The sequence below is a fragment of the Nonomuraea sp. NPDC048882 genome (assembly GCF_040649755.1).
GTDB lineage: Bacteria > Actinomycetota > Actinomycetes > Streptosporangiales > Streptosporangiaceae > Nonomuraea > Nonomuraea maheshkhaliensis.
This window is the reverse complement of sequence record NZ_JBEZGB010000018.1, coordinates 112688-170358: the sequence shown is the minus strand read 5'-3', so window position 1 is coordinate 170358 and position 57671 is coordinate 112688. Positions and strand designations below refer to the sequence as shown.

49 protein-coding genes and 1 pseudogene (2 of these 50 running past the window's edge) are annotated in these 57671 nt (G+C 69.1%); 29 read left to right on the top strand and 21 right to left on the bottom strand.

The window, feature by feature from the left end; genetic code table 11:
• Both AB0C27_RS45165 and AB0C27_RS45160 read right to left on the bottom strand, forming a co-directional pair.
• Positions 1 to 8, bottom strand: the start of a protein-coding gene (locus tag AB0C27_RS45165; protein ID WP_357858568.1) for a long-chain fatty acid--CoA ligase. The gene continues 1663 nt to the left of window position 1, outside the view; 8 of the gene's 1671 nt are visible here — the first part of the coding sequence; the start codon lies at positions 6 to 8; the stop codon falls past the left edge of the window.
• A gap of 109 nt (positions 9 to 117) precedes the next feature.
• Entirely contained in the window at positions 118 to 801 is a 684-nt protein-coding gene (locus AB0C27_RS45160; protein WP_357858565.1) for a TetR/AcrR family transcriptional regulator, read from the bottom strand.
• A 137-nt stretch (positions 802 to 938) separates the two neighbouring features.
• On the opposite strand from AB0C27_RS45160, the gene AB0C27_RS45155 reads away from it, so the two are divergent.
• The 6 genes from AB0C27_RS45155 to AB0C27_RS45130 all read left to right on the top strand — a co-directional run bounded on the left by AB0C27_RS45155 (position 939) and on the right by AB0C27_RS45130 (position 7613).
• Entirely contained in the window at positions 939 to 1982 is a 1044-nt protein-coding gene (locus AB0C27_RS45155) for an LLM class flavin-dependent oxidoreductase (RefSeq protein WP_357858562.1), read from the top strand.
• Between the two features lie 52 nt (positions 1983 to 2034).
• Complete coding sequence (locus AB0C27_RS45150) at positions 2035 to 3048, top strand: sugar ABC transporter substrate-binding protein (RefSeq protein ID WP_357858559.1); 1014 nt, start codon at positions 2035 to 2037, stop codon at positions 3046 to 3048.
• A gap of 92 nt (positions 3049 to 3140) precedes the next feature.
• Positions 3141 to 4619, top strand: a complete 1479-nt coding sequence (locus tag AB0C27_RS45145) for a sugar ABC transporter ATP-binding protein (protein WP_357858619.1) — start codon at positions 3141 to 3143, stop codon at positions 4617 to 4619.
• Positions 4616 to 5668, top strand: coding sequence for an ABC transporter permease (locus AB0C27_RS45140; RefSeq protein ID WP_357858556.1), 1053 nt, complete (start codon positions 4616 to 4618; stop codon positions 5666 to 5668). Before AB0C27_RS45145 ends, AB0C27_RS45140 begins: the two co-directional genes overlap by 4 nt.
• Positions 5669 to 5766: 98 nt before the next feature.
• Positions 5767 to 6735 carry an ABC transporter permease gene (locus tag AB0C27_RS45135; RefSeq protein WP_357858553.1) on the top strand — a complete coding sequence of 323 codons (969 nt, stop codon included), beginning with the start codon at positions 5767 to 5769 and terminating at the stop codon, positions 6733 to 6735.
• Entirely contained in the window at positions 6732 to 7613 is an 882-nt protein-coding gene (locus AB0C27_RS45130; protein WP_357858550.1) for an SMP-30/gluconolactonase/LRE family protein, read from the top strand. The genes AB0C27_RS45135 and AB0C27_RS45130 overlap by 4 nt, the downstream gene beginning before the upstream one ends.
• A gap of 216 nt (positions 7614 to 7829) precedes the next feature.
• Here AB0C27_RS45130 and AB0C27_RS45125 read toward each other — a convergent pair whose 3' ends face one another.
• The gene (locus AB0C27_RS45125) at positions 7830 to 8387 is read right to left on the bottom strand and encodes a DUF433 domain-containing protein (RefSeq protein ID WP_357858548.1); all 558 of its coding nucleotides are present in this window, start codon (positions 8385 to 8387) and stop codon (positions 7830 to 7832) included.
• A 111-nt stretch (positions 8388 to 8498) separates the two neighbouring features.
• Complete coding sequence (locus AB0C27_RS45120) at positions 8499 to 9077, bottom strand: hypothetical protein (protein ID WP_357858544.1); 579 nt, start codon at positions 9075 to 9077, stop codon at positions 8499 to 8501.
• A 206-nt stretch (positions 9078 to 9283) separates the two neighbouring features.
• Between AB0C27_RS45120 and AB0C27_RS45115 the strand changes: the two genes are divergently transcribed.
• Positions 9284 to 9865 (top strand): RICIN domain-containing protein, encoded by a 582-nt coding sequence (locus tag AB0C27_RS45115; protein WP_357858541.1) that lies wholly within the window; start codon positions 9284 to 9286, stop codon positions 9863 to 9865.
• A 10-nt stretch (positions 9866 to 9875) separates the two neighbouring features.
• Here AB0C27_RS45115 and AB0C27_RS45110 read toward each other — a convergent pair whose 3' ends face one another.
• Entirely contained in the window at positions 9876 to 10934 is a 1059-nt protein-coding gene (locus tag AB0C27_RS45110; protein ID WP_357858538.1) for a LacI family DNA-binding transcriptional regulator, read from the bottom strand.
• A 147-nt stretch (positions 10935 to 11081) separates the two neighbouring features.
• Here AB0C27_RS45110 and AB0C27_RS45105 point away from each other — a divergent pair, with 147 nt between their 5' ends.
• From AB0C27_RS45105 to AB0C27_RS45085, 5 genes are all read left to right on the top strand, one after another.
• Positions 11082 to 12443, top strand: coding sequence for a hypothetical protein (locus tag AB0C27_RS45105; protein WP_357858534.1), 1362 nt, complete (start codon positions 11082 to 11084; stop codon positions 12441 to 12443).
• Positions 12444 to 12448: 5 nt separating this feature from the next.
• Positions 12449 to 13354, top strand: a complete 906-nt coding sequence (locus tag AB0C27_RS45100; protein WP_357858531.1) for a sugar ABC transporter permease — start codon at positions 12449 to 12451, stop codon at positions 13352 to 13354.
• Entirely contained in the window at positions 13351 to 14175 is an 825-nt protein-coding gene (locus AB0C27_RS45095) for a carbohydrate ABC transporter permease (RefSeq protein ID WP_357858528.1), read from the top strand. The genes AB0C27_RS45100 and AB0C27_RS45095 overlap by 4 nt, the downstream gene beginning before the upstream one ends.
• A 77-nt stretch (positions 14176 to 14252) precedes the next feature.
• A complete protein-coding gene (locus tag AB0C27_RS45090; RefSeq protein WP_357858525.1) occupies positions 14253 to 15377 on the top strand; it encodes a glycoside hydrolase family 68 protein in 1125 nt (374 codons plus the stop codon).
• Between the two features lie 71 nt (positions 15378 to 15448).
• Positions 15449 to 16114, top strand: a complete 666-nt coding sequence (locus AB0C27_RS45085; RefSeq protein WP_357858522.1) for a GntR family transcriptional regulator — start codon at positions 15449 to 15451, stop codon at positions 16112 to 16114.
• 18 nt (positions 16115 to 16132) lie between these two features.
• Here the strand turns inward: AB0C27_RS45085 and AB0C27_RS45080 are convergent, their stop codons facing one another.
• The 4 genes from AB0C27_RS45080 to AB0C27_RS45065 all read right to left on the bottom strand — a co-directional run bounded on the left by AB0C27_RS45080 (position 16133) and on the right by AB0C27_RS45065 (position 21004).
• Positions 16133 to 17770 carry a beta-xylosidase gene (locus AB0C27_RS45080; RefSeq protein ID WP_357858519.1) on the bottom strand — a complete coding sequence of 546 codons (1638 nt, stop codon included), beginning with the start codon at positions 17768 to 17770 and terminating at the stop codon, positions 16133 to 16135.
• Between the two features lie 47 nt (positions 17771 to 17817).
• Positions 17818 to 18711, bottom strand: a complete 894-nt coding sequence (locus AB0C27_RS45075; RefSeq protein ID WP_357858516.1) for a carbohydrate ABC transporter permease — start codon at positions 18709 to 18711, stop codon at positions 17818 to 17820.
• Positions 18695 to 19495, bottom strand: a complete 801-nt coding sequence (locus AB0C27_RS45070; RefSeq protein WP_357858513.1) for a sugar ABC transporter permease — start codon at positions 19493 to 19495, stop codon at positions 18695 to 18697. The genes AB0C27_RS45075 and AB0C27_RS45070 overlap by 17 nt, the downstream gene beginning before the upstream one ends.
• A gap of 192 nt (positions 19496 to 19687) precedes the next feature.
• Positions 19688 to 21004 (bottom strand): sugar ABC transporter substrate-binding protein, encoded by a 1317-nt coding sequence (locus tag AB0C27_RS45065; RefSeq protein ID WP_357858510.1) that lies wholly within the window; start codon positions 21002 to 21004, stop codon positions 19688 to 19690.
• Between the two features lie 224 nt (positions 21005 to 21228).
• Here AB0C27_RS45065 and AB0C27_RS45060 point away from each other — a divergent pair, with 224 nt between their 5' ends.
• From AB0C27_RS45060 to AB0C27_RS45040, 5 genes are all read left to right on the top strand, one after another.
• Complete coding sequence (locus tag AB0C27_RS45060) at positions 21229 to 22236, top strand: LacI family DNA-binding transcriptional regulator (RefSeq protein ID WP_357858507.1); 1008 nt, start codon at positions 21229 to 21231, stop codon at positions 22234 to 22236.
• A gap of 662 nt (positions 22237 to 22898) precedes the next feature.
• Positions 22899 to 25076 (top strand): alpha/beta hydrolase-fold protein, encoded by a 2178-nt coding sequence (locus AB0C27_RS45055; RefSeq protein WP_357858503.1) that lies wholly within the window; start codon positions 22899 to 22901, stop codon positions 25074 to 25076.
• Between the two features lie 149 nt (positions 25077 to 25225).
• The gene (locus AB0C27_RS45050; RefSeq protein WP_357858500.1) at positions 25226 to 26587 is read left to right on the top strand and encodes an extracellular solute-binding protein; all 1362 of its coding nucleotides are present in this window, start codon (positions 25226 to 25228) and stop codon (positions 26585 to 26587) included.
• 79 nt (positions 26588 to 26666) lie between these two features.
• A complete protein-coding gene (locus AB0C27_RS45045; protein WP_357858497.1) occupies positions 26667 to 27608 on the top strand; it encodes a sugar ABC transporter permease in 942 nt (313 codons plus the stop codon).
• The gene (locus tag AB0C27_RS45040) at positions 27605 to 28489 is read left to right on the top strand and encodes a carbohydrate ABC transporter permease (RefSeq protein ID WP_357858494.1); all 885 of its coding nucleotides are present in this window, start codon (positions 27605 to 27607) and stop codon (positions 28487 to 28489) included. The genes AB0C27_RS45045 and AB0C27_RS45040 overlap by 4 nt, the downstream gene beginning before the upstream one ends.
• 25 nt (positions 28490 to 28514) lie before the next feature.
• Here the strand turns inward: AB0C27_RS45040 and AB0C27_RS45035 are convergent, their stop codons facing one another.
• The gene (locus AB0C27_RS45035; RefSeq protein ID WP_357858491.1) at positions 28515 to 31034 is read right to left on the bottom strand and encodes a LuxR C-terminal-related transcriptional regulator; all 2520 of its coding nucleotides are present in this window, start codon (positions 31032 to 31034) and stop codon (positions 28515 to 28517) included.
• Between the two features lie 65 nt (positions 31035 to 31099).
• On the opposite strand from AB0C27_RS45035, the gene AB0C27_RS45030 reads away from it, so the two are divergent.
• On the top strand, positions 31100 to 32137 hold the full coding sequence (locus AB0C27_RS45030) for a hypothetical protein (protein ID WP_357858488.1): 1038 nt from the start codon (positions 31100 to 31102) through the stop codon (positions 32135 to 32137).
• A gap of 46 nt (positions 32138 to 32183) precedes the next feature.
• Here AB0C27_RS45030 and AB0C27_RS45025 read toward each other — a convergent pair whose 3' ends face one another.
• Entirely contained in the window at positions 32184 to 32942 is a 759-nt protein-coding gene (locus AB0C27_RS45025) for a GntR family transcriptional regulator (protein ID WP_357858485.1), read from the bottom strand.
• 119 nt (positions 32943 to 33061) lie between these two features.
• Between AB0C27_RS45025 and AB0C27_RS45020 the strand changes: the two genes are divergently transcribed.
• From AB0C27_RS45020 to AB0C27_RS45000, 5 genes are all read left to right on the top strand, one after another.
• On the top strand, positions 33062 to 34210 hold the full coding sequence (locus AB0C27_RS45020) for an SIS domain-containing protein (protein ID WP_357858482.1): 1149 nt from the start codon (positions 33062 to 33064) through the stop codon (positions 34208 to 34210).
• 13 nt (positions 34211 to 34223) lie between these two features.
• Positions 34224 to 35210 carry a BadF/BadG/BcrA/BcrD ATPase family protein gene (locus AB0C27_RS45015; RefSeq protein WP_357858479.1) on the top strand — a complete coding sequence of 329 codons (987 nt, stop codon included), beginning with the start codon at positions 34224 to 34226 and terminating at the stop codon, positions 35208 to 35210.
• The gene (locus tag AB0C27_RS45010) at positions 35207 to 36136 is read left to right on the top strand and encodes a DMT family transporter (RefSeq protein WP_357858476.1); all 930 of its coding nucleotides are present in this window, start codon (positions 35207 to 35209) and stop codon (positions 36134 to 36136) included. Before AB0C27_RS45015 ends, AB0C27_RS45010 begins: the two co-directional genes overlap by 4 nt.
• A 33-nt stretch (positions 36137 to 36169) precedes the next feature.
• Complete coding sequence (locus tag AB0C27_RS45005; RefSeq protein ID WP_357858473.1) at positions 36170 to 36973, top strand: family 43 glycosylhydrolase; 804 nt, start codon at positions 36170 to 36172, stop codon at positions 36971 to 36973.
• Positions 36974 to 37054: 81 nt separating this feature from the next.
• Positions 37055 to 38263 carry a DUF2786 domain-containing protein gene (locus tag AB0C27_RS45000; protein WP_357858470.1) on the top strand — a complete coding sequence of 403 codons (1209 nt, stop codon included), beginning with the start codon at positions 37055 to 37057 and terminating at the stop codon, positions 38261 to 38263.
• Between the two features lie 113 nt (positions 38264 to 38376).
• On the opposite strand, the gene AB0C27_RS44995 is transcribed toward AB0C27_RS45000, so the two are convergent.
• The 8 genes from AB0C27_RS44995 to AB0C27_RS44960 form a co-directional block, all read right to left on the bottom strand.
• Positions 38377 to 40047, bottom strand: coding sequence for a hypothetical protein (locus AB0C27_RS44995; RefSeq protein ID WP_357858467.1), 1671 nt, complete (start codon positions 40045 to 40047; stop codon positions 38377 to 38379).
• Between the two features lie 202 nt (positions 40048 to 40249).
• Positions 40250 to 40417, bottom strand: a complete 168-nt coding sequence (locus AB0C27_RS44990) for a hypothetical protein (protein WP_357858464.1) — start codon at positions 40415 to 40417, stop codon at positions 40250 to 40252.
• Between the two features lie 42 nt (positions 40418 to 40459).
• A complete protein-coding gene (locus tag AB0C27_RS44985) occupies positions 40460 to 40843 on the bottom strand; it encodes a TetR/AcrR family transcriptional regulator (protein ID WP_357858461.1) in 384 nt (127 codons plus the stop codon).
• Positions 40844 to 41292: 449 nt separating this feature from the next.
• Positions 41293 to 42573: a caspase family protein gene (locus AB0C27_RS44980; RefSeq protein WP_357858458.1), complete on the bottom strand. Its 1281-nt coding sequence runs from the start codon at positions 42571 to 42573 to the stop codon at positions 41293 to 41295.
• 2 nt (positions 42574 to 42575) lie between these two features.
• A complete protein-coding gene (locus tag AB0C27_RS44975; RefSeq protein ID WP_357858455.1) occupies positions 42576 to 42941 on the bottom strand; it encodes a hypothetical protein in 366 nt (121 codons plus the stop codon).
• Positions 42942 to 43310, bottom strand: coding sequence for a hypothetical protein (locus AB0C27_RS44970; RefSeq protein ID WP_357858452.1), 369 nt, complete (start codon positions 43308 to 43310; stop codon positions 42942 to 42944).
• Positions 43311 to 43418: 108 nt separating this feature from the next.
• Positions 43419 to 48128, bottom strand: a complete 4710-nt coding sequence (locus AB0C27_RS44965) for a glycosyltransferase (RefSeq protein ID WP_357858449.1) — start codon at positions 48126 to 48128, stop codon at positions 43419 to 43421.
• A 50-nt stretch (positions 48129 to 48178) separates the two neighbouring features.
• A complete protein-coding gene (locus AB0C27_RS44960) occupies positions 48179 to 48895 on the bottom strand; it encodes a helix-turn-helix transcriptional regulator (RefSeq protein WP_357858446.1) in 717 nt (238 codons plus the stop codon).
• Positions 48896 to 48993: 98 nt separating this feature from the next.
• On the opposite strand from AB0C27_RS44960, the pseudogene AB0C27_RS44955 reads away from it, so the two are divergent.
• From AB0C27_RS44955 to AB0C27_RS44945, 3 genes and pseudogenes are all read left to right on the top strand, one after another.
• Positions 48994 to 49149, top strand: a pseudogene (locus AB0C27_RS44955) (hypothetical protein); the annotation flags it as partial.
• Entirely contained in the window at positions 49150 to 49677 is a 528-nt protein-coding gene (locus AB0C27_RS44950) for a hypothetical protein (protein WP_357858443.1), read from the top strand.
• Between the two features lie 156 nt (positions 49678 to 49833).
• Positions 49834 to 50292 (top strand): hypothetical protein, encoded by a 459-nt coding sequence (locus tag AB0C27_RS44945; RefSeq protein ID WP_357858616.1) that lies wholly within the window; start codon positions 49834 to 49836, stop codon positions 50290 to 50292.
• On the opposite strand, the gene AB0C27_RS44940 is transcribed toward AB0C27_RS44945, so the two are convergent.
• Entirely contained in the window at positions 50270 to 52846 is a 2577-nt protein-coding gene (locus AB0C27_RS44940; protein ID WP_357858439.1) for a X2-like carbohydrate binding domain-containing protein, read from the bottom strand. The genes AB0C27_RS44945 and AB0C27_RS44940 overlap by 23 nt on opposite strands.
• 446 nt (positions 52847 to 53292) lie before the next feature.
• On the opposite strand from AB0C27_RS44940, the gene AB0C27_RS44935 reads away from it, so the two are divergent.
• The 3 genes from AB0C27_RS44935 to AB0C27_RS44925 are packed head-to-tail and all read left to right on the top strand — an operon-like array spanning position 53293 to position 56926.
• Positions 53293 to 54291 (top strand): ABC transporter permease subunit, encoded by a 999-nt coding sequence (locus AB0C27_RS44935; RefSeq protein WP_357858436.1) that lies wholly within the window; start codon positions 53293 to 53295, stop codon positions 54289 to 54291.
• Positions 54288 to 55220 (top strand): carbohydrate ABC transporter permease, encoded by a 933-nt coding sequence (locus AB0C27_RS44930; RefSeq protein WP_357858433.1) that lies wholly within the window; start codon positions 54288 to 54290, stop codon positions 55218 to 55220. Before AB0C27_RS44935 ends, AB0C27_RS44930 begins: the two co-directional genes overlap by 4 nt.
• Before the next feature lie 26 nt (positions 55221 to 55246).
• Positions 55247 to 56926, top strand: a complete 1680-nt coding sequence (locus AB0C27_RS44925) for a hypothetical protein (protein WP_357858430.1) — start codon at positions 55247 to 55249, stop codon at positions 56924 to 56926.
• A gap of 36 nt (positions 56927 to 56962) precedes the next feature.
• On the opposite strand, the gene AB0C27_RS44920 is transcribed toward AB0C27_RS44925, so the two are convergent.
• Positions 56963 to 57671, bottom strand: the end of a protein-coding gene (locus tag AB0C27_RS44920) for a hypothetical protein (protein WP_357858427.1). Its footprint extends 1076 nt past the window's final position; only the last 709 of its 1785 coding nucleotides appear in the window; the start codon falls outside the window, past its right edge; it ends in the stop codon at positions 56963 to 56965.

Below are 57671 nucleotides of genomic sequence, written 5' to 3'. Positions count from 1 at the left end.
TCCTGCATCAAGCCGTGCATCTCGTTCGGCAGCCTTTCTGGAGCCGGGCGGGACCTCATCGCTTACTGAGCGCATAGTTAGTAACGAGAGCGGCGCTTGTCAAGCACGAAGCGGGCGCTACGCGCTCGTGGGGCGACGGCCGCGGACGGCGGCGGTCATGTGAACGGCCAGGTCGGCGTAGAACGCGCCAAGCGAGGCCGGGGTGTCCGAGCCGCCCAGCCGGTACCAGCGGACCAGGTCGACCCCGAGCGACAGGATCGAGCGGGCCAGGCGGCTGACGTCGTCAGGGTCGGCCGTCGCGCCGTCGATGATGCGGCCGACCGCGTCCCTGAAGATGGTGTTGAACTGCGCCCGCAGGTCGAGGATCTCCGCATAGTGCTCGGCCGACAGGGGCGTCAGCTCGTACTGGCAGACCCGCGCCGTCGTGTGGTGCTTGGCGTGCCACTCCACGAACACCGCGACCACCTGCCGCAGGTGGGTCTCCGGGTCGTCGTCGCCGGGCAGCGTCGCCCGCAGCGCCTCCAGAGCCCGGCGGTGACCGCTGCGCACGATCTCGAACAGCACCTCCTCCTTGGTGGAGAAGTGCACGTAAAGGGCGCCGGGGGTCAGCCCGACCTTGCTCGTGATGTCGCGGGTCGTCGTCGCCTGGAACCCCTTCTCGGCGAAGCAGAGGACCGCGGAGCCCAGCAGGGCCTTGGTCACGTCGGAGAGGTCTTCGTCCCAGAGATCACTGGACGGTTCGTCCAGCCAGACGAGCGGGGGATTGCCACCCCGCCGCGGACCGCGACGCTTCGCGACCATCCCCGATCCTCCCCTGTGCCGATCTCGACGCGCTGACATTACCGTCCCGTCGTGCGTACACATCTTGACACCCCTCGCGCTCGCAGTAACTATGCGCTCAGTAAGTAAGTCCTGGCTCGCAATCGAGGAGATGCGGCATGCGCAAGGGCATCGTGGTCACGGCCAAGCCAGGGGTGGAAGACCTGGCGGCCAAGGCCGAGGAACTTGGGTACGACAGCTTCTGGGTCTACGACACGCCCATGGTCAACGGGGATCCCTTCGTCGGTCTGGCCCTCTGCGCCAAGGCCACCAGCCGCATCCGGCTCGGGATCGGCGTCACCTCGCCCGCCCTGCGCTCGGCCCCCGCCTGCGCGGCGGCCCTGGCCAGCCTCAACGCCCTCGCGCCAGGACGCGTCATCTGCGGCGTCGGCACCGGCAACACCGCCCGGCGCACCCTGGGCATGAAGCCCACCACCATGGCCACCCTGGAACGCTTCACCCGCCAGCTCCAGGACCTCACCGCGGGCCGCCCCACCGAGTACAGCGAGGGCGAACGCACCCGCGACGTGCGCTTCCTGCACGTCGGCGACTACGTCAACACCCAGGACCCGATCGAGTTCGTCGTGGCCGCCTTCGGGCTCAAGGCCGCGCGCATCGCCGGCCGCCGGGGCGCGGGCACGATCTCCTTCGGCCTGCTCGACCCGGCGGCCTGGCGGGCGTTCAGCGAGGCGCACGAGGAAGGGGCCGCCGAGGCCGGCGTACGCACGCCGACGACCTCGTACGTGATGACCTCGATGCACATCCTCGCCGACGGCGAGAACCCGCACGGCGACCTCGCCCGCGACTCCATGGGCCACGTCGCCATGGCGCTGCTCACCTTCGCCGCCGACAACCCCTCCTTCCTGGACGGGCTCGAACCCGACGAGGCGGATGCGGTGCGGCGGCTGCTCGACCGGCGCGGCACCACCGCCACCGCCGACGACCGCCACTTCGTGCTGTACGAGAACTACCTCGGCCGCATCTACCCCCAGGACCGCGACCTGATCGTCCCCTCCCTGGTCGACAAGCTCGGCCTCGTCGGCACCCCGGACGACCTGGTCAAACGCGTCGCCACCCTGGAAGCCGCCGGCATCGACGAGCTGCTCCTGCAGCCCGTGCTGGACCCCGATCAGGAGATGGCCGACTTCGCCCGGCTCCTGTGACCCCCGCGTCGAGCCGGCACCCCCCAACACGTCGAAGGGTCGAAGGAGAGCCATGTTCCGCACCGGATCCCTCGCCGCCGTCACGCTCGGACTCACCCTGCTGATCTCGGCCTGCGGCGGCCAGGCCGCCGCGCCGCCGTCGTCGTCCGGCGGCACCTTCGCGACGTCGCTGTCCGGCAGGACGGTCGCCCTGGTCGGCTACGGGAACGGCAACCCGTGGGGCGCCTACTTCAACAAGGTCTTCACCGAACGGCTGGCGCCCACCGGAGTGAAGATCGGTGACCTGACCACCATGGACCCGGGCACCCAGGTCCAGAAGTTCAACCAGGCCGTGGCGCAGAAGCCGGACCTCATCGTGGTCTCGATCCTCGACACCACGGCGATGGCGGTGCCGATCAAGAAGGCCGGGGCCGCCGGCGTCCCGGTGCTCGTCTTCGACGGCCCGCCCGACCCGACGGTGGCCGACGCGGTGATGTCGGTGCTCTCGGACAACGAGAAGCTCGGCGAGTACGCCGCCCAGAACATCATTGAAGGGCTCAAGGCCCAGGGCCGCGACTCCGGCAACATCATCGTCCTGACCGGCACGAAGTCCATGCTCGTCACCCAGCACCGGATGAAGGGCTTCAGAAAGGTCCTGGCGACCGCGCCGCAGTACAAGGTCGTCGACGAGCAGGACGCCAACTGGGACCCGCAGCTGTCCGGCACCATCGCCCAGCAGCTCCTGGCCAAACACGGCAAGGACGGGGTGCAGGCCGCGTACGGCATGGCCGACTACATGGCCCTGCCGATCATCCAGGCGGCCAAGCAGGCGGGCTTCCCGATCGGCGGCAAGGACGGCCTGATCGTCACCAGCAGCAACTGCTTCAAGGCCGGCATCGACTCGATCAAGGCGGGCGAGCTGTACGGCACGGCCACCGAGGACCCGGGCACCATCGCCGAGCAGACCGCCGACTACGTCGTACGATATCTGACCGGCAAGAACCCGCCGCGCAGCGAGACCGTCCAGGAGGAACGGGTCACCGCCGCGAATGTCGGCGAGTTCGCCGAGCAGTGCAGCCACGCATGAGCCGGCCGGAGGGGAGCCGGCCGGAGGGGAGCCGGCAGGAGGGGAGCCGGCAGGAGGGGAGCCGGCAGGAGGGGAGCGGTCCGTTGCTCCGCGTGGAGGGGCTGGCGTACGCGTTCAACGGCGTCCCCGCGGTGCGGGACGTCTCCTTCACCGTGGGCGTCGGCGAGATCCACGGCCTGTGCGGACACAACGGCGCGGGCAAGAGCACGGTGGTGAAGATGTTGTCCGGGCAGCTCGCGCCCGACCGCGGGCGCATCGTGATCGGCGGCGAGACGGTGGAGCTGCGCGGCCGCCGGGCCGCCCAGCGCGCGGGCGTGGCGCTCGTGGACCAGGAGCTGAGCGTCGTACCGGCCCTGACCGTGCTCGACAACATGCTGCTCGGCGACCTCGGCGCGCCGTTCGTCAACCGGCGGCGCGCGGCTGCGGCCCGGTGCCGGCGGATCCTGGACGACATGGGACTGGAGCGCATCGCCCCGGACCAGCCGCTGTCGGCGCTCGGCATCGGCGAACGGCAACTGGTCGAGATCGCCAAGGCGCTCGGCCAGAACGCCCGGCTGGTGATCCTCGACGAGCCCACCGCGACCCTCAGCGACGCCGAGAGCCGGCACGTGTTCGCCGCGATCCGGCGGGTCGCGGCCACGGGCTGCTCGGTCGTCTTCGTCTCCCACCGGCTGGCCGAGGTCCTCGATCTGTGCGACGTCGTGACCGTACTGCGTGACGGTCACGACGTCGCCACCAGCCCCGCCGCCGGGCTGACCGTGGACGAGCTGATCACCCGGATGCTCGGCGAGACGCGCCACCGGCCGTCCGCCGCGCGCGAGCAGGCCCCCGACCCGGCGCACGCGCTGCGGATCGAGAACCTGCGCGTGCCGGGACGGCTCGACGGCTTCACCCTCACCGCCCGGGCCGGCCGCGTCCACGCGCTGGCCGGGCAGCTCGGCAGCGGCGCGTCCGACGTCCTGCGCGCCTTGGCCGGCCTGCACCCCTCGGCCACGGGAACCGTCTCGTTGCGCGGACGGCCGGTCGCGATCCGCGACCCGGTGCGGGCCGCGCGCGGCGGGGTCGCGTTCGTCTCCAACGACCGCAAGTCCGAGGGGCTGTTCCTCGGCAAGCCGACCGCGTGGAACCTCGTCGCGACCCGCCTGCCGGCGCTGGGACGCGCCGGCGTCCTGCGGCCTGGTCACGAGCGGCGCGCCGCCCGGTCGCTCGCCGAACGGTCGGGGCTGCCGCAGGAGCGGCTCGACGATCCGGTGGTGACGCTGAGCGGCGGGAACCAGCAGAAGGCGTTCGTCGGCCGGTGCCTGGAGAACGCGGACGTCCTCGCTCTGCTGCTGGACGAGCCGACTCGGGGGGTGGACGTCGGGGGGCGCGCGGCGATCCACCGGCTGCTGCGCCAGGCCGCCGATTCCGGACTTGTCGTGTTTTTCGCCTCCACTGAGCTGGAGGAGCTGCTCGAACTGGGCGATGTGATCGTCACGATGCGGGACGGGCGGGTGGTGGGGCGGTACGAGGGGGACGTGGACGGGGCGGTGCTGATGCGGGACATGACGCATGGGGCGGAGGGGGCATGACGGCAGACGACCCCGGGAGCGGCGCGGTGCGCATCACGCCGGATCCCTCGCCGCCGGATCCCTCGCCGCCGGAGGCCGGGGCCGCCACGGAGGGCGGCTCGCCGCGCAGGTGGCCGTCGCCGCGCGTCGTCCCGTCCGGCCTGGCCGTACTCCTCCTGATCCTCCTGGCGCTGTTGCTCGTCCCGGCCCTGACGACGCCCCGGTTCCTCACCCTCGACAACGCGCGCGCGATCCTCGCCTCGGCCGCCTTCGTGGGCATCACCTCGGTCGGCGCGACCATGGTGATGATCGCCGGGTCCGGCGTGTCGCTGGCCACCTCCCAGATCGCGACCGTCGTGGCCATGTTCTTCCTCGGCACGCAGCACCTCGGCCTGGGAGCCGCCCTGCTGATCGCGCTCGCGGCCGGCGTCGCGCTCAACGCCGTCCAGGGCGCGGTCATCGGTTACTGGAAGGCCGACCCGATCGTGCTCACCATCGCCGGTGGGTTCGCGATCGGCGGCGCGGCCACCTGGTTCAGCGGCGGCACCACGGTCTACCCCGCGGCGCGGGGGTTCGAGGTGCTCAACTCCACGCCGCTGGGGCTGCCGCTGGCCGTGTACGTCCTGCTCGCGGTCACGGTGATCGTCGAATGGACGCTGCGCCGTACGACGGCCGGCCGGCAGATGTACCTGGTCGGCGAGAACCGGGCCGCGGCCCGCGCGGCCGGCCTGCCCGTCGGCCGGGTGACCGTGATCGCGTGGGCCGTCGCCGGCGCGTGCGTCGCCCTGACCGGGATCTTCCTCGCCTCGTTCACCACCTCCGCCACCGTGACGCTCGGCGGCACCCTCACCCTCGACGCCATCGCGGCGGTCCTGGTGGGCGGCACCGCGATCTCCGGCGGCCACGGCTCGGCCGTGCGGACGCTGGGCGGAGCGGTGCTCATCTCCGTCATCTCCGACATACTGCTGCTGCGGGGCTATTCGACAGGCGTGCAGATCCTGGTGAAGGGACTCCTCGTGCTCACGGTCGTCCTCGTCGTGCACGTACGCTCCGGCAGGGGCCGGCGATGACCCGCCGAACGGGCCACACGGAGGGCCGGCGGCAGAGCAGCCGGACGGGCCGCCTGGATGGCCAAAAGGGGTGGGCCCGGCGGCGACCGGAACACGCCATGCCCACCCTCTCCCTCCTCCTCGTACTGGCCGCGTTCGCCTGCTCCCCACTGCTGAGCGGCCGGCCACTCGAACCGTTCGACGTCTACAACGCGCTGCAGGGCTTCGCCCAGCTCGGCCTGCTGGCCCTGGCGATCGGCATCACGATGATCGCCGGCGAGTTCGACCTGTCGGTCGCCGGGACGTACGCGCTCGGCGGCATGCTGGCCGTCCAGACCGGCGCGCACTCCCCGGTCATGGGCGTGCTGACCGCGGTGGCCGCCGGTGCCGCCGTCGGCGCGCTGCAGGGCGGGCTGATCGCCCGGTTACGCATCCCGTCGCTGCCCGTCACGCTCGCGACGTACATCGCGCTGCTGGGGCTGACGTACACGATGTCCGGCGGCCTGAGCAAGACCTACGCCAACGCCGACGCGACCCTGTGGGTGGACCAGCCGATCGCCGGCGTCCTGTCGCCGCGGAGCCTGCTGACGCTGGCGGCGTTTCTCGCCGCCGCGGCCGTGCTGGGCCTGACCAGGCTGGGACGCGAGCTGCGCGCCATCGGCGGCGACCGCCGGGCCAGTCGCGTCGCCGGCGTCGGCGTGGACCGGCGGATCGTCGGCATCTTCACGCTGTCGGGAACGCTGGCGGCGCTCGGCGGCGCCCTGCTCGGCTACAGCTACGCCTCGGCCAACCCGGACCCCGGGCTGCAGCCGCTGATCCTCGCCGTCGTGGCCGCGCTGCTCGGCGGCGTCTCGCTGGCCGGCGGCCGCGGCGCCCCGCTGGGACTGCTGGCCGGGACCCTGTCGGTGGCGCTGCTCGCGCAGATCGTCGCGGTCACCGCCCTGCCCGACTTCTCCACCCAGCTCCTGTACGCGGCGCTGCTCGCCGTGATCGTCGCCGTCGAGAGCCCCGGCCTGCGGCAGGCCGTCGAACGCCTGCGCGCCCGCCGTACAACGTCAGAACCACGTTCGCAAGGAGGACGACCATGACGCAGACCACCACCGTGGCCGAGGGCTTCAGCTTCCTGGAGGCGCCGCGCTGGCGCGACGGGCGGCTCTGGTTCTCCGACTTCTACACCCATCGGGTGCGCTCCATGCGCGAGGACGGGTCGGACGTGCGCGAGGAGGCCCACGTCCCCGAGCAGCCGTCCGGCCTGGGCTGGCTTCCCGACGGACGCCTGCTGATCGTCTCCATGCGCGACCGCAAGATCCTCCGCCGCGAACCGGACGGGACCCTCTCGGTCCACGCCGACCTCGGCAAGCACGCCGCCGGCCACCTCAACGACATGGTCGTGGACGACCAGGGCCGCGCCTACGTGGGCAACTTCGGCTTCGACCTGATGGGCGGCGCCCCGCTGGAGCCGACCTCGCTGCACCGGGTGGACCCCGACGGCCACGTCACGGAGGTGGCCGACGACCTCTGGTTCCCCAACGGCAGCGCCATCACGCCCGGGGGTGTGCTCGTGGTCGTGGAGACGTTCGGCAACCGCGTCACCGCGTTCGACCTCACCGGCGACGGCGAGCTCGTCAACCGCCGGACGTGGGCGGAGTTCGGCCCGCTACCCGCCGACCGCGGCGTGGCCGAGGCACTGGGGCAGCTGCAGGTCGCCGGCGACGGGGCCTGCCTCGACTCGGAGGACGCCCTGTGGATCGCGGACGCCATCGGCAGCCGGCTCGTCCGGGTGGTCGAGGGCGGCACGATCACCGACGAGCTCAGCCCGGGCTCCCCGGTGTACGCCTGCGCCCTCGGCGGCGAGGAGGGCACGACCCTGTTCGCCTGCGCGGCCCCCGACTTCCACGAACAGGCCCGCGCAGCGGCCCGCGAGGCCCGCATGCTCGCCATGCGCGTCACCGTACCGGCACCCTAACTCCCACCAGTCCAGCCCGACGCCCATCCCGCCCGCCTACCGGCAATCCATCCACACAGGCGGCCGTAGCGTACGTGACCCGCGCGCATGACATCCGCGCGGGTCATCAGGGTCTCATCGCGCGTACCCGACCAGCCGGGAAGATCCAGCAGATGGACGATGTCGTGGTTCAGGACGAAGGTCGTCAGGACTTGGTGCAGCGGGCGGGGGACGTTCTCATCCAGCAGCCTCACGCTGCTCCCTTTGAGGCTCGTAACTGTCGACATAGTCCGCGAAGTCGGCAGCGTCCAACGCCGCAGTGGCCGACACGCTTGGGTAGTAGTCGGAGATCCGCTCAGCCGGAACGCCATCCCGCAGCAGCGCCGCGATCTCGTCGTACGGCACGCGGGTCCCTTCGATCACAGGCATCCCACCGCGGACAGCCGGGTCGACTGTGACGTGCTCGCGGGGATGCAGCAGGTCCGGAATGTGCCGTCCATCGCGGTAGAACGGCCGCAACACCTCGACCATGTCATGGATGACGAGATGGTTCTTACGATGCACCGGATCGGTGGCCTGACCTTGTTCGACCAGGTAGATCGTCGAACCGTCGGTCACCAACTGGTAGGCCGACAGGTGCTCGCGCTCCCGCAGGTCGTCGCGCAGCGGGTCCAACGCCCGGCGAATCTTCTGCAAGGACGCGTCGTTGCGCAGCTTCACGCACGTGCGCAACGCCACCAGATCCCGAAAGGAATACAGCACCGGACGCACCGGCGAGATCTCCGGCACCAGCACCGCGCCACGGCCGGAACTGGCCTTACGCCAGTGTGCGAGCTGACGAAGCGTGGCAAGCCGCCGCCACGAGCGGCATACCAGGCATCAACATCACCATTGACCAGGTCCTTCTCAAGCGCCTCGACTCCAGAGGTACCAGGGGCCGTGCCAGTGCTGGTAGAGGTTCTCGCCCTCGGACTCAGGCGGCTCGCCTTCGGGGCTCCAGGCGAAGCCGGTGGTACTGAGAAATCCGGCGCCGTCGATGGCGAAACGTGCTCCGCCGGGGATCCTCTCAGCCCATTCGACCGGGAACAGCCCGACCCAGGTGTCCACGGGCAGCGGCGTACCGTGTGAGACGGCTCGGGCGCGATCGTCGAGGGCAGGGCGGGACAGGGCGAAGCGTGCCTCCAGGGGTGCATTCACGTAGATCAGGCCGCAAACCAGTACCACGATCAGGGGCGGCACTGACCATACCGGCCATTCGCCACGAAACCACGCTGAAGATTGACGCCTGAGCAGCATGCGGACCAGCGTGACCAGCCAGACGAGACCGATGCAGAACCAGACATTGGCGATCAAACCCAGCCACAGCAGGTCCCAACCTGGAACACTCGTCGCCCAGAGGGTCGCCAGGGCCGCGACGACGGTCGGCACGATCGCCGCCGCTCGCCCGGGTCGCCAGGTGCCGGGGGCGGTTTCTGCCGTGTCCATGCAAGGAGCATAGAGATCAACTGGCCGCGGCGAGCGTCAAGTGTCGTGCGCCGGTCTTCTCACCCCGCCCGGAAACAGGCTAATCAACTTGATGGAATTTGGTCGGGTTGTTGACCTGCGTTAGGAGGGTTGTCGATAGGCTGCAACCGTAGGTGTCCAGCGCGTACATATGTTCTGCCTCGTGAGAACCCGTCAAGGGGGAAGCGATGTCGAGAAGAAAATGTGCACTCGTCCTCAAGCTGCTCAGCGCGACACTTCTGCTGTTCGCCGACGTGTCGCCGGCTCTCGCGAACACGCTTCGCCACGGCCCTTCCACTTACATCACCAACAGGTATTCAGGCCTGATGGCGGACTTCTCCATACGCCCGAGCTGCTACATCCCCGACGATGCCACCTGCCCCAACGGCACACCGATCGTCCTCGGACGACCCGGTCAACGCGCCATTTTCTCCTTTCACCTCGTGGGCGGGCAAGGGTACGAGATCAGGTGGTTCGGAGATTACTGCCTGGACGTCGCCGGTTTCGGCACGAATAATGGCGCCAAGGTGATTCTCTGGCAGTGCACCGGAAACACCAATCAGCGCTGGATGCCGCAGATATTTGAGGATGGCGACCCCAACGCCAAAATTCTGATGGGGATCCACAGCGGCAAGTGCCTCGATGCCGATAATCCGGCCTTCACCAGTGGCCGGGTGCCCGGGCCCGGCGCCCTCCTGCAAGTGTGGGACTGCGTTCCCGACACCGAGGCCGGTAATCTCGCGAACCAGGACTGGGCCTTCCAGTGGTAGGCCAGGTGAATCACGCGGACGGCGGCGCGATGGACTCGCGGTCGCGCACCGGCATCGGCACCCGGTGCACCTCACCCCGTCGGTCAGCGGTCGCATGGTCGCGGCCGATCTCGGTGAAGAGCACGTCGACGGCCTTGCGGCCGAGCTCGTAGTGCGGCAGAGCCACCGTCGTCAGCTTGGGCCGGATCCACGAGGCGATGGGATGGTCGTCGAAGGAGACCACGGACACGTCGCCGGGAACGTCGAGCCCGGCGTCGTCGAGTGCCTGGTAGGCGCCCATGGCGATCCGGTCGTTGAAGCAGATCAGCGCCCGCGGGCGCGCCGACTCAAGGAGGTCCCGCGTCGCGGCCAGGCCGAGGTCCTGCTGCCAGTCGGGGCACGGGCGAGCGCCCGCCACCTCGACGCCCGCCTCGGCGAACGCCTCCCTGATGCCGATGAGCCGTTCCACCGCCGCGACGCTCTCCGGAGGCACATCGCGCAGGGCGGGGCCCGCGCCGATCAGGTAGATGTCATCGCGGTGGCCGGCGTCGAGCAGGACCCGGGCCGCGCGGCGGCCGGCCTCCACCTCGTCGGGCAGGACGGAGGGCAGGCGAGTGGGCTGCGAGGGCAGGGCGTTGAGCAGGACGGCGGGGGAGGCCGTGATGGACGGGGGCACCTTGATGGTCCTGGTGAACATCGAGGCCAGGATGAGCCCGTCCACCTGGCGGTCGTGCATGGCCTGCAGCAGGAGCCGTTCGAGCTCGGCGTCTCCTTCCGTCTCACCGATGAAGAGCATGAAGCCCCGCTCACGGGCGGCCTCCAGCGCCCCCTTGATCATGTCGCCGGCCAGCCGCGAGGTCGCGACCGTGTCGGAGACGAAGCCGATGGTCCGGGTGGTGCCCGTACGCAGGCCCCTGGAGACGATGTTCGGCCGGTACTGCAGCTCCTCGGCGGTTCTCAGCACCCGCTGCTCGACGTCCTGAGAGATCCGCAGCTCGCGACCGCGGCCCGACAGCACGAGCGAGGCGGTCGGGCGGGAGACGCCCGCGGCTTTGGCCACATCGGCCAGCGTGACCCGGCGAGGGCTCACCCGGGACCTCCGATCGTCGAACGGTGAGTTGCAGGGGGTTGACATCGTACGACGTGCGCCGTGAGACTATCGGGCGCTAACACGATTTAGCAACGGACGCAGCACATCAGCCGGGTGCGAGCGTCCCCTGCAGCAGAGGAGATGCACATGGCTCGTCGCGTTCGCCCCGGCAAGGCCGGAGCCGCACTGGTGATCGCCATGGGGACGCTGGCCGCCGCTTGCGCCGCTCCCGGCGGCGACGTCGCGCAACCCACCGCCACCGGCACCTCCGCGCAGTCGGCCGCTCCCACCTGCGGTACGGCGCCGGTGACGATGAGCGGCTACTTCGAGACCGGCTTCCCGCTGCCCAAGGCGCTGACCACCGAGTTCTCCAAGCAGCACCCGAACGTGACCTGGGACATCCGCGAGGACCAGTTCGCGGTGATCACCCAGAACGCCCCCCGCGTGCTGGCGGACAACCCGCCCGACCTGATGCGCCTTCCCCAGGTCTCCGAACTCGTCAAGGACAACCTGCTGAAGAACCTCGACGGCTACGCGCAGTCCTTCGGCTGGGACAAATGGCCGGCCTCGCAGCTCGAACAACTCCGCCTGGGCCCCGGCGGTCGCCCGCGCGGCGAGGGCTCCCTCTACGCTCTGGGCCTCAACATGAGCATGACCGGCCTGTTCTACAACAAGAAGCTCGCCGCCCAGATCGGCATGTCGGCACCGCCCGCCACTCTGGCCGAGCTTGACCAGGCCCTCGACAAGGCCAAGCGGGCGGGCCTCACGCCCATCATGCAGTTCAACGGCGGCGCCACCGGCGGGCTGGCGTTCCCGCTGCAGAATCTCATGGCCGCCTACGGCCCGGCGGGGCCCGTCAACGACTGGATCTTCCAGAAGCCCGGCGCCACCATCGACACGCCGTCGAATCTGCAGGCCGCCCAGCACCTGGAGAAATGGATCAAAGCGGGCTATTTCCCGAAGGATGTCAACGCGGTCGACTACGCGACCATGATGAGCCGCTTCATCGACGGCCAGGGCCTGTTCATGTTCAACGGCGACTGGGAGTCGGGCAACCTCGACAAGCAGCTGCCGGGCGACGCCGGCTTCTTCCTGATGCCGCCGGCGCAGCAGGGAGGCAAGCGCGCCGCCATGTCGGCGCCGCTCACCTTCGGCATCGCCGCGAACGCCAAGAACGCCGGCTGCGCCGCCTTCTTCCTCAACTGGGTGGCCACCGACCGGCGGGCCCGTGACATCGGCGTCGAGGTCGGCGGATCACGTCCGATGGGACCGGCCGACGCGTACATGCCCGAGGTGGCCGCGGACAAGGTCACCGCCGCGACCCTGGCGGCCGGAGCGGACATCGCCAAGGACAACGGCGCGATGGACTTCATCGCGAACGCCACCGGCGCCATCTACGCCAAGAGCTGGACCCCCAACCTGCAGAAACTGGTGGCCGGCGAGCAGACGCCGCAGGGGCTGCTGAAGACGGTCCAGGCTGACTACGCCCGCCAGCTCGAAGGGAACTGAGCCAGGTGACGCCCCGGTCCGCGCACCGGCGACCGGCCGGCACCAGACTGCGCGGTCTGGCCGGCTGGCTGTTCATCGTTCCTGCGCTCGCCTTCTACGCGGTCTTCGTCCTGCGCCCCGTCGCCTTGACGTTCCAGTACTCGCTGTACGAATGGGACGGCATCGGCCCCTCCACCTGGGTAGGGACGGCCAACTACGGCAAGGTGTTCACCGACCCCGACCTGTTCGACTCCCTGATCAACGCCGGCGAACTGATCGTCTTCTTCAGCGCGATCCCGGTCCTGCTCGGCCTGGCCATCGCCGCCACGATCCGGCGGATCGCCCAGAGCCGGCTCGCCCTCGTGGCGCGGACCGTGCTCTTCCTGCCACAGGTCATCCCGCTGGTGGCCGCCGGCATCGCGTGGAGCTGGCTGCTGGCCTCCACCGGAGTGATCAACCAGCTCCTCACGCTCGTCGGCCTCGGCGGCGTGACCCGGGCCTGGCTGGGCGACTTCGACACCGCCCTGCCGGCGGTCGGCATGATCGGCGCGTGGGTGCTGCTCGGCCTCTGCACGCTGCTGCTCCTGGCCGGCATGAGCAAGATCGACCCCGCCCTGTACGAGGCGGCCCGGCTGGACGGCGCCGGGCCGTGGCGGGAGTTCGTCTCCATCACGGTCCCCAGCCTGCGACAGGAGATCGCCGTCTGCGTCACCGTGACCGTCATCGCGGCCCTGGCCAGCTTCGACATCATCTACATCGCCACCCAGGGCGGACCGGGCAACACCACCATGGTGCCCGGCCTGCAGATCTTCTACCTGGCCTTCTCCGAACGCGAGGTGGGCACGGCCTCGGCCCTGGCCATGGTCCTCATGGTGCTCGTGATCGCCTGCGCCCTGCCCATCCAGTGGTTCGCGAAGGACGGCAACCGATGATCACCTCCCGGCGGGAGTCCTGGACCGGCCGGCTGCTGCTCGTCGTCATGATGGCGGTCACGCTCCTGCCGTTCCTCAGCCTCTTCGTCACCGCCCTGCACCCCTCAGGCACCTACCCGGCCGGGCTGGCCTGGCCCGACGACCCGCGGTGGGGCAACTTCCTGCGGGCCTTCGAGGCCGCGAACATGGGCGCGCTGCTGTGGTCGAGCGTCCTCATCGTGCTGGGCGTCGTGCCGATCTCGATCCTGCTGGGCACGATGGCCGGCTTCGCCATCGGCCACCTGCGCGTGATCGGCGGCCGGGTGGTCTTCCCGCTGTTCGTGCTCGGCCTGACCCTGCCCTTCGAGGGCATCATCACGCCGCTGTACTACCAGATCCGCGACATGGGCCTGCTCAACACCCGGTGGGCGATCATCCTGCCGCTCATCGGCCTGTTCATGCCGTTCAGCGTCTTCTGGATGCGCGCCCACTTCGTCAACATGCCCGCGGAGCTGTCGGAAAGCGCACGCATGGACGGCGCCAACGTGTGGCAGCTGTTCCGGCGCATCCACGTCCCCCTGGCCATGCCGGCGATCTCGTCCCTGGGCATCCTGCTGTTCCTGTGGACCTGGAACCAGTTCCTGCTGGCCATCGTCCTGGTGGACGACCCGGCCAAGCGCACGATGTCCGGCGCCCTGGGCGCCTTCCAGGGTCAGTGGGGGACCGACATCCCGTTGTTGTGCGCCGGATCGCTGCTGATCCTGGCCCCCACGCTCGCGATCTTCCTCATCTTCCAGCGGCACTTCGTCAAGGCCCTGCTTCAGGGCTCGCTGAAGGGCTGACAGCACATCAGGCACATCACATCCGACGAGCGAAAGCTGAGGTCGTGCATGACCCTACGGAACGGGCGGGGCGGAGCGTGAGCGGTGGCCGACCGGCGCTCTGGACCAGCCGGCATCTCGATCTGCTCGTGGAGAGCGACGCGACCACGGCGCCCGCCTTCGACCCCAAGGCCCTGCCGCGGATCCTGCCGGGCCACGATCTCTGGGACCTGTGGCCGGTCCAGGAGGAGGACGGCTCGACCGCTCTGATCGGCGGCGACGAGGTGTGGATGGCACTGTCGGCTCCGGCCCTCGGTCACCCTGAGGAGCGTCACGACCAGGCCCGGATCCGCCTGCTCGCCAGGAACGACGGCGGATGGAAGGACCTCGGGAACGCCTTCGCCGACGACGCCTCGCCCGGCAGCCGCGAGTGGTCGGGATCGGCGGTCCGCCGGCCGGACGGAACGGTGTCGGTGTTCTACACGGCCGCCGGGCGACGCGGCGAAGCACGCCCCACCTTCCGGCAGAGCGTCGTCGAGACGCGCCTGCGCCGGTTCGCCGACGGTGACGCGCCCGCGCCGTACGAGGAACACCGGGAGATCCTCCGCTCCGACGGTCTGATGTACCTGCCCGCCGACGAGGAGACGGGGTCGGCGGGGAACATCCGGGCATTTCGCGATCCCGGCTGGTTCCGCGACCCCGCCGACGGGCGCGACTACCTGCTCGTCGCCGCGTCCACCGCCTGGGACGACCGCTTCACCGGTGCCGTCGCCCTGGCCGCCGCCCGGACCGGCGCCTGGTCGCTGCTCCCGCCTCTTCTCGTGGCGCAGGGCGTCAACCACGAGCTGGAACGGCCGCACGTCGTCGTGCACGGGTCGTGGTACTACCTCTTCTTCAGCACCCAGCGGCACAGCTTCCACCCGGCCGATCGTGCACCCACCGGGCTCTACGGCTTCGCCGCACCCGCGCTGACCGGGCCGTACCGGCCGCTCAACGGCTCCGGGCTCGTGATCCAGAACCCTTCCGGCCAACCGGATCAGGCCTACGCCTGGCTCGTACTGCCCGATCTGCACGTCACCGGCTTCGCCAACTACCGATCACCGGACGGCGGGGAGCTGCGGCACGCGGCAGCGGAGCAGGCGCGGGCCGGTTTCGGCGGGACCGCCGCGCCGATGCTCAAGCTCGCCCTGGACGGCCTGTCCACGTCCGTCGCCCCGGGTTGAACCTAGGGGCTCTCCCGTACGGCGAGCCCCGTGGATCAGGCGCCGGCCACCCCCAGCAGCCGTCGTCCGGCGTGCTCCGGCCGGACGTCGGGAGTGCCGCCCGCCGTGGCGCCGTCCGGCCGGCGGGGGAGCCCGCCTGGGTTCGGCGGCCGGCCACCCTGGCCAAGGCGGTGACGGCGGAGCTCGTGGAGCGCATCGTCCGCGGCGTGCACCCGTCCGGCACGCCCCTTCCTCCCGAGCCCGTTCTGTGCGAGACCTTCTCGGTGAGCAGGACCGTCGTCCGCGAGGCCGTGAAGATCCTCCAGGAGAAGGGGCTCGTCCAGGTCCGCCAGGGCGCGGGCACCATGGTGACCCCGCCCATGATGTGGGACATGCTCGACGAACTCGTGCTGGCGGCGACCATCGACATGGACGAGAGCCTGGGGATCCTGGACGACCACGTCGCCTACGCCGACCTCGACCGCGCCTTCCACGACACGATCATGCAGGCGTCCGGCAACCGCATCGCCCGGGGCGTCGTACGCGCGCTGGAGAGCCAGGTCGGCAACACCGCCCGCTACACGGGCAAGACGGAGCGGGCCCAGTGCGTGGCGTCCAACCAGGGCCATCGCCGCATCTACGAGCGCATCGCCGCGCAGGACCCCGACGGTGCCGCCGACGCCATGTTCCGGCACATCACCGAGGCCTGGCTGGTCCGGCGCAGCACGTCCAGCGCTCCCGTGCGGCTGCAACGCTGACGCCGCGCCCGGGGCGCGTCACGCCGACTGCCGCAACGACATCACCGCCCAGGGCGCGAGCTCGACGTCGAGGCGCAGCACGCCGTCGCCGGGCACGGTCAGCGCGAACCTGAGCAGCGAGCCGGCGACCTGGCGCAGGTACGCGCTCTCGGCCCGCGACGGGTTGAGCGGAGCCCCGAGCCGGTGCCAGGCCTCGGCGGCGTTGCCGTGCTCCCAGTCCACGATCTCGACGAGGAACGTGGCGCCCGGCTCCAGCCCGCCGATCGAGTGGCGGATCCTCCGGCTCGGTCCCCTTTCGGCCAGCGCGCGGGTCGCGGGGTAGGAGCTCTGCGCGGGGAGACCGCGCAGGGCCAGGTCGCCGGGATAGTTGTAGAACACCGCCGACACGGCCGACGTCCGGCTGTCGCGGGTCACGACCCCGTCTGACGCCGCCAGCAGCAGCCGGTCGCCGAGCCGGCCCAGCATCGCGAACGCGTGGAACGTGGGCTTGTGGATCCCCTCCTCGTTCACGAGGCCGAATCCGCCGTGGAACGGCCCGATCCCGGCGCCTCCCTCCTCGAACACGTCGGTGAAGGTCCAGTAGGAGATCGAATCGGCGAGCGTGGCGCACTTCAGGTACGCCCTCGTGATGTAGGTGGCCGCGAACACCGTGTCATGGATGAAGTCGCGGGACGACGGCGACGTCGACCACTCCGAGACGTGGATCTCCGCGTCGGGATACGGACTGTTCTTGACGAGCTTGCGCAGGAGGGTCAGGTCGTCGAACGTCGCGTCGGCGTACCGGGTGATCGGCACCGCCTTGCCGTCGGCGCCGAAGGCGAAGTCGGTGGGGTACAGGTGGGTCGAGACGAAGTCGATCGGAAGTTCGCGCTCCGCGCACCAGTCGATGAACTCCTCGATCCACACCGGGCGCCAGTCGAGCGCGTCGACGTCGGTCGCGGCGGCCGTCTCACGCATCGCCGATCGGTCCTCGCTCTCGCCCCGGTAGCGGTCGTCGGGCACGAAGACGCTCGTCGCGGGCCCGCCCACGCGCAGCGCGGGATCGATCCCCTTGATCGCCCGCACCGTCTGCTCATAAAGCTGGAAATACTCGGTCTTCGTCCCGGTCCAGAAGTGGGGGACCAGGTTCGGCTCGTTCCACACCTCGAACCGCCACTCCCGCACCTCGGCCAGGCCGTACCGGTCGATCCAGTGCTCGACCGTCCGCGTGACCAGCTCGACCCAGCGCGCCATGTCCTTGGGCGGGCTGCAGTGCGCGCCCCACCAGAACACGGTCTCCGTCTCCGTCGCCAGCTCGCGCGGCATGAAGCCCAGCTCGACGAACGGCCGGACACCGTGGTCCAGCAGGAAGTCGAACACCTTGTCCACGTAACCGAAGGTGTACACGGGCGAGGGAAGGGGCGCGTCCGGTCCGAAACCGCCGCCGTAGCTCTCCCGGTACACGAACATGTCGTCGTGGAAGACGCCGTGAAAGCGGATGTACTCGATGCCCAGGGTTTTGACGGCCTCGGCGAACTGCCGTTGCCAATCCGCGCGCAGTGCCTCGTTCGCGCGTCCCGCGCCGATGCAGCGGCTCCAGATGTGCGGGAGCGGGCTTTCGTCGCGGGGCTCACCGTCGATCAGGATCCGGGGTGCGCGGGCGCCGTCGGTCGTCATGGTCTCATTTCTCTTCACCGAGGATTTCATGGAGGTGCCGGCGTCGCTCATCCCTTGACGGCGCCCAGGGTCAGGCCCGACTGCCAGAACCGTTGCAGGCCGAGAAACGCGATGATCAAAGGAACGATCGTCAGCAGCGCGGAGGTGATGACGAGGTTCTGGATGAGGGCGCCGTTCCCGGCCGAGGAGCCCAGCTTGTTCCACTGGTTGATGCCGACGGTCAGCGGATACCAGGCGGAATCCTTGAGCATGATCAACGGCAGGAAGTAGTTGTTCCAGATCGAGACGAACGAGAAGAGCAGCACCGTCACGCTCGCGGGCGCGAGCAGCGGAAGCGCGATTCGGACGAAGGTTCTGAACTCCCCGGCCCCGTCGATCTTCGCGGCTTCCAGCAGACCGGTCGGCACGGCCTCGGCCGCGAACACCCACATCAAATACAGCCCGAACGGGTTGATGAAGGACGGGATGAGAATCGCCCACGGAGTGTTGGTCATGCCGACGTGCGCGAACAGCAGAAACTGCGGGATCGCCAGGGCGATGCCGGGGACCGAGATCGATCCGAGAACGACGAGCAGGAACACCCGCTTACCGGTGAAGTCGAGTTTCGCCAGTGCGTAGCCACCGAGCGCGGCCAGAAAGGTCGACACGGTCGCACCCACGACGACATAGAGAATCGTGTTGAGCAGCCACCGGAAGAAGATCCCGTCCTGGTAGGCGAACACCTGCACGATGTTGTCCCACAGGGCGAATTCACGCCCGGGAGCGAGCCCGAACGAGGAGACGAAGTCGGCCTGCGTCTTCGTCGCGTTGATGACCAGCCAGACGAGCGGCAGCAGGCAGTAAAGGGCGAACAGACCGGTCATCACGGTGAGGGTCGTGCTCTTCCTGGGATTGTCCACCGTGTGCGGCGAGCGGCCGCGCCGGCTATCGCTGGGAGGCATTCCGCAACCCCCTGATCTGGACGGCGTAGGCGACGGCGATCGTGATCGCCGCCATGACGAGCGCGAGTGCTGCCGCATAACCCTGCTGGGATCCGGTGAAAGCCAGGTTGTACGCGTACAGGTTGGGCGTGTAGAAGGTGGTGACGCCGCTGTTGGCTACCATCGAGGGCAGGATCTGCGGTTCGTTGAACATCTGGGACGTGCCGATGATGGAGAAGATGACGGTAACGACCAGGGATCCGCGCAGGGCCGGCAGTTTGATCGCGCTGACGATCCGCCATTCGTTCGCCCCGTCGATCGCGGCCGCCTCGTACAACTCGCGTGGAACGGCTTTGAGCGCGGAGTAGAAGATGAGCATGTTGAAGCCGGTGAACGCCCACGTCACCATCAACCCGATGGAGATGAGCGTCGTGTCGGGGGCGAAGGGATTGACGTCCGTCCCCAGAGCGCTGTTGAGGCTGCCGAACAGGCCGTATTTGACGCCCAGCAGGAATCCCCACATGAGAGTCGACACGATCGCCGGCACCGCGTAGGGGAGGAAGATCGTCACCCGCAGGAACTTGATGCCGTGCAGCCGCAGGGAGTCCAGCGCCAGAGCCAGCGCCACGGCGAGAACCAGCATGATCGGGACCTGGACGAGCGTGAATCGGGAGACGCGTCCGACCCCGTCCCAGAACTGGGGATCCTGCAGCAGCTTGGCGTAGTTGTCCAGCCCGACGAACGTGCTGCCCCCGATGAGCCGCTCCCGGAAGAAGCTGAGGTAGGCGGCGTATCCGATGGGCACGATGAACACCATCGCGAACAGCGCTCCGAAGGGAGCGATGAACAGTAATCCGATCTGTGATTTACGGCGCTTACGAGCACCCGCCGGACGCTCTGTCGCACCCGGTGACGCCGTGGCCGCAGCGGTGGCGTCGAACCGACGGGCCGGCTCCATATCCGTGTTCCTTCCGATCATCGCGTTGCCCGGTTCCCGTCAGGACACCTCGAAGCCCTGCTCATTGCCGTACTGCACACAGCGCCGTTTCCACTCTTCGAGGACCTGGGCGAGCGAGCCTTTCCCGGTGGTGTAGTACGGCGAGGCGATGTCGCCGTAGATCGAGCGCGCCCATTCGAAGAACGGCGGGTACTGCCAGCCGGTCGCGACGGTCTCCGACGCCTCGGCCAGCACGGTGCCGACCTTCTGGCCGCCGAAGTACTCGTTGGGCTTGCCCTTGAACGCCTCGCTCTGCAGCACCGACGTGTTCGGCACGAAGGCGCCCGCGTCGACCCGGGACGACAGACCGCCGCCGTGGGTGAAGTATTCGAGGAACGTGAAAGCCGCCTCCTTGTGCTCGGCCGCGGCCGGGATGCCGAAGGAGCTGCCGCCGTTCTCCGCTCCGACCTTGGCTCCCCGCGTCCACTGCGGCATCGGGGCGACCCTGAAGTCGCCGGCGGCCTTCGGCGCCCGCTCGGGCAGCGTCGAGGTCAGCCAGCCGCCCATGGTCTGGGTGGCGAGGGTGCCGTCGTTGAGCGCGCGGTTCCAGTCGTCGGACCAGCCGGTGATCTTGGTGTTCAGCAGGTCCTCGTCGAGCATCTTCTGCCAGAAGGCGACGGCCTTGCTCGTGCCCTCGTCGGTGAAGTCGATGCGCACCTTGTTGCCGTCCACCGTGAACGGGTGACCGCCGGCCTGCCAGATGAGCGAGAGCAGGAAGAAGAGGTCTCCCGTGTCCTGGGCGATGTAATGATCGCCCCCGAGCGCGCGGATCTTCTTGGCCGCCTCGTAGTACTCGTCCCAGGTGGCCGGGGCCTTGTCGATGCCGGCCTTCTTGAGCGTGGCGGTGTTGTAGAACATGGCCGACGGCCCGTAGTCGGACGGCAGCGCGTAGACCTTGCCGTTGACGGTCACGTCGTTCCAGGCGGCCTGTACGTAGTCCTGCTTGAAGTTCCCGACGCCGAATTCGGCGAGGTCGGTGAGCTTGCCGGGAATGGCGAAGTAGGGGACGACGAAGTACTCGAACATGGCCAGGTCAGGGACCCCGGAACCGGCCTGAATGGCGTTGTCGAGCGCCTTGTACTCGTCCGACGAGGAGCCCGCGTTGACGACCTCGACCTTGATGTTCGGGTTCGCGGCCTGGAAGCCGGCGACGGCCTTCTCGACCGTGCCGTCCCAGCTCCAGACCGTGAGCTTCACCTGTTCGGCACCGCCGCCTGTGGTGCCGCCGGTGGTGCCGGCGCCGCCTGAGCACGCGGCCAAGGCGACGACCGGCATGAGTACCGCGAAAAGGAGCCTGAGCTTCTGGGAGAGCCGCATGGGCTGCTCCTCTCGTCCATCGCTGGTTACGAAATTATTTCGCAACATATTCGGTGTTGCGAGGACATTAAGTGCCGGATCTGTCCCCTGTCAACGGAGAGTCCGGGAAGAATGCCTGGCAGCAACGGCACGAGGCGGTTCGTGGTAGGTTCCGAAATAGTTTCGGAGAGGGGAGTCCAGGGATGGGACGACGGGGTCGTTCAGAGCGAGCCACACTGGCGGACGTGGCGCGCCTGGCCGGGGTGTCGCCGACGACCGCGTCCAAGGTGCTGAACGGGCGCAGCGACGTCGGGGCCAAGACGCGGGAGCTCGTGCTGGGCGTGATGGCCGAGATCGGCTACCAGGCCACGGCGGTACGCCACACCCAGACCAGGGACCGGGCCCTGCTCACCGTGCTGGACATCGTGGAATCCCGCTACGCGGGAACGGTTCTGCAGGGCATCCTGCTGGCCGCCACCGCCGCCCGCGCCGAGCTCCTGCTCCAGTTCCCCGCCGGCGAGCCGATCAGCACCAGCCGCACCGCCGCCCGCGCCTGGCTGACCGACCAGCAGGCCGCCGGCGTGGCCGGCATCATCGCCCTGGCCGTCGCCGTCCCCGACTCCATCCTGGAAGCCGCGGAAGACCTGCCCATGCCCATCGTCACCATCGACCCGATCGACACCACCGAATCACGCCTGGTCAGCATCGGCTCCACCAACTGGGCGGGTGGCCGCTCGGCCACCGAACACGTCATCAAACACGGCCACCGCACCATCGCCTGGATCGGCGGCCCGCTCGGCTCGGCGCCCTCGCTCGAACGCTTCCACGGCTACCAAGCCGCTCTCCACTCCGCCGGCATCCCCACCGATCCGGCCCTCGTCCGCCACGAGGCCTTCTCCGTCGAGGCCGGGCACCGCCACGCCCGCGACCTGCTCACCCGCACCCCCTGGCCGACCGCCATCATCGCGGGCAACGACGAGATCGCCGTCGGCGTCCTCGCCGCCGCCCAGGACCTGCGCATCTCGGTGCCGGATCAGCTCTCGGTGACCGGATTCGACGACACCCCGCAAACCGAATGGACGACCCCGCGCCTCACGTCCGTCCGCCAGCCCCTCGCCGGGATGGGGCGCATGGCCGTCGAAACCCTCCTCGCCATGGCCGACGGCACCCAGCCCGCCTCCCAGCACCTCCAGCTCGCCACCACCCTCACCGTGCGCGACTCCACCGGCCCCGCGCCCGCACCCGCATCCTGACCGTCCGGCGGGGGTCGCATGGGCAGCACGGGTCGCTCACCTCGCCCTGAGCTGGTCCGAAAGCTTTCGCAACTTGTTCGGCGTTGCGAGGACCCTAGGCGCCGCATATGTTGCCTGTCAACGGCTTGACTTGGGCGCCGGCCTCGCCGACAGCCCAGCGAGAAGGGTGTGAGGATTGGGTTCCGAAAAAGTTTCGAAGGTTCAGGTGACGCCGCGGCGTCCGGCCGAGCACTGCCCAGCCTGCCTCGCCTGATCTGACACGTGTCTTATTCGAGATACGGCCGACCGGAAAGCTCTTGTTTCTGTAATCGTGATCGCTTACGTTGGCGCTGCAAACGTAACCGACAACGATTACGGCTGGTGAGGCCGGCGTGGCGAGTCCGGTGGCGACGAGCCTGCGGCGCGGCCGGCCCGGCCGTTCGTGCTGCCGGCCCGCCTGATGACGCGCGGGTCCATCGCGGCACCGAAGACTCTGTGAGCGTGGCGTCACGTACAGAAGTGACGTCCTCTCGCACCTGACGCTCGCTGCAACGAACGTCAGGTGAGCACGCTGACCCCTTGACGGACGGAGGTGCGGAAACCACACCCACGAACTTTCCACCGCTGGATCAGGCTGGCCGGTCGAGGATCAATCGAGGCCAGCCGTCAAAGGGAGTTTCCGCATGCCCTCTTTACCTTATCATGGCAGCTCACGACCCCTGGGCGTGCGCCGGCTGCCGGCGGTGCTCGCCGCCGGAGCCATGGCGATCGCGGCGATGTTGTTCGCGCCGTTGTCCGCGCCGTTGTTCGCGCCGCTGCCCGCAGTGGCGGACACGCCGTGGCTGAGTGTCTCGGCGGACGGCTACGCCTCGTTCACCGTCCCGAACGCCTCCGTCCAGGCCGCCGTCGGCCAGGTGTCGCAGGTCGTCATCGCGGGGAATTTCGGCCCCTCCTTCGCCTGGGCGGAGTTCGGTCTCACCCGCAGGGGCGACGCCTGGTCGGGCGTCCTCGGCCCGCTCAAGCCGGGGCTGTACTCCTACCAGGTCACGGGCGACGACACCAAGGTGCTCAAGGATCCGACGAACAGCACCAGCGTGGCGTCCAAGCCCGCCTGGAGCACGTTCTTCGTGGCGGGCGACTCGGCACGCCTGCTGGCGGACGTGCCTGAGGGCCAGGGCGGCAGGGTCGAGACCCTCACCTATGGGCAGCGGTCGGCCCTGGTGTGGACGCCGCCGGGGTACGCGCCTCAGGGCCCGAAGGCGTACCCGGTGCTGTACCTGCGGTCAGGCGACGGTGCGAAAGCCACCGACTGGCTCGACCTCGGCCGTGCCAAGCAGATCCTCGACAACCTGTCGGCTCAGGAGGCCATCGAGCCGATGGTGGTCGTGATGAGCGACGGTGACGGGCCGGAGGAGGACCTCCGCAAGGCGGTCGGGAACCGTTACCGCGTCCTGCGCGATCCCGGGCACCAGGCGATCGCGGGTGTGGCCGAAGGCGGAGCGCGGGCGCTGCGTGCGCTGACCCGCCCGGGCCGGTTCGCCTACGCCGGCTCGTTCTCGGGCCTCCCGCCGTCCTCCGCCGGCCCGGCGGAGGCGAACAAGATCGACCGCCACGCCAAGCTGCTGCGCCTGTACACGGGGAACGTCACGGACCCCGCGTACAACGCGACCGTCCGGCTGACCAAGGCGCTGGACCGTGCCCGGGTCAGGTACGAATTCGACGGCGTCAACCCCGATGCCGGCGGGAACTGGAACGCCTGGCAGAAGAACCTGATCGACTTCCTGCCGCGGCTGTTCCGCCGGGTTTCCGACCATGGTCCGAGCGCCGGTCACGGGAGGCTGAAGGGTGAGTTCACCCCGCCGCCGGCCGGCACCACTCCCACGCCGTTCGTGACGCGCGACGGTTTCGTCACCTTCGAGACCACGACCGATTTCGCGGACGCCCAGCGCGTCAAGGTATGGGCGAACTGGGCTCCCAACGGAAGCTGGCTGCGCGTGCCGATGTCCCGTGCGGGCGACCGGTGGCGGGTGACGGTGGGCCCGCTCGATCCGTGGTTCTACTACTACCGGCTGATCGCCGACCTGACCTCGGTCAAGGATGTGTCGAACCCGACGAAGGTGACCTCCGAGCCGACCTGGAGCACCTTCCTCGTCTCTGGAGAGAGGTCCCGCCTGCTCTCGGACGTCCCCGCAGGCCAGGGCGGAAAGGTCGAGAGCCTGACCTATCAGAGCACCGTGGCGGGCGCGGAACGGACCGCGCTGGTGTGGACCCCACCGGGCTACGACCCGGATCGCGCGGAGCCGTACCCCGTCCTCTACCTCCAGCACGGTGCCGGCCAGAGCTACACGGACTGGGTGGAGATGGGACGGGCCAAGCAGATCCTGGACCACCAGTTCCTGGAGGGCGACCTGGTGCCGATGGTGGTCGTGATGGGCAACGGCAACACCTCCGACTTCACCAGGGAGTTGCTGGAGAACATCGTCCCGGCGGCCCGCGCCCGCTACCACGTCTCGAGTGATCCGTCGCGGCAGGCCCTGGCCGGCCTGTCGATGGGTGGCGGGCAGACGTTCGGGGTACTCAAGGCGCACCCGGGCCGGTTCGCCTACGTCGCGGCCTTCTCGGCCGGGTTCGGCAGCGGCGACGGCGTCGACGCGGCGGCGATCAACGCCGGGACCAAGCTGCTGCGCCTGTACGTCGGAGACCAGACCGACTTCGTGTACCCGTCCTTCATGACGTCCCTGCGCACTTTGGACAGCCTGGGCATCCACTACGAGTTCGACGGAGTGACCCCCGGGCCGCACGGCTGGGACGTGTGGCAGAAGAACCTCATCGACCTGGCGCCGCGCCTGTTCAGGCGCTAGGCACGCGGGCCGCGTACCACCACCCCCGTCCTCCACCCCCGTCCTCCGCCCCCGTCGCGACCGGTCGCCCCCTCGCGGCCGGTCGCCCCGTCTCATCGGCGGCGCCACCGAACCTTCGTGCGCCGCCATCCCGAAGAGGAAGCACGTCCATGAAGAAGAGACTTCCCGCCACGGCGGCCCTGATCGTCACCGCGACCGCGCTCGTCGCCTGCTCACCCGGCGAGCAAGGCGGTGCGAGCACCGCCGCGAGCGGAAGCGGCGCGAGCAACTGCACGAACACGATCCCCAAGAAGGACCTGCCGGCCGTGACGATGTGGGGCTGGTACCCCAACATGCAGCTCGTCGTCGACAACTTCAACAAGCAGAACAGCGAGGTGCAGGTCTGCTGGACCAACGTCGGCCAGGGCAGCGACGAGTACGACAAGTTCCAGACGGCCATCTCGGCGGGCACCGGCGCGCCCGACGTCATCATGATCGAGATGGACCGGATCCCGACCTTCCAGATCCAGAAGTCGCTCGTCGACATCAAGCAGTACGGCTTCGACCGGGTCAAGGCCGACTACGGCGACGGCGCGTGGAAGGACGTCTCGGTCGGCGACGCGGTCTACGGCGTGCCCGTCGACGGCGGGCCGATGGCGATGATCTACCGCAAGGACCTCTTCGAGAAGTACGACATCACGCCGCCCAAGACGTGGGCCGAGTACGAGCAGGCGGCGCAGAAGATGAAGGACGCGGGCGGCCCGCAGTTCGGCGACTTCGCCGCGAACGTGTCGGCTCTCACGATGGCGCTGCAGATCCAGAAGGGCGCCGCTCCGTTCGCCTACGACCCGGCGCGGCCGAGCACCATCGGCATCAAGCTGAACGACCAGGGCTCCAAGGACGTGCTCGACTACTGGGCGGGCCTCGCCAAGAAGGGCCTGGTCGGGACGCAGGACCAGTTCACCCCCGAGTACATCTCCGGGGTGATCAACGGCAAGTACGCGACGTACATCTCGGCGGCCTGGGCGCCCGGCTACCTCACCGGAGCCGGTGTCGGCAAGGGCGAGGACACCGGCAAGTTCGCGGTGGCGCCGCTCCCGCAGTGGGATGCCGCCAACCCGGTGCAGGTGAACTGGGGCGGATCCGCCTTCTCCGTGACGAGCCAGGCCAAGAACCCCGAACTCGCGGCGAAGGCGGCCTACGGCCTCTACGCCGACAAGGAGTCGCTCACGGACGGCTGGACCAACCAGATCATCTTCCCGCTGAACCTCAAGGCGCTCAACGACCCCGCCTTCGTCAACCTGAAGGTGGCCTTCTTCGACGGCCAGCAGGCCAACAAGGAGGTCTACGTCCCGGCGGCCAACGCCTACAAGGGCGTCACCTACAGCCCGTTCGGCCAGTACTACTTCGACGCCATGACCAAGCAGGTCAGTGCGCTCAACGAGGGTTCCGTCACCGGCGCGCAGGCCGCCGACCGGCTTCAGGAGGACGTGGCGAACTACGCCAAGGAGCAAGGTTTCACCGCTCAGTGACGTGAAAGGGCGGGGCCGCGCCGTCTTCGACCGGCCGGCCCACCCGCGGTCCCCCAGCATCGACCTCTCGGAGCCCAAGTTGACCACCCTGACAGAGAACAGCGCGCCACGCGCCCAGGAGAAGACCCCCAAAGTCCGCGGCAAGGTGCGCCTTCGTGAGCATCTGATGGGATGGCTCTTCGTCGGGCCGTTCGGGATCGTCTTTCTGGCGCTGCTCATCGCGCCGCTCGCGTACGCGCTGTATCTCAGTCTTTTCCAGAAGAAGCTGATCGGCGGCACCAGCTTCGTCTTCCTCGACAACTACGTGAAGGCGTTCACCGACCCGAGTTTCCTGTCCGGTTCGTGGTTCGTCATTCGTTTCTCCCTGGTCTCCATTCCCCTGCAGATCATCGTCGCGCTCGCGATGGCCCTGATCCTGGACGGCGTGACCTCGCTGTTCACCCGCTTCTCCCGACTCATGATCTTCCTTCCTTACGCGATTCCCACGGTCATCGGGGCCGTCATGTGGGGCTTTCTCTACAGCAAGAGCTTCGGGCCGCTCTCCGGCATCTTCGGGATGTTCGGCGCCACCCCACCCGACTTTCTCAGCGGCAATCTGATCTTCTACGGCCTGGTCAACGTCGTCACCTGGCAATGGGCCGGCTACTACATGATCATCCTGTACGCGGCGCTCCAGGGCATCGACCCGGCGCTCTACGAAGCCGCCCGCATGGACGGCGCCGGCAAATGGCAGATCGCGCTCCGGATCAAAATCCCGCTGATCCTCCCCGCGCTGCTCCTGATCCTGGTCTTCGCACTCATCGGGACCCTGCAGTTCTTCAACGAACCGCAGATCCTGCGCTCCCTCGCGGCCGGCACCATCGGCCCGGACTTCACCCCGAACATGTACGCCTACCAGCAGGCCTTCGCCCTCGCGAACTTCAACTACGGCTCCGCGATCTCCTTCGCCCTCGGCGGGATCGTCTTCGTCGGCGTCTACGCCTTCCTGTTCATCACCCGCAAACGGAGGAGCTTCCTGTGACGAGCGCCCGCTCCCGCGCCACGGCCCGCCGCCGCCCGCAACGCCACCTTCCGCTGCAGGTACTGCTCGGCTTTCTCGTCGTCTATTTCCTGGCGCCGTTCTGGTGGGTCATCGTGAACAGCTCCAAAGACGCCCCCGGTCTGTTCGGCGGCGGCAACACCCTGTGGTTCGCCGACCGGATCGACTATCTCGGCAACCTTGGACAGTTGTTCAGCTACGACAACGGCATCTACGGCCGATGGATTCTCAACTCCACGCTGTACGCGGTCGCGGGCGGGGTCGGCGCCACGATCCTTTCCGTCATGGCCGGCTACGGATTCGCCAAATACCGATTCGCCGCCAGACGCTTCAGCTTCGCACTCGTGCTCGGCGCGCTCATGGTGCCCGCGACGGCCCTGGTGATCCCCACCTTCATGATGTTCTCCGCGTTCGGCCTGACCAACACGGTGTGGGCGGTGATCCTCCCCTCACTGCTCAACCCGTTCGGCGTCTATCTCATGCACGTCTACGCGCGCGACGCGGTCCCCGACGAAATCCTGGACGCGGCGCGGGCCGACGGCGCGGGTGAAATACGGACGTTTCTCCAGGTCGCCTTTCCCCTAATGCGGCCCGCGATCGTCACGGTGCTGCTGCTGTCCGCCGTGGCATCCTGGAACAACTATTTCCTGCCCCTCGCCATGCTCTCCGACAACCGCCTCTTCCCCGTCACCGTCGGACTCGGCCTCTGGCAGGGCATCGCGTCGGCGAACAACGCGGGCAGCACGTCCCTGTGGAGCCTCATCATCCTGGGCGCGCTCGTGTCGGTCATCCCCCTCGTCATCGCCTTCTTCACCCTGCAGCGGCACTGGCGCGGGGGACTGTCCGTCGGCGGCCTCCGGTAGGCATGCGCATGGGGTACTCAAACGGTTACAGGTACTCCAGCACCTCGGCGAGGGCCTTCCTGTCAGGAGTGCCGGTCTTCTCATAGACGGCGTAGAGGGTGTTGGCGACCGTGCGTACGGACAGCACGAGGCGCGAGGCTATCTCGCGGTTGGTCAGGCCCTGGGCGGCGAGGGTGGCGATCTCCCGTTGACGCGGCGTGAGGCCTGGCAGGGAGAGGCCGACCAGGGCGGGGGTGCGGGCGCCCTGGCAGCGCCGCGTGAGCGTCCAGGCCCGGGTCTCGGCACCGGTGGCCCTGCGTGGCTCGCCCGACTCCACGAAACGGGCGGCGGCCTGGGCGGCCGACTCGGCGGCGTAGAGGAGGAAGCCGAGCCGGGCGAACGACTCCGAGACGGCCAGGAGCTCGCCCGCCGTGCGGGCGGCCGCGTGCCGGGCGAACAGCGGCGCGAGCACGCCGTCCACGGGCAGCGCGGCCAGCCGGTCCGCGACCAGACCGGGACGGCCGAGCCGGACGACGTCGTGGAGCGCGAAGAGCGTGAACATCAGGTACGGCGACTCCGCGACCGCCAGCGCCCGCTCGATCGCCCCCTGAACGTCGCCCCGCGCCGCCAGAGTCCAGATCCTGGCGGACTCCAGCGGCAGATCGGTCAGCGGTCCCAGGGACAGCGCCAGGCCGGTGGCGCGCGCGAGCACGGATTCGGCGGCATCGGCGTCGCCGCGCAGGGCGTGGGCGTACGCGATCTCGCCCAGGCACGGTCCCGCGTAGATCGTCGGTACGCCGGGCAGCCGGACCAGCGCCTCGGCCCCCGTGACCAAGGCGTCGGACAGCCGTCCGCGCAGCCGCAGCAGCTGAGCCCTGCGCACGCACGCCTGCAGGCTCACCCGGTTCCACGACCCGACGTACTCCTCCCCGCTGGCCAGCATCGCGGCGAGCCTGTCGGCGTGGTCGAGATCCCCTGACATCGCCGCGGCCATCGCGCCGTTGTCGATGACGATGCCGGTGATGCTGGGCTTGGCCTGCGGCTCCTCTTCCAGGAGGGTCATGAGCTCGGCGACGCATTCCAGCGCCCTGGCGGTCTCTCCGGTGGCCGTCCGCAGCGGGGCCTCCGTGATGAGCACCGACCCCCTGGCGGCGTTGCCGAGCGGCTCGGGCGACCGGTGGGCCGAGGCCACTTCTGCCAGAGCTGTGCGGAGGTCGCCGGTATAGATCCCGATGGAAGCGGTGAAGCAGCGCAGGATCTGGCGTTCGCCGGGGTCGGACGTGCGCGCCATGGCCTCGCCGAGCAGTGAGGTGTCGTGGCGTCCGAGCCCCCACACGAGGTTGAGCGTGCTCATCGCCGCGCATTCCATCCGGTGCGTCGGGCTCAGCGGCGCCGACCAGGCGCGGGCGTAGCACTCCGCGGCCTCGGTGTAGCGGTCGAGCAGGTAAAGGATGCTGGCCAGCGCCAGCCACGCCTCACCCGAGTCGCCGGCGGCCCTGGCCAGCCGCTCGGCCAGCGGCAGGTCGCGCACCGCACGGGCGTGGCCGCAGGCGCGCAGCAGCAGGGACGGGTCCGCGCGGTCGCCCGCGTCGAGCCGCCACACCGCCACGCGGAGCATGTCGTCACGCCTGCGCAGCCCGGCGGAGGACACGGCGTCGGCCAGGGTGTGCAGGATCGTCCTGGTACGCAGGGTTCCGCACGACGCCCGGATGACCTCGCCGTAGAGGGGGTGCGCGAGCCGTACCGCGAGCCTGCGCTCGTCGGCCTGGACGGTCACGAGCTGACGCTCCTCCAGCCCCTGGACGGCGGCGGGCGAGGTCAGCGAGGCCAGCAGGTCGGCCCCGAGCGGCTCGCCGAGGGCCAGGTGTTCCAGCGCGGAACGTTCCTCCGGGTCGAGGTCGCCGATCCTGGCGGCGATGGTCTCCCGCATGGTCGTGCTCATCAGGAGCGGACCGTGCCAGAGCCACAGCCCGCCCACGTCCCGCAACACCCCGGACAGCACGAGCTCGCGAAGGTAGAGCGGGTTCCCCCGGGTGAGCCGCCACAGCCGGGTGAGCGAGCCGGACTCCACCCTGCCGTCCAGGGCTCCGGCCAGGACCTCCGCCGTCTCCTCGCGGGTCAGCGCCTCCAGGGTCAGGCGCGGCAGCAGGTCGTCCTTCCACAGGGCCACGACGGCGTCGGGCGGCTGTTCGCCGCTGCGTACCGTGACGAAGAGCCGCACCGCCCGCTGCGCGGCGAGGAAGTGCACCAGCGCGGCGGAGGCCGGGTCGAGCGCGTGCGCGTCGTCCACCACGAGCACGTCGGCGGTGATCGACTCCGACGCCCATCTGAGCAGGTTGGCCGAGGGCGGCGAGGCGGGGAGCAGGTGCGCGAACGCGCCGAGCGGCAGCTCGGCCGCCGCCGTCGTGGCCCTGACCCAGGCGACGTTCCGCCCGTCGCGTACGGCCTCGGCCACCAGCCTGGTCTTGCCCGCTCCCGCGGGCCCGAGCACCACCGCACCCGCCGGCGAGGACCTGAGCCGCGCGAGTTGCTCACCGCGTCCCGAGAAGGGCCAGGTGCTCGACATGCCGCGAGGATATTTGAGTAAGGGTGGCTCAAGCGAGGGAGATTCGGCGTCGCCATGCTGGTGCCATGCACAACGACCTCACCGACCTGGTCAGACAGGCTCTGGATGACCCCTCCGCCGAGATCGCCGAACAACGCGTCGAGCCGGTCGACTGTCCCTCGTACGCGCTGTCCACCGCCGGCCTGCACCGCGTCATCGGCACCACGACGTCCGGGGCGAGCTGGTCGTTCTTCGTGAAGTCCGTACGGTCGTTGCGCGTGTGGGAGGGGCTCGCCGAGTTTCCGGAGGCCATGCGTCCGCTGATGGGCGAGTTGTTTCCCTGGCGCGCGGACGCCGACGCGTACCTGGCCGCCGAGCCGCTGCCCGACGGGTTGCGCATGCCCCGCCTGTGCAGGCTGGACGTGCTGGACGACGACCGGCTGGTCATGTGGCTGGAGGACGTCGAGCAGTCGCCGGTCGCATGGGACCTGGACCGCTACCACCGCGCGGCCCGCCTGCTGGGCGAACTGGCCGCCATGCGTCCCGCGCAGGGCCCCGACACGTCGTTGCGGATGTTCGTCATGAACGTCCCCCCGCGGCTGATGATCCCGGCGCTGTTGGACGAGAAGGTCTGGCGGCACCCCCTCATCACCCCGTACGCGGACGAAAGGCTCAGAGAGGACATCGCCTTCCTGGCAGGCCGGATCCCCACGATCCTGGAGGCCCTGGAACGGCTCCCGCACACCGGCGTCCACGGCGACGCGAGCCCGCAGAACCTGCTCGTGCCCGCCGACGGCTCGGCGGAGTTCGTCGCCGTGGACTGGAGCTGGAACTCGCCGAGCGCCATCGGATTCGACCTCGGCCAGCTGCTCATCGGGCGGGTCCACGACGGCCTGCTGCCGGCCGCGGACCTGCCCGCCGTGCAGGAGGCCGTCATCGACGGCTACGGCAGCGTGATGAAGCACGACGGGTTCGCCGCCGCGCTGGTCCTGCGCAGTCTGTGGACGGCGATCCCCGTCGACAGACTCACCGACGAGCCGGACGACGAGCTGCGCGCGTACTTCGCCAACCGGGTGGCGCTGGCCCGCTACCTGGCCGAGCTCGGCCGATCGCTCGACCTTTGACGCGACGGCCGGCGAACGGGGTCGGCCGGGAGTCGTACGCGGCCGCTCAGTCGGTGATGGAGGCGCGGAAGCGGTAGCGGTCCCCCCGGTAGACCTGGATCGTCAGTTCGAGCGGCCGGCCGTCCTGGTTGAAGGTGAGCTGCTCGGCGACCAGCACGGGGGTGCCGTCGTCGATCTCCAGCAGGTCGCGCTCGTGGGCCCGGGGCTGCCGTGCCTCCACCGAGTAGTCCGCGACCCGGGGGAACTGCGCCGGGTCGGCGCCGCGCAGGGTCGCGTACAGGGAGGCGGCGGTGAAGTCGGTGCCGGCCAGCGCGGGACAGAGCGCCAGCGGCACCCGGTTGTGCTCCAGCACGACGACGAGGCCGTCCAGGAAGCGCAGGCGGCGCATCTCGAACAGCGCGGCGCCGGGGCCGATCCGCAGGGTCTCGGCCTCGTTCACGGTCGCCGGCCTGGCGCCCGACTCCAGCACTCGGCTGCGGGTCGCCAGGCCGTGCTTCAGCGCGTAGTCGGCGAAGCCTTCCACGGTGTGGCCGCCTGCAGGGGTGGGGGCCTGCTCGGCCCCGGTGACGAACCACCCGCGGGCGGCGGCGGACTCCAGCAGGCCCCGGCTCGCCAGCTCGTTCAGCGCGGCGCGCAGCGTGTCCCGCGACACCGCGTAGCGCGTGGCCAGACTCCGCTCGGAGGGCAGCCGGTCTCCCGGCTTGGCGCCACGGGCCGTGATGTCGCTCCAGAGCTGGGAGGCGATCTGGACGTAGCGCGGCAAGGCGTCGTCACTCAGCAGACCTTGCGGAAAAGAGGGAGGCATACCAGAAGCATACCAGTTTACGACCATTGACGGCCATAATCCTGGCCAGTACTCTTCCAGCTAGTGGTCAGCTGGGAAACGCGGCCACTGATCGACCGCCCCACCTCAAGGGAGTTCCTGTGACCGGCCTTCTCGGCAGCCTGGCTCACGCGACCGGCGCCGACGACACCGTCCGTGAGATCGCCCAGCAGCCCCGCGTCTGGCGGGAGGTCGACGGCATCGTCGCCGCCTCCCGGCCCGAGCTCGACGCCTTCCTGCGGCCGGCCGCGGCCCGCGTGGTGCTCACCGGCGCCGGCACGTCGGGCTTCGCCGGGCAGGTGCTCGCCACCACGCTCACGCGGCGGCTCGGGCGGCGGGTCGACGCCGTGCACACCACGGACATCGTGGCCGACCCGCGCGGCTGCTTCGCCGAGGACCTCCCCACCCTGCTGGTCTCCTTCGCCCGCTCCGGGGACAGCCCGGAGAGCATCGCGGCCACCGAACTCGCCGAGCAGTGCCTGTCGGACGTGCGCCACCTGGTGATCACCTGCAACGCGAAGGGGCGGCTGGCCCAGGAGCACTCGGGCAGGACCGGCTCGTACGTGCTGCTGATGCCGCCCGACTCCAACGACCGCGGCTTCGCGATGACCTCGAGCTTCACCGGCATGACGCTCGCCGCCCTGCTCGCCCTCGGCGGCCCCGCCTACGCCCGGCTCACCGTGCGGCTGGCCCGCACGGCCGAGCGGATCATCGAGGACGGCATCCTCGACCAGGGCATCGACGCGCTCCTGGCCCGCGACCCCGAACGGATCGTCTACCTGGGCAGCGGCCCCCTGCGCGGCCTGGCCGCGGAGTCGGCGCTGAAGACGCTCGAACTCACCGGCGGGCAGATCGTCGCGCTCTCCGACTCCGCCCTCGGATTCCGTCACGGCCCCAAGGCCGTGCTGAACGAGCGCACGGTCGTGATCGTGTACGTGTCGAACGATCCGTACACCCGCAGGTACGACCAGGACATCCTCACCGAACTCCGCGCCACCATGCCGCCCGGCAGTGTGATCGCGGTCGGCGGCGCGCCAGAGGACGGAAGCCGGCCGCTCCGCGAAAGCTGGCCGCTCCTCGGCGCCGAGGACGTCGAGGACGCGGCGCTGGCCCTGCCCGCCGTCCTGTGCGCCCAGCTCATCGGCCTCAAGGCCGCCGTGCTCCGTGGCATCCGGCCCGACAACCCGTTCCCTTCCGGCGAGGTCAACCGCGTGGTGCACGGCGTCACCCTGCACCGGTTGCAGCACTGACAGAGGTGACAGCATGTTTCTCGGCGTCGACGGCGGCGGAACCAAGACCGCCTTCTGCCTGGTCGACCAGGACGGGAGGATAGCGGGGCAGGCACGGACCGCCGGCAGTTACTACTTCTCCCAGGCCTCCGAAGGCATCGGCATCGTCGAGCGGGCCCTCAGGCAGGGCGTCGAGGCGGTCTGCGCGGAGGCGGGCATCGAACCCGCCGGCATCGCGTACGCCTTCTTCGGCCTGCCGGGCTACGGCGAGGCCCCCGGCGACCTGCCCGTCCTGGACGCGGCCCCGCGCGCCGTGCTCGGCCACGACCGTTACACCTGCGACAACGACACGGTGTGCGGGTGGGCCGGCTCCCTCGGGGCGGCGGACGGCATCAACGTTCTCAGCGGCACCGGGTCCATGACCTACGGCGAGCGGTCAGGCCGCGGTGTCCGGGTCGGCGGCTGGGGAGAGCTGTTCGGCGACGAGGGCTCCGCGTACTGGATCGCGGTCCGCGGCCTCAACGCGTTCACCCGGATGAGCGACGGACGCCTGCCCGAAGGTCCGCTCGCCGGGGTCCTGCGCCGCCACCTCTCCCTCACCTCAGACCTCACCGTGATCGACGTCGTGTTCAACCGGTGGCGCGGCGACCGCGGGGAGATCGCGGCACTCAGCCCGCGGGTCGCCGAGGCGGCCGGGCTGGGCGACGCGTGCGCCGCCGCCATCCTGGCCGAGGCCGGGCGCGAGCTGGCGCTGCTGGTGGACACCACCCGTGAACGGCTCGGCTTCGAGCCCGGCGAGCCCGTACCGGTCTCCTACTCCGGCGGCACGTTCAGCGCCGAGGCGGTGCTCGATGCCTTCACCCGGGAGCTGAAAGCCCTGCACGCCGGTTACGAGCTGCGCCGCCCGCTGTACGAACCGGTCGTCGGAGCCGCGCTCTACGCGGCGAAACTCGCCGGCACCCCCCTGGACCGGGTCGCGCTCGACCACCTGCTGACCGCCGGACAAGGAGAAGGCGAATGATCGATCTCAAGCGGAGCTGGATCCTCTACGCGACCCTGCTCGTCGTCTTCTGGGGCGTGTGGGGCGCCTTCTCCAGCCTCCCGACCAGCCTGTACGGCTATCCCGACGAGATGGTGTACGTCATCTGGGCGTTCACCATGCTGATCCCCGCCTACTTCGCGATGCGCGGCAACCGGTTCGACCGGCGGCCCGTCGCCGCCCTCTACGGGCTCATCGCGGGACTCACGGGCGCGGGCGGGCAGCTCCTGCTGTTCCAGGCACTGTCCAACGGCCCCGCGTACCTGATCTTCCCGATCGTGTCCCTGTCGCCGGTGATCACCGTGCTCATGGCCATCGCCCTGCTCCGCGAGCGGATCCAGCGGCTCGCCGTCGTCGGCGCGGTCGCCGCGCTGGCCGCGATCGTCCTGTTCAGCATCCCCGGCAGCAGCGACGACTCGAACACGACCGGGCCCTGGCTGCTGCTGGCCGTCCTGATCTGCGTGGCCTGGGGTGCGCAGGCGTTCTTCATGCGCAAGGCCGCCCTGCTCGGCGTCAACGACGCCACCACCTTCGGCTGGATGACGATCAGCGGGCTGCTGCTGATCCCGGTGGCGGTGCTGATGATGGGCGGGCTGCCCAGCGGGGCTCCCTGGCAGGCGCCCGCGCTGACCGCGGTGACCCAGGTGCTCAACGCGGCCGGGGCGCTGTTCCTGGTGATGGCGCTCAGCCGGGGCAAGGCCGCGGTGGTGGCGCCCATCACCAACGCGCTCGCTCCCGTCCTGACGATCGTGCTGTCGCTGGCGGTCTACCAGACGCTGCCGTCGGTCTACGGGGCCGTCGGCATCGTGCTCGCCCTGGGCGGCTCGACCCTGATGGTGTACGCCGACGAGAAGCGCGGGGAAGACGTGACGGCGGGCGCGGTGTCACCGGAGGCGCCCGCCTCCTGACGGCCCCAGGGCAGCGTTACGATACCTGGTCACGTGGCACGCGCACGAAGAGGGGATCGCCGATGTCCGACGACTCAGGGCTCATCGAGGAGCGCTCGGCCGGCGGCGGGCGCACGCTCGACGACATCCAGATCCGCGACCCGTTCCTCCTCGACGACGGTTCCTCCCGAGGTGCACGAGCATCAGGGCCGGTTCTTCATGTTCGCCACCTTCACCGCCCCGGACGGCTACCGGGGAACGCAGGTGCTCGTGGCGGACGCCCCGCAGGGCCCGTTCACGCCGTGGAGCGAGGGTGCGATCACGCCCCGCAAGTGGCAGTGCCTCGACGGCACCCTCTTCGTCGACGACGCCCCCTGGCTCGTCTACTGCCAGGAGCGGACCCAGATCCACGACGGCGCCGTCTGGGCCCAGCGCCTCACCCCGGACCTGCGCGAAGCGGACGGCGTACCCGTCTTCCTCTTCAACGCCTCCGACGCTCCGTGGGCCAGGCCACTCGACCACCCCAAGGCCCGCGCCGCCGAGCTGCCCGTCTATGTCACCGACGGCCCGTTCCTGTTCCGCCTCGCCGGCGGGCACCTGATCATGCTGTGGTCCAGCTTCGGCGACCAAGGGTACGCCATGGGCATCGCCCACTCGTCGTCCGGGCAGGTCACCGGGCCGTGGACGCAGGAGGAGCAGGCGCTGTGGTCCAGGGACGGCGGCATGATCGTACGGCTGCGCGACCAGAGCCTGGCGCTCACCCTGCATCGGCCGAACACCACTCCCCACGAACGGGCGATCATCCGTCCGCTCGTGGAGCACGAGACCACCGTCACCCTCGCCGAGTACGATCGGTAAGCGGACCCCGCGCCGGTGAGCAGGGACGGGGGCCGCGCCCGGTAAGGTTCAGGCGGACTTTCCCTGACGTGGACGGAACGTGTGAACAAGGCCGATGAGCTGATCAGCGCGGCGATGGACGCGCTGGCCCGCGAGGATCAGGCGGCCTTCGACTCCGCCGCCGCCTTCCTGGCCGACCGGGACGACGCCGATCGTGTGCTGGTGGAGGCCGCCACGCGGGCGATCTCGGGGGTGTGGCGGAACGGCTGGCAGCCCGCCGACGTGGTCAGGATCGCGGCCAGGCGGCTGAGCGACCGGCACGAGCGGGTGGCGGCCGATCTCATCGCCTGGGAGCTTCGGTCCTACGCGCAGGACACGGTGGACGAGCGCTGGCGCGACCAGCTCGCCGGCTTGGCGGCCACGGTGTGGTGGAAGGGCGGCTACCTGGCGGCGCGGCAGGCCCGCGACGGGGCCGGCCGGCTGGTGACCGTCTCCGGCGTACTTGAACTGCTGCGGCTGCTGACCGGGCTGCCCCGGCTGGAAATGCTGGGCCCGCCGCCCGGCCATGCCCGCCGTACGGTCCGGGCACGCCCGCACGCGGTCAGCGAGAAGACGCTCACGCGGGTGCGGGGGCTGCTGGCCAAGGCGGAGTCGACGCCGTACGAGGCGGAGGCGCAGACGTTCACCTCGGCGGCGCAGAGCCTGATGGCGAAGTACAGCATCGACGCGGCGATGCTCGACGCGGCGGCGCTGGAGGCGCTGGGGGCTCGGCAGGGTGGGGGCGCGGCGCCGGAGGGCGTCCGGGTCGGCGTCGACGCGCCGTACGAGCAGCCCAAGGCCGTCCTGCTCAACCTCGTCGCCGAGGCCAACAGGTGCCGGGTGATCTGGTCGCGGGAGCTGGGGTTCGCCACCGTGCTGGGGTTCCCGGCGGACCTGTCCTGGGTGGAGATGTTGTTCACCTCGCTGCTGGTGCAGGCGCAGACCACGCTGGAGAACTCGGGCACCAAGAAGCACGGCTCCGGCCGGTCCAGGAACAAGGCGTTCCGCCAGTCGTTCCTGTCGGCCTTCGCCTCCAGGATCGGCGAGCGGCTGGCCGAGGCCACGGCGGCCGCGGTCGCGCAGGAGAGCGCCGGGCGGGGCACCGACCTGGAGCCGGTGCTGGCGGCCCGGGAACAGGAGGTGGAGCAGGCGGTCGAGCGCATGTTCCCGAACCTGGTCTCGCACCGGACGCGCACGTCCTGGGACCGGGAGGGCTGGGCGGCCGGCCGCACCGCCGCCGACCAGGCCAGCCTCGGCACGCGTGACCGGTAGCGGTCGCCGGCGGCGAGGCGGAGATCGGCGTGGTCTTCCCTGCTACGCCTGATCCAACGCTCCCGTCCGGCAGGGTGGCGGCGATGCGGATCGCCGCCACCCCTGCCGGGAGGTTACGCGGGAGGCCGGGGGACGAGGACCACGTGGGTGGTCCTCGCCGGCTCGATCGTCGAGTTCCCCAGCACCTGGATGACGTACGTGTGCTTGCCGGCCTTCGCCGGCGTGTCGGTGAAGCTGAACGACCCGTCGTCGGCGGCGGTCATCTTGGCCACGCCTTCCGAGGTGGTGCCGTCGGAGTTGGAGACGTTGCGTACGACGGTGACAAAGGTGCGCGGGAAGGTGATGCCGTCGGCGGCGAACGTTCCGTCGAATTCGAGTGGCTCGCCGACGGCGCCGCTCTTCGGGCCGGTCACCGTGAGCACCGGCTGGTACCGGCCCACCTCGACGACAGCCGAGGCGCGGCTGCTCTCGAACCAGGAGTTGCCCGGCCAGGACAACCGATATTCGTACGACCCGACTGCCGGTGCGGTGTCGGTGAACCGGTACGTGCCGTCCGCCTCCGTGGTGACCTCCTGGAAGGGCCCGTCGGTGCCGTCGGGGAGCCGGCGATGCAGCTCAAGCGTCTGCACCCCGGGCGGCGCGCCGGAGCTCAGCGTGAGCTGCCCGGTGAAGGTCAGCTGCTTCAGCGTGGTTGCCTCGGAGGGCGCCGCCATGGTCAGGGTGGAGGCGTGGAACGGCGAACGCGGCAGCCGCCAGAGGTGCATGCGCCCGGTGCCGGGCTCCTTCAGCACCGCAAAGGTGAATATGCCATAGAGGGCGATGCTGCCCGCCACCAGCGTCTTCCCCCGGTGGGCGGCCGAGTAGATCACCTCCGCCGTGGCCGGGTCGTACTCCACGAACTCCGCCGCGTCGCCCGCGGCGGAGTTCCAGCCGCCCACGACGTAGGCGCCGTCCGGGCCGCCCGCGACGGCGGTGGGGAGGCCGTGCTTGCTCAGCTTGCCGCTGTAGTAGGAGCGTGTCCTGGCGTTGGTCGTCGTGTCCCAGGCGTCGAACCGGTGGGTGTCGCTCAGCGCCGACAGCGCCGTCGATCCGTAGTCGCCGACAGCGAGGTCCCGCGGGGACGTGTCGACACGGATCTCGCCGCGCGGGGTGGCCGGGGCGGTGCTGACGTCGTACACCTTGATCGAGGCGGGGCCGGCTCCCGGCTCTCCCGCCACCAGGGTGCTTCCGGCGACGGCGACCAGCGGAGGCTGCGTCGTGCCCGACTCGACCGGGACGAGGACGGGCACCGGCCGCCACAGCTCAAGGGCGACGACGCCTCCTTGACCTGCTTGGCCGCAGCCGTATCCGACCCACACCCGCTCGTACGACTGGGCCAGCGTGGACGGGCACGGGTAGGCGGTGAGGTCGATCCGCTGGATGATGGCGAGCGTCGCGATGTCGATCTCGATCACTTCATGCGAATCGCGCAGCGCCGCGTACACCTTCCTGCCGTTGTCCGCCACGGACAGGGCCATGGCACCGGACAGGCCGCCGATCGTGTCGATGAGCGTGCCGCCGCTGTCGGTGACCACGATCCGATCGTCGGCGGCGATGAAGATCTTGCCGCTCTGCCCCACCACGTCGCCGCCCCTGCCGGCGGCGACACCGAGGTCGATGACGGTGCTGGCGGCCGAGGCGGCGGGTGCCTGAGCGACGAGCAGGCCCGCTGCCAGGAACAGGGTCCCGGCCAGGGCGACTAATCGGTGGGTGAGAGGAACACTGCCAGAGCTTGAGAGGCGCACAGGCACTCCATTCAGGGAGGACGATTGTCGAACACATGTTCGCACATGTGATCATCGTCGTCCAGAACGGCCTCGGCCTCTGGCCGCCGCTCAGCCTGTCGAGCGTCCATCTGGGAGGCGATCAGGCGGACCGGGCTGAGGTTGTCGGCCGATCCAGTACGACAGCCGCCATTCACTGCGTGAGCTGGGATGACGCCGGCGGCTACCGCGGGGACGGGGCGAGCCAGTGGCGGGTCAGGTCACGGACGGCCTCCAGCCACCGCTCCGGCTGCTCGCCCGCGCCGATCGCGTCACCCGCGCTGTGCAGGACCGTGAACAGGATCGTGGCCGTGGTGTGCGGGTCGACCTGGCGGAACGCCCCTTCGTCCATGCCGCGGCGCAGTGCCCTGGCGATGGCGTCGAGTGTGGCCCTCTATCCTTCGTCCGCGGACACCCGCACGGGGCCGGGGTGGAAGACGGCGGCATGCAGGCCGCCCGGCTGGGCGATCGCCTCGATGGCCGCCGCACACTCGGCGTCGAGGGTGGCCCACCAGTCGATCGGCTCGGTGGTCTCAGCGATTCGGTCGAAGCGCTCCACGTAGTCGCGCAGCACGCGGTCGCGTACGGCGGCGAGCATGTCCTCCCAGGAGGAGAAGTAGACGTAGAACGTGCCTTTGGCGGCGTCGGCCTCGGCGGTGACGGCCTGGACCCAGTTGCTCACCTCCTGGCCGGACTCCAGCAGCCGGACGGCGGCGTCGATGAGTTCGCCGCGCCTGGCCTCGGGGGAGAGCCGGCGGCGGCTCCTGGAGCTGACCATCGCCCCAGATTAGTGGACGCGTCCGTGCCGCCGCGGCCGGCGCACACGTGGTCGCTCCGGCGCGATTCGCCGCGTGATCCGCCATGTGATCCGGGGCCTCGACGCGGGGTCGAGCAACCGGCTCACCAGCTGGAGACCATCGGCCGCCTGGGACATGGCAACTCCTCGAAGATTGTTGACTTGAGGTCATTAATATTGACCTTAGGTCAGTAAGTCAACGCCGAGGAGTCGCGCGTCCGCCCTGCCGGAGCAAGACACGCAGTCTGAACGTTGGCGTCCGCAGGGATGGTTCGTCTTCGACATGGTGTTCGACGTTGTGGGCATGAAGACACGGCCGCAGAGGCCCGAGGTGAACTGCTATGCCGAGCGTTGGGCCAGAAGGCGACTTAGCGGTACGCCCGGCAGGCCGGCCTGATCAAGCGAGCCCGCCAACGCGGCGCCAGAATTCGTCATCCCGTACTCGACGTGCTGGGTTTCACTCGCTGGTTGAGTTCGGAGCACCAGGACTCAACCTGGTCCATCTTGCTGCCGAAGCGGAGGTTGTAGTTCCAGCCCCAATCCTCCATGGCGGCTGGAACGCGCTGCTCCGATTCGGCGTCCGTGTCACTGAAGCAGACTCCTGCCTCCACCTGCACGTCGAACGAGCCCACGTGGTTCTTCAGATAGGAGGGCAGGGCCACCTTTGAGTCGGGCTTCGGCGTCCACTTCCACATGCGCCCCTCGTAGTTCGGTTCCGGCCACAGGCACACTGAACCTCGCGTGCACTTCAGCTGTCGTTGGAACGTCAGCGTTGCGGAGGCTGGCGGATTTTCGCCTGAGGCGAATTCATCGAAATTGAGGACGACGGGGGTCCCTATCGCGATCGTGGCGACGATCGCGAATGCGATGCGCCATCCTTTTCTCCTCCGCAGTCTGGCGAACCGGTAACGAAGCTGTGCCCATCTGCGGCGCGGCGTGTACTCGGCCACGGGCTTGGCTGCTCCCGGCAGTGCGCAGTTACGCGTCAATGCCAATGAGTCGACGGTGTCGGTATTGAGCTGGTTCGGCTCTGGGAACCCCTCGGACTGCAGGGAGTTGTGCACTTCTTGGTAGATCTTCCTCATGGTCAGAAATTCTGGTCCGTCGGGTATCCCCTTACGGGCCAAGGTGAGCAGCGCGCCGGTGAACGCCGTATATGTGGCACCTGGCAGCACTGTGGAGGCCCGGTTGGGTGCGGAGGAGGTAAGCGTGTAAACGCCTTTAATGTCCATCTGGCCGAGAATGCTGTTCTCGTCGCCCAGCGGCAAGAACGTTTTGGCGGCACGCCCGCTGAAACAGCAGTCCATGATGAGGATGCGATTGTCGGCGCCGCTGTTCCGTACCAGATCCCCCACGACGTCGAACTTGAGTCCGGTGACGGGCAAGGCGTCGGTTTCGGTGTCCTCGAGCGTGAGGTAGAGCTCGTTGTGCTGCGGCCCCACCAGGCCGTGACCGGCGTAATAAACCAGCAGCGTGTCTTGCGCGTCTTTCGCGGCGGCCGCGAGCGGGCCGAAGACCTCTCGCGGGTTCTTCGGATTCGGCACGACGATGCATCGTTCCGGTGTCAAACCTCCCAGCGCGGGGTCGGTGAGGACCTGGTGCAAATCCCTGAGGTTGTTCTTCACGGCGGGCAGCGAACGCAGATTCGACGAGGCGTAGGTGAACGTCCCGATCAAGATGGCTCTGGATCGATGCGGATCCGGAAGTCGCATGGTCAAGCCTCATCCGGCGGTGCCGGCGCCTGCGCCTCGCGCAGGAGGGCTTGGACGTCCGAGGTTCTCACCCGCTGCGCCGACAGCGAGGTCTTCCGGCCGTCGGCATGGGTGATTTCGATCTTCACGTCGGCGCGCTGCTGAGTCAGCCACGTCCGCAGGGATTGCGCCAGTGCCGTCATCACGGTGACCGAGGATGCGGCGGTGATGACGATCTCGACCGCCATGCCCAGGTCCTCGTCCGAGACGGGCGGATGGCCCTGCGTCACTCGGCCGCGGAGTTCGGGTTCGTCGTGGAGCCATTCCCAGAGTGATTCTATGGCTTCCTCGGGGTTGTGGCCGGCTCCGCTGATTCTTATTTCATCCATTTACATGTTCTCGCAGGTCGGTGATGGGTCGATCCGTACGGCCGTCGCAATTCCGGTGAACCCGAAGATCCGGTTCGGCGGATAACACGACACGAAGCCGCTGGAGTACAGAACTCGGAGCACATCGTCACGTCTGGTGTTCCAGCCGTAGATCGCCCCTCTGCTGACGCCCAGTCGTTGCCATCCGCGAGTGAAATCCCGGAGCTGGCCGGTCTTCACGACCGAGGAGTCATCCAGCATCCGGTAGAAACAGACATACGGATAGGCGCAGGCCGGCAGTCCGGCCGCCCGCGAGACGCCGGGGGACAGAAGATTGAGGGCGGCGCTCGACGCCACCACCAAAATGCTGAAACTGCTGCGCACGCGCATGGGCCGAGCCGCCTCTTCGCCTTGAGGGATCCGCACGGAGCAGCGCGGAAAGAAATGTCAACAGCTTCGTCGGTCCACGGCGTGATTTCCAGACGTTTCCCGTCGGCACTACTGAGGAAACGATGGGAAACCATCGCTGTCCCGCGTGTGCGGATCGATGACCACGGTTCCATGGCTGGTACCGGCCGCGAGCGTGCCGTCAGGAAGTGAAAGAAGATCGCTGATCGGCGCGCCGACGTCGATGGTGACGGGCGGGTTCCCCATGCGCGCGCTGCGCCAGACGTTGATCAACCCGTCCTCGCCGCCGGAAATGAGCAGATCCTCGGTCTCCAACGTGCAGGTCACAGACCGGCGGTGCGCTGAATGCGTCAGCAGACCGTGCCGGGTCTCCAGCAGCAGTAGCCCGGAGTGGGTACCGGCGACGACACCGCCGATCGCTGGGGACGACATGAGACTGCGCACGGCTTCGGAGGCGATGCTCCGCACGGGCGCGACGGGGCTCAGATCAGACAGCCGCCACGCCCCTGCCCGGCCTGACCGGTCCCCGGCCAGTAGCACCGCCCCGCCATCGGGATCAGGAGCGATAGATACGGCGGTCACCGCCTGCTCCAGCCCCGTGAGGAGCTGATCTCGGCGGGCATGCGGACGCGTCGCGACTTCGTCCCTGATGGAGACGATGCCGCCGCTCGTCACGCTCACCAGGATCGGCCGGCCGTCGAGGACCAGGAAGCCCGAGTAGACGATCCAGTCAGGTTCCGCGCCGCTCGACCACGTCGGAGGGCCGGGCGCGATTCCGATCCCGAGGGTCCCGTTCTCCGTTCCCGCGGCGTACCAGACCTGTCCTTCGATGAGGGCCAGTGCGGTTGTGCTCAGAAGTTCCGGCTCGGGAGGGCCGAACGGGCCGGCCACGCGATCGCCCGCCAGCGCGTCGAAGACGGCGAACCGACCCTGGTCATTCGATACGGTGGCCAGGATTCGGGGTCCGGCCGCCGCGAGACGGGAGGTCGACCAGCGTTCGGCGACGAAGCGGTCCTGCGGCTGTATGGCGTCGATACCGCTAAGGGGCCACAGGTGGACACCGTCGTCCTCGCCCCCGCCCACCGCCATGGGGCGCCCGGCGATGTCGGCGGTGGTGAGATCCCACAGCGGCTCGCCGTGACCGCTCAACGCGATCGGCCACAACGCGCGGCTCGCGACGTCGATGATCTGTACGTCGTCCGTTTCACCGGCCAGCAGAACCAGCAGCTTGGCCCCTACGCGTGCGGCTGAGATCGTGCTGATGAGCGGGGAACCGGGCACCTGGACGGTCGTCACCGCGGGCACGGGGCCGGCCGGCCATAGACGCACGCTGCCGTCGTCGTGCCCGGTGACCGCCCAGAGAGCGGGATCGTCGCCCGGGATCGCGGCGAGTGCGGTCACCCGCGGTTCATCCGCTGCCGAGCGCCGAAGCAGGCGGCCGGTGCCGATCTCCCAGTGCCAGAGGAATCCGCTGCCTGTCACGAGAAGGACGTCTCCCCGCAGACCGGGCACGATCCGGTCGACTCCGGTCCCGTCGATCGACGTCGCCGGAGCGAGCGGCTGCAGGGGCAGGACGTGCCAGGGACGCAGGTGCCCGTCCGCATAGCCCGCCACGGCGATCCATTCGGATGCGTGCTGTACGGTCGCCAGCGCGGACACCGCGGCGCCGGCCGCCTGGCTGGGCCGCGTGAGTGCCGCTCCGCCCGGGAGCTCGAGCACGTGGAGCTGCCCGCCCGCTGTTCCCACGACGACCAGCGGCAACCCGTCGACCTCGGCCACGGCCAGCGCCCGCACGGCGTGCTCGAACGATATGGCTTGATCGGTGTCCGCGATTCTGGTCGTGGATCCCCTGTCCTCTGACCATGCCTCGGGCAGATTGGTGATGGCCAGCGTCCTGTCGTCGCTACCGCTGAGCACGACCACTTCCTCGAATACGGTCGCGACGCCTACCTGGTTGATCGACAGACGGTGCTTCCGCGCGATTTGATGCCCCACGATGGGGCGCCAGCGCGCCTTAAGCGGCCACCACGGGGCTCCGGGCAGACGCGCCTGCGGCTGCCAGGCCTGGATGAGGCCAGCATCTCCCGACCTGAGTGCCCCCAGCGCCAGGTAGGCGGCCCGTTCCGGGACCGGGGTCTCCGTGTCCTGATGCCGCGCGACGGACTCGTAGGCGGAGGCCGCAGGCATGTCGGCGGCGGTGATGTTCGGCAAGGCTCGGACGACGGTCGTCCGTCCCGCTCTCACCAGAAACATCGCGTCCCGTGTCAGCCGGGGCAGAACCGAGGTTCCCGCCGCGTGGCTGAGGACGTACGCGAGGACGTACGGGTCGGCCTCGGCCCATACCGGTGTGCCCGCCTCGGAACGGACGGAGGCCACCAAGGCCGTGGAGATCGTCTCCCGCACTTCCGGTCCCGGCCGCGGCGCGTCGGGGAAGGCGGCGGGAACAGAGGACAGGGTGTCGTCCAACGCCTCGTGGAAGAGCCGGTAGAGAGGACGGCCCAAGGGCTGTCCGTCCATACCCGCCTGACGCGTGGCGGTGATCAGCGAGCCCAGGGGCCCGGCGAACAGATCGACCAGGTCGCTGACCGTGTACCTGCCCGGCGCACCGGCGAGTTCGCCCGCCAGCCGCAGCCACAGAGCGGACGGAAGCCCGAGCCCATGAGCATGAGCGAGCGGTCGCAACAGATCTTCGGCCTGCGCGCGGTCAATGGGCAGCGCGTCGAGGTAGCCGTCCATCGCCGCTTCCACCGAATCGGGGAAGGAGCGGTCGGGCAGGATCTCGCCACGCTCCGCGACGGTCAGGGAACTGAGCCGGGCGATCAGGAAGGAACAGCCCGCGCGTCTACCTAGGGCGTTGGCCACCCTGCGGGTCCTCTCCTGGGACGTGAACAGTCCCGAACCGTCGACAGGCGCGGCGGAGACCAGGATGCGGAAGGCGTACTCCGCCAGGGCGTCCGGATCGGCGAAGCCGTCCTCGTCGGTCCGGTCCAGGTCCACGGACTCAACGCCTTTGGACAGTCGCTGGGCGAGATGCCGGCGCGCACCGACGAGCAGGCGAACGGAAGTGGTGGCGCGTCGCCGGATGATCGGCTGAACGATCTGCTTGATCAGTTCCGGCGCGTCGGGTGATTCGTCCACGGCATCGAGGACGATGCAGGTCGGGGTGGAGAGCTCGGCGAGTTCGGCATGCAGTTGGTCGGCATCGGCGCACACGAGCCCCAGCTGCTCGGCGATCGCCTCCACGACCGCCTGCAGGCGTAATGCCTTCGCGTGCACCACCGCCTTGATCAGCGGCCCGGGATGGCGGGGATAGGCTGACTCGTCGTACAACGATTCGCCCACCTCCGTATCATCGCCGCCCAGGGCGAACCACGCGAGGATCGCTGATTTGCCCGACCCGGGGTCGCCGGTCACCACGCAGACCGGCCGGTCGTGTCGTGCGGAGATCCATCGCACGATGTGCTCGATCGCGCGCCTCCGGCCGGTGAACAGGCACTCGGCTCTGCCGCCCGGCAAGAACACCCGAACGCTCGCGAGCCAGTGTTTGCGCGCGTGCGTCAGGGGAGCGACACCCGCACCGGGGGCTCGCAAGCTGAGGACCTTGGCCGCCGCACTGGACCATGTGCACCGCTCGGCGAGGACCCGGCGGACGCGGCTCGCGCGGGCGAAGGCCGCGTCGGCGTTGTCGAGTACCGACGCGATCGCATCTCCCCAGTTACGAACGTCGGTATCGTCGTCATGCACAGGAATGACGATGCGCGCCGCATCGTCCGCCGGCAGGACCTGGCGCAACAATGCGCCGAGGCCGCTTCTGCGGCTCACCAGCACAGGCGTGCCGGCGACTATGGCCTCCGCGCCCGCCAGGCCGAATCCCTCCGCTCGCGAGGGCATCAGCACCAGCGTCGCGCGCCGAATGTCTTCCTGGAGGTCTGTCTCGACCTCCGAATACGACCGCATGGCAATGCGTAAGGAAGCCTTCCCGGTCCAGGTGACGAAGGCTTTGTGCAGTTCCGCTTGCTTACCTTGAGGTGTTCCCCGTAGCAGGATCTCGACCTCGGTTTCGCTGTCGGCCCGGTGTCCGATCGCGTGTGCAACGGCCTTGGCCGCGATGTCGAGGCCCTTGAGTCTCTGGTCCTCCAGCCGCCCGAGGATCAGGATCTGTTTCGGGCCGCCCGGAGGGGGACTCCGGTCACCGCGGTCCTTCACGTCGAACCCGGGGTCGAGGCGCAGGGCCACTGGCGGATCAGCCGTCGCCGACAGGTCGCGGATCAGTTGCTCGTGAAGCCTGGGCCCGACCGCGGCGATGCCGGTGGCACCCTGCGCGATCTCTTTCTCCACCCGCACGCGGTCCTCGGCCCGTTCGCCGATGGGGTGGTCCTCGTCCGTCTTCGCCCATTCCGTCTCGTCGGGTGAGGTGTGCACCACGTGCAGCCTGGCCGCACTGGTGTACTGGTCCTCGACCAGCGCTCGTGCGGCGGGCCCCGTGATGCGCCCATGGCCGATCACGATGTCGGGTGCGATGCCATCGGGCAGCTCGACGGGCCGCATCAGCGCGTCCCGTCCAGATCCGCCGGGAGTCATCGGGGCCAGGATCAGCGTGACACCGGCTCTGGCGGCGTGCAGGATCTGGTCAGGGGACGCGGAAAGCACTACGCAGAAGACACGTGCCCCTGCCGCGGCCAAGGCGGTGCACAGCTGACGATTGAAAGTCGTCATGCCGCCATGAATCGATAACCAATCGGTGTCCAGTGCGAGGACGCGAGTTGCTCGCGGTCCCTCTTCGGAAGGGGCATCACGCATGGTGGTCCAGACGGTACCTGACTGTCTCGGAGTGGGCGCGGAACAAACGATCAGGATGTGCCGGCGCAACGCCGGCAGCGTTCCCGATCAGACCAATCGGTAAGGTTGAGCAGTTCGGGCAGCAAGGGCGGCTGACCGAATTCGGCACGCATTTCCATGCGAAATGACCAGAGCGCTTCTGCGTATCGGTGGTACGCCTCGTGATATTGGGGCGACTCAAGCTTGGCTCCTGCCCGGATCGTGTCACGGATCGCGACGAGCCGCAGGAACGCCTCCTCGCCGCTGGTGACCATTAGAACGGTCCCGGACACGAGCAGGCGCTCTCTGGCCAGGTAAAGTCCGGCCTCGTGTACTGCCCTGTTGGCGCGCGCCGCGTGGTCATCCGGATCGTGCGGCTCGGTCCCGGCCACCTCGCGAAGGGCTTTGTGGGCCGCGTCGAGGGCGGCGAGGAACTCCAGGCCGTACACGGTGCTGGGGCGTTCCGGACGGTCACCGGCGCTGCCTTCCGCGACAAGGGCCGCCAGCTTGCCATCCGCGCCGAACGCCTTGTCACAGGCTTGAGCGAGTGCTGGGCTGCAATGTGCTCGACCTGTTTCCACCTTGCTCAGATATCCCTTGGAGTAATGGATTCTCTGTGCGAGATCGGCCAGTGACATGCCCTCGGCTTCGCGCCTTCGGCGTATTTCCTTGCCCAGGGCGTTGTCCGCTCCGCCTATGTGGCCGTGGTGGCCGTTCTTGGTCGCTACGGAGAGGCGATCGGTGGTCACACACCATGTTTACTCCTGGATCTTGGGGCGCGTCCACCGGTCATACGTAGCCATAGAAGGCATGCCCGAAAGGTAAGCCGCTTGCGGGATAAAGCGACCTGGCGACTGGGCTGAGCGCGGGCTGGCCGAGTCGCTCGCCATCAGCGCGACCCCCGTCCGCGAGGCGCTGCGCTGGCTGGAACGAGCGGTACGGGCAGCACCGGGCCATCTTCGCGGCCATCGCGGTCGGCGACGGGGACCGGGCCGAGGCGCTGATGAGGTCCCACAGTCACGACTCGAACGTCCAGGAGAAGTCCCTGAAGACGGATCTGCTGTACGCGACGTACCTGTTCCACGACATCGTGGTCAAGCGGCTCGGCGGCCGTAACCCGTTCGGCAACCGGGGCGTGCGGTACACCGGCTCCCACGACGACCAGGCGCTCAACGCGGGCGTGGCCCGGTTCTCGCCCGATCCCGCGGCGCGCCGCGACCTGTCGTACGACAGCGACCTCACCGGCCGGGTGAACCTGCCGGTCCTGACCCTGCACGCGATCCACGACCCGCAGGTCTTCGTCGAGCACGAGGCGGCCTACCGCGCCACGCTGCGGGCCGCCGGCCGCGGCGGGCGGCTCGTGCAGACCTTCACGACGGAGTCCGAGCACGGAAAGCTGAGCGACTCCGAGTACGCCGCCTCCATCACGGAGCTGGACAGGTGGGCGCACACCGGCCGGAGCTGGCCCGCGATGACGGCCGCACAGGAGCGCGCCTGGAGCCGGATCGACGGCGTGGGCATCGCACCCTGACAGGCAGGCTTTGCTACAGCATATGGTGTCGGGGTGGCAGTTGGTTCTGGGACGGCGTCCAGGCCCCCAGCCTGGCCGATCAGGTGTACGCGTGGCTGCGCGCCGCCGTGCAGGACGGCAGGCTGGCGCGCGGGCTGAGGGTCACCGAGCGGGGACCTGGCGGCCCGGCTCGGCGTGAGCCAGACGCCGGTGCGCGAGGCGCTGCGGCAGCTCATCCACGAGCGGGTCGTCGTACGCACCGGGCCGCGTTCGCTGCAGATCGCGCGGTACGACCCCGAGACGCTGGACGAGATCGCCGAGACGGAGGCGCGGCTGCGCGGCCTGGTCGCCAGGTTCGCCGCGCGGAAACGGTCGCAGGCGCTGGTCAGCGACCTGTACGAGAGCCTGACCGAGGCGGACATGCTGGTCGCCGGGCTCATCGGCGCCCAGCGGGACGGTAGGCTGGGCGAGTGCGCTCGACGCGATCGCCGAGGGCAACGAGGAGCGGGCCGAGCATCTGGCCTACACCCACCACGTCACGGCCGCGCGGCGCCGCGGAGCCGAACCGCCGGGTGGGCGGGGCGCCCGGACGCGCCCCGCCCACCCGGGGTGATCAGCGGATCGTGTAGCGGATGACGTCGGTGCGCATCACGTCGCCCGAAGCCTTGACCGCCTTGAAGGTGTGCTCTCCGTTCCTCAGCCCTGAGACGCTGAACGCGGTCTGCTGCGTCGCCCGCACGGAACCGTGGGTGTCGACCTGGCGGACGAGCTTGCCGTCGATGTAGACGTCGACGAGCCCCTGGTCGGGTGCGGTGGCGGTGATCCAGTCGAGGCCGGTTCCCGTGAAGGTGTAGGAGACGGAGTCGCCGTCGCGGGTCGTGGCGTGGACGTCGTCCAGGTGGTCGCCGCGGAAGGCGAAGTCCAGTTGCGCCGCGCCGAGCGGAAGGCCGGCGAGATAGGCCGAGCGCAGGGTCACGGTCGAGCCGGACAGGGTGTAGTCCCGGTCCCGTTCGAGCGCGGTGCCGCTGCGCGAGACGCCGACGAACTCGCTGCCGTCGCGCAGGAGCTTCACCTGCACGTCCGCCGGCGCCTTGCGGTCGAACGACGCCGCGAACGGGTCGATCAGGCTCGGTTGGAGCACGTCGATGCGGTCGAGCAGCATGAAGGAGCCGGACTTCTTGACCGCCCGGAGCGTGTGGCTGCCGTTGGGCAGGTCGTTCACCGTGAAGACGGTCTGCTGGGCGAGGCGGGGCTGGCCCTGCTCACGTCCCGTGTGCACGGTCTTCACGAAACGGCCGTCGAGGTAGATGTCGACATCGCCCTGGGAGGTGTCCATCTCGGTGACGTACGAGACGCCGGTGCCCTGGAACGTGTACTCGAACGCGTCGCCGTCGCGCTCGGTGTAGTGCACGTTGTCGTTGTAGTCGCCGAGGCCTCGGCCGGTGCTCTGCGACCAGTTCCCGAGGTAGGCGATCTCCGGGTCGGTGTCGTCGTGGACGACCGTGCGGACGGGGCCGGTCGACGGCGGGGCGGGGGTGCCGGTTTCGGTGACGTTCACGGTGAGCGGCTGGGAGGTGGCGGCGACTTCCTTGCCGCCGTTGCGGGTCCACTCGCCCTCGTACCGGACGCGCAGGGCGTCGTCGTTGACGGCGACCGCGGCGCCGCGCTGGGGCGTCACCTTGAGCAGGCGCACGCCGTGGATCGGGACCGTGGTGGCGGTGAACTTGCCGGCGAAGCGGCCGAGGTCCTTGCGGTCCCACAGGTCGCGGACGGTGGCGGCGCCGTTCAGCCCGATGTCCGACCAGTTGACGGTGATGTCCTTGTCGGTACGGCCGAGGTTGAACAGCGCGACCGTGTAACTGCCGTCGGCGTTGAGCGCGTACCAGACCTGCTGCTGCGCCGTCGTGGAGACCGGGCGCGCCGGGGTGCCGGCCTGGTCGACCGCGATCACCTCAGGGTTGGTGAGCAGGCTCAGCCCGTACGCGTCGAGCTTGGTCATGTCGTTGCCGGTGTAGATCGGCGCGGCGGAGATCGCCCACAGCGTCATCGCGGTCTGCCGTTCGTCACGGGTCAGGCCGTCCATGGTGCCGTTGCCGATGTCGAGCGAGTCGAGGTCGTTCCACCCGCCGTTCCCGCCGTGGCGCCACCAGGTCGACACCAGCGGGAAGAGCCGGGAGATGCTCTGCCACCCGGTGAGCGCCTCGCCGGCGCAGTAGCACTCGACGTCCCAGTCGATCCGCCAGCCGTTCGCCTTGGAGCGCCAGTAGTCGGCGTACTTCGGGTCGAGCGCCCAGGACAGCTCGAACCAGATCTTGCGCGCCTTGAGCGCCGTCGACCAGGCGGCGACGTCGTCGCGGGCGTCGAGCGACAGGTCGCTCACGCCGGATCCGGGCGTGACGCTGTCGAACTTGACGAAGTCGACCTTCCACTCGGCGAGCAGGTCGGCGATCGAGTCGACGTACTTCTGCGCGCACGGATTCGAGAAGTCGATCCGGTAGCCGATGCCCCAGTAGTCGGAGGGCCGCAGGGGCTGGGCGGCGATGCCGCGCGTGGTGCAGCCGGGGGCGCCGGCGATCGGCAGGTTCGCGTTGTAGACGTCAGGGCCGATGCCGGGGATCAGGTAGAGCCCGAACTTCTGGCCGTTCGCGTGGACGTGGTCGATGACCTTCTGCAGGCCCTGCGGGTAGAGCGTGGTGCTGGGCTTCGGCCGGCCGTTGGCGTCGAATCCGTCGTTCCATCCGGCGTCGACGTTGATGTACTCGTAGCCGTACTTCTGCAGCTTGGCGCGCATCGCGTCGGACTGCTTGATGATCTGGTCGGCGGTGATCCACCTGCCGTTGCCGGAGTAGACCTGCATGCTGTAGCTGCTCCACCCCATGTACGGGCGCACGGCCCAGGGGTCGGCGGCCGAGGCGGACGGCCCGTTGGCCCCTGCGGTGGACGAGCCGGGTGCGGGCGCAACGGCCCGCGCGCCGAGTGCCGGGGCCCGCTTGGGGCCGATCGGCCCCGCGGTCGGCCGCGCGCTCGGCCCAGTGGTCGGCCCAGTGGTCGGCCCAGTGGTCGGCTCTGGGCTGCTGGCGGACGCCGGCTGGGCACTCGGCGACAGGAGCAGCGCGGCGGACAGGACGAGGGCGGCGGCGCGGGTTCGCCGGCCGCCTAAAGAGGCGGCGATGCGTAGCGGTGACCTCACGGTCACACCTCCTGGGTGGAAGTACCGATCCTCGAACGGGCAGGCGTCGGATGGACGGCGACCGCTGGGGTGCGGCACCCGAGGCCCGGCGCTCGAAGCCGGTGCGGATGGGCGAGTTCGAGATGGGCGCGAGAACTCGGTGCCGGGTGGGTGACGAGCACAGAGTGCCGCCGAGCGTAGGGCCGATGCGGTTGGCAAATCAATACTTGACGAAGGAAATTATTGGGCTTACGTTTCGGCCATGTTTCTAAAAATCGGCGCTCGGCCGGGTGCCACCCCGTCCCGCATGTAGGAGGTATGACTGTGAGGAGACCGCCAGGTAACCCTCGTCAGTTCGGCCTGCTCGTTGTCCTGCAGGCGGCTCGGGCGGCGATCTCGGGCCTGGGTGCGGTTGCGGCGCCGGTTCCGGCGCGAACCGGCCCATCCGCCCGGAAGCGGGCGGTCTGATGTCGGCCACCACTTCGCATCCGCTTCGCTCGCCGAGCGCGAACGAGGATCCGGCCCGCCCGGCCGCCGCGGCGCATCGGCGCGGCCGCTGGTCCGAGGCGCGCAAGTCCTGGCGCTTGCACTGGCAGCTGTACCTGCTGGTGAGCGTGCCGGTCGCCTATTTCATCATCTTCAAGTACGTACCGATGGCGTTCAACGTCATCGCGTTCAAGGACTACAGCCCCGTGCTGGGTCCGTGGGACAGCGAGTGGGTGGGGCTGCAGAACTTCGAGCGGCTGTTCAGCAACCCGGTCTTCGTCGACCTGCTGAAGAACACCTTCCTGCTGTCCTTCTACGTGGTGCTGGCGAGCTTCCCGATCCCGATCCTGCTGGCGCTGGCGCTGAACGAGATCGGCAACGGCTGGTTCAAGCGCACCGTGCAGATGGTCACCTACGCGCCGTACTTCATCTCCACCGTGGTCGTGGTCTCGATGATCATCCTGGTGCTCTCGCCCCGGATCGGCATCGTGAACCAGTTGCTCGCCGTGTTCGGCATGGCCCCGATCGACTTCCTCGGCGAGCCGGATGCCTTCCGGCACATCTACGTGTGGAGCGACGTCTGGCAGACCGCCGGCTACGCGGCCGTCATCTACCTGGCCGCCCTGGCCGGCATCGACCCGGCGCTGCACGAGGCGGCCAAGATCGACGGGGCCACCCGGCTGCAGCGGATCCGGTACGTGGATCTGCCGGGAATCATGCCGACCGCGGTGATCATGCTGATCCTCGGCGTGGGCAACATGATGGCGATCGGGTTCGAGAAGGCGTACCTGCTGCAGAACAACCTGAACCTCGCGCAGTCGGAGATCATCCCGACCTACGTCTACAAGACCGGCCTGATCAACGCGGACTTCAGCATGGCCGCCGCCGTGGGCCTGTTCAACTCGGTGGTCAATCTCTGCCTGCTGCTGGTGGTCAACTTCGCGGCCAAGCGCATCACCGGAAGAGGACTGTGGCGATGACGACCCTGCTCACCTCCAAGCTGCGGCGCACCAGCCCGGCCGCGTCGAAGGTCCGCGAACCGCTCGGCGACCGGCTGATGCTGATCGTCGTCAGGCTCATGCTGCTGGTCGTGCTGGCGATAGTGCTGCTGCCGCTCATCTACATCGTGGCCAGCTCGCTCAGCAGCCCGGCCGCGGTCAACGCGGGCCGGGTGCGGTTCTGGCCGGTCGAATTCTCGGTGGAGGCCTACCAGACCATCCTGAACAACGCGGAGATCCTGCAGGGATATTACAACTCGCTTATTTACGCCGCCGCCGGCACGGTGATCAGCGTCACGCTGACGGTGGCCATCGCGTATCCGCTGTCGCGCAAATCCTTTTACGGGCGCAATGTGCTGATGACGCTGCTCATCTTCACGATGTTGTTCTCCGGCGGTCTCATTCCGACGTACATGGTGGTCCAGGACGTCGGGCTGCTCGACACGCGCTGGGCCCTGCTCATTCCCAACGCGATCGGCGTCTGGCAGGTGATCATCGCCCGCACGTTCTTCGCGAACTCGATCCCCGACGAGCTGTACGAGGCGTCGATGCTGGACGGGGCGAGCGGACTGCGGACGCTGCGGTCGGTGGTATTGCCGCTGTCGAAGCCGCTGCTGGCCGTGCTCGCGCTGATGTACACCGTCTACCAGTGGAACACCTATTTCGACGCCCTGGTCTATCTCAAGGACCCCGATCTGTTCCCCCTGCAGATCGTGTTGCGCAACATCCTCATTCTCAACACGCCCAGGACGGGCGCCGTGGACCTGGCCCAGCAAATGCATCAGATCCAGCTGGCCAACGTCCTGCGATATGCGCTGATCGTCGTCTCCAGCCTGCCCGTGCTGATGATGTACCCGTTCATCGCGCGGCACTTCACCAAGGGCGCGATGGTGGGGGCGGTCAAGGGGTGAAGAAACTCAAGAAAAGGAACAGTGCCATGAAGCCGCATTCACCAGGAAACAGGATCGCCGCAGTCGTGGCCGCCGCGGCGTTGCTCGCGGCGGGCTGCTCCTCCGGCGGGAACAAAAGCAGCACGGAAAGCGCCCCCAAGGCGAAGATGGAGGGCGACAAGGTCGTCATCTCGGCGATGGCGGCGGCCGACCCCGACATGAACCTCGACACCAACCAGGTCACGACCCTGCTCAGCGACAAGTTCAAGATCAAGTTCCAGTTCCAGAGCACCACGATGGACGGCGGGGCGGCCAAGGAGAAGCGCCAGATCGCGATCTCCAGCGGCGACTACCCGGACCTGTTCCTGCTGATCCCCTACGTCGACGCGTTCACCAAGCCCGAGCTGCAGAAGCTCGGCAAGCAGGGTGTCGCGATGCCGCTGGAGGACCTGATCAAGCAGCACGCGCCGAACATCCAGAAGGCGCTCGACTCCAACAGCGTGCTCAAGGCGATGTCGACCGCGCCGGACGGGCACATCTACGCGCTGCCGCAGTGGTCCGACTGCTACCACTGCACCTACCCCAACAAGTTGTGGATCAACTCCGCGTGGCTGAAGAAGCTCAACCTGGAGATGCCGAAGACGACCGAGGAACTGCGCGAGGTTCTGCGGGCGTTCAAGACGAAGGATCCGAACGGCAATGGCAAGGCCGACGAGATCCCGATGACCACCGACAAGCAGGACAGCACGCTGATCGGCTACCTGATGGGCGCGTTCGCCTACGCCCCGTACGGCGCCAGCAACGGCGTCCCGTCACTGCTCCAGCTTGAAGGCGGCAAGGTCACCACGCCCGTCGACAAGCCCGAGTGGCGCGAGGGCGTGAAGTACATCAAGTCGCTCTACGAGGAAGGCCTGATCGACCAGGCGTCCTTCACCCAAAACGCCGAGGCGCTGCAGGCCGTCGGCAACGACCCGGACGCGGTCAGGATCGGCTCCTCGCCCGTGCTGTGGCCCGGCATCTTCGTCCAGCTCGCCTCCAAGGACGGCCGGGACAAGCAGTACGACCCCGCGCCGCCGCTGACCGGTCCCACGGGCAAGAGCTACACCGCGTACAACAACCCGACCTCGATCGGCTACACCTTCATGCTGACCAACAAGTCGAGCATGGAGGCGCGCGTCGCGGCGATCAAGATGCTCGACTACATCTACACAGATGAGGGGCAGATCATCGCCAACAACGGGCCCGAAGGGGTCGGCTGGGTCAAGCCCGGCCCCGACGACGTGGCCCTCGACACGAAGGTGAAGCCCACCTGGAAGACGCTGCCCTCCGCCGACGTCCCGAAGAACGTCGCCTGGTCGTCCATGGGCCAGTACTACGTCACGCTCGCGCTGCGCAACGCTCAGACGGTGCCGATGGACACCTACTCCGAGGCCGGCCTGGAACGGCGGCTGTTCGAGGCGACGAAGATCTACGAGCCGCACGTGGACAAGGCCAAGGTCTTCCCCGAGGCGCAGGTCTGGACCGACCCGAGCGTGGTCTCCGAGCTGGCCACCCTGAAGACCAACCTCGACAGCTACGTCAGCCAGGGCCAGCTCGCGTTCATCACCGGGTCGAAGAACATCGACACCGAGTGGGACGCCTGGGTCAAGGGCCTGGACGGGCTCGGCATGAAGCGCTACCTGGAGCTCTACCAGCAGGCGTACGACAAGAACAAGCCCACCAGCTGACGTGAGAGGGGAGTCCCGGCCCGGCCGGGACTCCCCTCATTCGTCGATCACCGACGGGTTCAGGCCCGGGTCGTAGTGGTTGCCCGCGATCACGATGCCGGAGCTGCCGTGGAAGACGAACAGCGGCGAGGCGTACGGCGGCCGGTCCGGCCCATCCAGGCGGCGCACGGTGTTGCCGGTGAAGCGGAACCCGCCGGCGCTCTTGACGTCGGCCACGGTCACGTCGCCGACCTCGAACGTGTTGTCCTCGACCGAGATGCCGTGGTGCACCAGGGCGGCGACCTCGTTGGTCGGCTCCACGAAGATGACGGGACCGGCGGGCCTGGCGAAGGTGTTCCCACGGATGGCCACGTCGGCGACCGCGCCGGACTCGTACCACGAGGAGGCGTCGGCGGAGATGAAGACGCAGGCCATCGACATGCCGTCGAACCGGTTGCCGGTGATCAGCACGGGCTTCGGCGTGGTCACCAGCACGCCGCGGGTCGGCACGTTGCGGAAGACGTTGCCGGAGACGAGGACCTCCGGCGTGTACGTGACGTTCTCCGTCACCGTGCCGCCGGCCGCCACGCCATCGGGCACCGGGCGGTCGAACGTCACCGTCATCGTGGTCAGCGGCCGGGTGTGGTCCGTGCCGCTCGGCCCGTCCACCGCGATGACGGCCGCGGGCGGGCCGGGGAGCGGGGTCATCGTGCGCTTGTCGATGAAGCGCACCTGGTCACCGGGGTAGAACTGCGGGAATCCGGCC

What these genes read in the sequence shown, in the direction of transcription:
- AB0C27_RS45160 (WP_357858565.1), bottom strand. Translation starts at nt 801, where the DNA reads ATGGTCGCGAAGCGTCGCGGTCCGCGGCGGGGTGGCAATCCCCCGCTC.
- AB0C27_RS44985 (WP_357858461.1), bottom strand. Translation starts at nt 40,843, where the DNA reads ATGGTCAGCTCCAGGAGCCGCCGCCGGCTCTCCCCCGAGGCCAGGCGC.
- AB0C27_RS45105 (WP_357858534.1), top strand. Translation starts at nt 11,082, where the DNA reads ATGGCTCGTCGCGTTCGCCCCGGCAAGGCCGGAGCCGCACTGGTGATC.
- AB0C27_RS44925 (WP_357858430.1), top strand. Translation starts at nt 55,247, where the DNA reads ATGAAGCCGCATTCACCAGGAAACAGGATCGCCGCAGTCGTGGCCGCC.
- AB0C27_RS44970 (WP_357858452.1), bottom strand. Translation starts at nt 43,310, where the DNA reads ATGCGCGTGCGCAGCAGTTTCAGCATTTTGGTGGTGGCGTCGAGCGCC.
- AB0C27_RS45120 (WP_357858544.1), bottom strand. Translation starts at nt 9,077, where the DNA reads ATGGACACGGCAGAAACCGCCCCCGGCACCTGGCGACCCGGGCGAGCG.
- AB0C27_RS45055 (WP_357858503.1), top strand. Translation starts at nt 22,899, where the DNA reads ATGCCCTCTTTACCTTATCATGGCAGCTCACGACCCCTGGGCGTGCGC.
- AB0C27_RS45015 (WP_357858479.1), top strand. Translation starts at nt 34,224, where the DNA reads ATGTTTCTCGGCGTCGACGGCGGCGGAACCAAGACCGCCTTCTGCCTG.
- AB0C27_RS45010 (WP_357858476.1), top strand. Translation starts at nt 35,207, where the DNA reads ATGATCGATCTCAAGCGGAGCTGGATCCTCTACGCGACCCTGCTCGTC.
- AB0C27_RS44980 (WP_357858458.1), bottom strand. Translation starts at nt 42,573, where the DNA reads ATGCGACTTCCGGATCCGCATCGATCCAGAGCCATCTTGATCGGGACG.
- AB0C27_RS45080 (WP_357858519.1), bottom strand. Translation starts at nt 17,770, where the DNA reads ATGACGACCGACGGCGCCCGCGCACCCCGGATCCTGATCGACGGTGAG.
- AB0C27_RS44975 (WP_357858455.1), bottom strand. Translation starts at nt 42,941, where the DNA reads ATGGATGAAATAAGAATCAGCGGAGCCGGCCACAACCCCGAGGAAGCC.
- AB0C27_RS44930 (WP_357858433.1), top strand. Translation starts at nt 54,288, where the DNA reads ATGACGACCCTGCTCACCTCCAAGCTGCGGCGCACCAGCCCGGCCGCG.
- AB0C27_RS45030 (WP_357858488.1), top strand. Translation starts at nt 31,100, where the DNA reads ATGCACAACGACCTCACCGACCTGGTCAGACAGGCTCTGGATGACCCC.
- AB0C27_RS45135 (WP_357858553.1), top strand. Translation starts at nt 5,767, where the DNA reads ATGCCCACCCTCTCCCTCCTCCTCGTACTGGCCGCGTTCGCCTGCTCC.
- AB0C27_RS45050 (WP_357858500.1), top strand. Translation starts at nt 25,226, where the DNA reads ATGAAGAAGAGACTTCCCGCCACGGCGGCCCTGATCGTCACCGCGACC.
- AB0C27_RS44950 (WP_357858443.1), top strand. Translation starts at nt 49,150, where the DNA reads ATGAGGTCCCACAGTCACGACTCGAACGTCCAGGAGAAGTCCCTGAAG.
- AB0C27_RS45025 (WP_357858485.1), bottom strand. Translation starts at nt 32,942, where the DNA reads ATGCCTCCCTCTTTTCCGCAAGGTCTGCTGAGTGACGACGCCTTGCCG.
- AB0C27_RS45075 (WP_357858516.1), bottom strand. Translation starts at nt 18,711, where the DNA reads ATGCCTCCCAGCGATAGCCGGCGCGGCCGCTCGCCGCACACGGTGGAC.
- AB0C27_RS44965 (WP_357858449.1), bottom strand. Translation starts at nt 48,128, where the DNA reads ATGCGTGATGCCCCTTCCGAAGAGGGACCGCGAGCAACTCGCGTCCTC.
- AB0C27_RS44990 (WP_357858464.1), bottom strand. Translation starts at nt 40,417, where the DNA reads ATGGACGAAGGGGCGTTCCGCCAGGTCGACCCGCACACCACGGCCACG.
- AB0C27_RS44935 (WP_357858436.1), top strand. Translation starts at nt 53,293, where the DNA reads ATGTCGGCCACCACTTCGCATCCGCTTCGCTCGCCGAGCGCGAACGAG.
- AB0C27_RS45130 (WP_357858550.1), top strand. Translation starts at nt 6,732, where the DNA reads ATGACGCAGACCACCACCGTGGCCGAGGGCTTCAGCTTCCTGGAGGCG.
- AB0C27_RS45140 (WP_357858556.1), top strand. Translation starts at nt 4,616, where the DNA reads ATGACGGCAGACGACCCCGGGAGCGGCGCGGTGCGCATCACGCCGGAT.
- AB0C27_RS45155 (WP_357858562.1), top strand. Translation starts at nt 939, where the DNA reads ATGCGCAAGGGCATCGTGGTCACGGCCAAGCCAGGGGTGGAAGACCTG.
- AB0C27_RS45150 (WP_357858559.1), top strand. Translation starts at nt 2,035, where the DNA reads ATGTTCCGCACCGGATCCCTCGCCGCCGTCACGCTCGGACTCACCCTG.
- AB0C27_RS45035 (WP_357858491.1), bottom strand. Translation starts at nt 31,034, where the DNA reads ATGTCGAGCACCTGGCCCTTCTCGGGACGCGGTGAGCAACTCGCGCGG.
- AB0C27_RS45115 (WP_357858541.1), top strand. Translation starts at nt 9,284, where the DNA reads ATGTCGAGAAGAAAATGTGCACTCGTCCTCAAGCTGCTCAGCGCGACA.
- AB0C27_RS45065 (WP_357858510.1), bottom strand. Translation starts at nt 21,004, where the DNA reads ATGCGGCTCTCCCAGAAGCTCAGGCTCCTTTTCGCGGTACTCATGCCG.
- AB0C27_RS45095 (WP_357858528.1), top strand. Translation starts at nt 13,351, where the DNA reads ATGATCACCTCCCGGCGGGAGTCCTGGACCGGCCGGCTGCTGCTCGTC.